This window comes from Streptoverticillium reticulum, assembly GCF_047456005.1.
GTDB lineage: Bacteria > Actinomycetota > Actinomycetes > Streptomycetales > Streptomycetaceae > Streptomyces > Streptomyces reticulum.
This window is the reverse complement of the sequence record NZ_CP179755.1, coordinates 171,720-228,107: the sequence shown is the minus strand read 5'-3', so window position 1 is coordinate 228,107 and position 56,388 is coordinate 171,720. Positions and strand designations below refer to the sequence as shown.

Sequence of the window (56,388 nt, the reverse complement as noted above, 5' to 3'; positions counted from 1 at the left end):
CGCCGCCTCCGCCGGCCGCATTCCGGTCGGCCCGGCGCCGGCCGAAGATCTGGGCGGTGTCGGCGCTTCTGCTCCTGCTCGTCGCATTGGCGGTACAGGTCCTGCGCCCACTGCCCGCCCCGACGCTGTCGCTTTCCGCGGATGCGACGTACACCTTCGAGGGCGGCGCACCGTCGCTGCCCTGGCCCGCGGAAGGGCAGGGCTGGATGGACGTCGCCGGCCTGGGCGCCATGGACCGGTTCGGTGAGCAGAATCCCGTGCCGATCGGCTCCGTGGCCAAGGCCATGACCGCATACGTCATCCTCCGGGAACACCCGCTGCAGCCCGGCGAGGACGGCCCGTCCGTCACCGTCGACGCAAAGGCCGAGAAAGAGGGGGGCTATGACGCGGCCGGAGAGTCGACGCTGAACACGGTGAAGGAGAACGACAGGCTCTCGCTGAAGGACGCCCTGTCGGCTCTCATGATTCCGTCGGCGAACAACATCGCCCGTCTGCTGGCGCGCTGGGACTCGGAATCCGAGGAGGCATTCGCCGCCAAGATGAACGCCGCGGCCAAGAAGCTCGGAATGAACCACACCACCTACACCGACCCTTCCGGGCTGAAGGAGACCACGGTCAGCACCGCCGAGGACCAGGTGAAGCTGGGCGACGAGCTCGTGAAAATCAAGGCGTTGACGGACATCACGAAGCTGCCCCAGTGGAAGGACCCCTCCGGAAAGACCTGGCGGAATTTCAACGGCCTCGTGCCCTTCGACAATGCGATCGGCATCAAGACCGGGTCGACCACCAAGGCAGGCGGCAATCTGCTGTTCGCCGCCACCAGGAAGACGGGCGAGCGGACGGTGACCGTCGTGGGCGCCGTCCTGGGTCAGCACAAGGCGCCGGTCATCGACACCGTCAACGCGGTCAGCAAGACGGCGATGGTCGCGGCTCAGAAGGCCCTGCAGGAGCGGCCCATGATGGACAAGGGAACCGTCGTGGGCCACGTCGACGACGGACTCGGCGGGCGGACACCGGTCGTCACGTCCGAGCCCGTGTCCGTCGTCGGCTGGACCGGCCTCACCGCGAAGCTGAAACTCGGCGACGGCGGCACGACGATTTCGCACACGGCCGCAGCCGGAAAGAAGGTCGGAGTGCTGAGCATCGGCGACGGCACCGGCAGTGCGATCGAGGTTCCCGTCGAGCTTCAACGGGACCTCAAGGAGCCGGGAACGGGGGCCAGGCTGACGCGCCTGGGCTGAACACCCGGGCCCGGCACGGGGAGCCGGGCCCGTTCGCACCGGAAGGATGACCGCGGGCCGCCGGAAGGATGATGTGGTTCTTCCGTGGGTACCGTGCTGGCCGGAGAGACACGGCTTCCGCTCCCAGCGGCAATGCCGGGTACCGTCAACCAGTCCCCAGTTTCCGGGAGTTCAGCCATGGTGCAAAAGGTGCAGGTTCTGCTGATCGACGACCTCGACGGCGGCGAGGCACACGAAACGGTGACGTTCGCGATGGACGGCAAGAGCTACGAGATCGACCTGAGCGAGGCGAACGCACAGAAACTACGGGAATCCCTCGCGGAGTTCATGAAGGCGGGCCGGAAGACCGGCGGCCGGCCGGGCGGACGGGGAAAGCTCCGCACCGCCACGGTCGGCAACCCCGACACCGCCAAGATTCGTGCGTGGGCCAAGGAGCACGGCTACAGCCTGAACGACCGGGGACGGGTTCCCGCCGAGATCCGCGAGGCCTACGGCAGGGCCAACGTGTGAACCACCGGCCGTGGCCCCCGGCCCGCGGGCCGGGCACCCGCGCCAAGGGATCGGGGTCTCAGGGCGTCAGGACAGTGCTCAGCCGGGCGAGAGCAGCGGCCTCCGGACCGCTCTCCTCGGCACTGAACACGTGCACGACCAGGCCCGTCTCGCCGGGCGCGGCCGGCACGTGCAGGGTCTCGTAGTCCAGGGTCAGCAGCCCGGCCACCGGATGCTGCAGTCGCTTGTGTCCCGCCCCGCACGTCACGACCTCGCCACTGGCCCAGATCCGCCGGAACTCGGCGCTGTGCGCGGACAGTTCGGTCACGAGTCCGGTCAGCTCCGCGTCGCCCGGATAGCACCCCGCCGAGACCCGCAGCGTGCCCGCGGCCTCTGCGGCCCTCGCCTCCCACTCCGGGTGGACGGCCCGGGAGGCCGGGTCGAGGAAGAGGAACCTGGCCTGGTTGCGGTCGCGGCGGGCCGGATCGGCCAGGCCCCCGAGCAGCTCGGAGCCGAGGCCGTTCCAGGCGACCACGTCGAGGCGGTGGTTCGTCGCGAAGGCCGGGAAGCGGTCCATGCCGTCCAGCATCCGCTGCAGCAGGGGGCTGACCCGGGCCGTGGGCGCGGGGCAGCGCCGGTTCCCGGCCAGGGTGGCGAGATGCCGCCGCTCCGCCGCGTCGAGGCCGAGCGCCGTGGCGAGCGCGTCGAGCACCTCGGGGGAGGGCTGCGTGGCCCGGCCCTGTTCGAGGCGCACGTAGTAGTCCACGCTGATCCCCGCGAGCTGCGACAACTCCTCGCGGCGCAGCCCGCGCACCCGTCTGCGACGCCCGCCGTCGATGCCGACGTGCTCCGGCGCGACGCGCCCCCGGCGGGCGCGCAGGAAGCTGCCGAGCGCCCGCCGGTCGTCGCCGATCCCGTCGACGCGGTCGCTCCTGCCCCTGTCGCTGCCACTGGTCGTGATGCGGTCGTCTGCGCCCTTCATGCGCTCAAGTATGAGTCGTCGAAGACGGGTGGTCCTCGCAGTACCAGGATCACGGATCCGCCGGTCGAACAGAGTGCTGGCTGCCCGCCCGCGCCCGGGGGAGCGTTGGCGGCATGAACGAAGCCGTACCGCAGACACCGCAGCAGACGTCGCAGCAGACATCGCAGCAGCAGAACAAGAAGATCCTCGTCGTCAGCGCCCACCCCGAACCCCGCTCGCTCAACGCCGCCCTGACCGCCTTCGCGGTCGGGCACCTGCGCGCGGCGGGGCACGAGGTACAGGTGTCCGACCTCTACGCCATGAAGTGGAAGCCCGCGGTGGACGCCGACGACTTCCCCGGCCACGCCCCGGACCGGCGCCTGGCGGTCATGGCCGCCTCCGAACACGCCACGCTGGCCGGGCGGCTGTCGCCGGACATCGCGGCCGAGCAGGAGAAGGTGCGCTGGTCGGACGCGGTGATCCTGCAGTTCCCGCTGTGGTGGTTCTCGGTGCCCGCGATCCTGAAGGGCTGGATCGACCGGGTGTTCACGGCCGGATTCGGCTACGGCCCGTCGGTCCCCCCTCCCTACAGCGAGGGCGCGCTGGCCGGCCGGCGCGCGCTGGTGTCGGTGACCGCCGGCGCCCGGGAGACGGCGTTCTCCGACCGCGGCATCCACGGGCGGCTGGCGGACGTCCTCCATCCCGTGCAGCACGGCCTGTTCTGGTTCACCGGCATGGCACCGCTCGAACCGTTCGCGGTGTTCGGCTCGAACCAGCTGCCGGACGAGCGCTTCGCGGCGGCGAAGCAGGAGTACGCCCGACGGCTCGACGGGCTCTTCACGGACGAGCCGGTCGCGTTCCGCTCGCTCGTCGACGACTACGACCACGACATGCGGCTGCTCCCGGGAACGGAGGCACCGGGGACGAACGGACTGGACCTCCACGTGCGCCCGTGAGCCGAGGCCCCTCGTAGCATCGGAACATGAAGGCCCAAGCGAGTCGCACAGCACAGCATGTGGCCCTGTTCCGGGCACTGGAGTCGGTACGCCGCGGACCGAGCCTGTTCACCGACCCTTACGCGGCAGCATCGTTGGGCCCGGGATACCGGCTGGTGGCCGAGCCGGCCCGACTGCCCCGGGCAGGAGCCGCGGTCGAGCACTGGATCGACGAGCGCTGGCCGGCCGGGCCCCGCGCGTCCGCGGTGGTGCGCACGAGGCTGATCGACGACCTGGTCACGGACGCCCTCGACGGGGGCGCGGGCCAGGTCGTCCTGCTGGGGGCGGGATACGACAGCCGTGCGTTCCGCCTTCCCGCCGCCCGCTCGGCCGCGGTCTTCGAAGTCGACCACCCGGCAACGCAGAAGGCCAAACGCCGTCTCGTCGCCCGCCGCATTCCGGCCGCCCGACGGCGCCATGTCCGGTTCGTCCCGATCGACTTGACGCACGGCGGCCTGGACACGGCGCTGCAGCAGGCAGGCCTGAAGCCCGAGCGCACGGTGGTCGTGTGGGAAGGCGTGACGAACCACCTCGACGCCGATTCCGTCCACGCCACGCTCACCGCACTCGCCTCCGTGGTGGCGGCGGGCAGCCGGATCGTCTTCACGTACATGGACCGGAGGGCCCTGGACGGGAGTGGCACCTTCGCGGGCGTCGCCGAGTGGGCGGGCGCCGTGCGGGCGGCCGGGGAACCGTTCACCTTCGGCTTCGTCCCCGACGAACTCCCTGGCTACCTCGCCGAACGGGGACTGGACCTGCTCCTGGACCGCTCCGCACAGGACGCGGCCGCCCAGTACCTGCACCCGCTGGGGCGGTACGAACCGGCCGCGCCCTTCTACCGCATCGTTCGGGCGGCGGTGCGGTCGCGGACGTAGGGCCGCGTCATGATCTCCGTGTTGTGGCCGTCGGGGTCGGTGAAGTACGCACCGCGGCCGCCGAAGAGGCGGTTGATCCGGCCGGGCTCGGAGTGGCGGGGGTCGGCGTAGTAGGTGACCCCGACCGCCTCCAAACGGGCGATCATGAGGTCGAACCGCTCCTCCGGCACGAGGAACGCGCAAGGACACGGAGAAGGGGCGGGGCTCTGGCCCGCCTCGCGCTCACGCCGAGGCCGGGAGCCCCACTCGATCGTCCGCAGGACCGTCCGCGGGCGCGACGGGACCGAGGTGTTTCGGGGGCATCAAGGATGAGTCAAGCGACGGGGCTTGTGCGGTGTCGTGACGCTAGGCTCGAACGCATGAGGCACCTCGTTCGGCTCGTTCGGTGAGGCCTCTTGACGGCTACGCCGTGTATGTCCTGGCGCCTGTGTGCGCCCCGGCCGGGAGGAGGCGAGAGACGTGGACGGCAGCAGTTGCAGTAGTCCGGGCCATAGTCGGCCCCGTACCCGTGCGTCCTTGCTGACTTCCGGTACGCGGTAACGACCTTCCCTGCGCGCCTTTTTGCGCTGTCGTCGGCACCCCGAATTCCGGATTCGGTATTCGGAATGCCGACTTCCCCGGGATGCGTCGTGCCCCGGTGCCGGCAGACGGCCCCGCGACACCCCTGGGCGGCGGTTGCCACCTCATCCTCTCCCGCCGCCCGGGGGCCAGGACCCCTCACCGAACTCGTCGACAAGGAGGGCTCACCCCGTGCGCCTCCTCAACTGCCCCACCGCCACCGGCCCGTGCGTGACCCTGACCCTGACCCTGCACGACGGCGCCGAGCGCCTGTACCTGCTCGACGAACCGGACGGCCGCCCGGCGACGGCAGGAGCCCGGCACGCGGTCTACGACCCGTACGTGCACCTCGCCTACCTCCTCGCCCGCCAGGGCCACGACGCCCGCTGGCTCGCCCGGTTCACCGATCTGCCGCTGGCCGCAACGCACCACATCGCCGACGCGGCCGCCCTGTCCCGCGCCTGACCGACTGCGCATGCCCGCACCAGGCATGCCGCCTCACGGAGGTGACCTTCATGTCCGCACTGACCGTCTTCCACATCCGCCACGCGCAGCCGCACATCGCCCCGGCCGTGCGTGCCGTGCTCCGCAAGGCCGTAGGGCGCGTCGCAACCGGCGCCGTCCACAACCCGGTTCTGCAGGTTCTGGGCGCTCCCGTCCACGCCCGCACGGCGGTCGGCCACACGACGCCGAGGCGCCGCCGCGCCCACCGGCGTTCGGAGCCGTGACGACGACCGTCACGTGCACGGCCCGGCCGACCCGAACGATCAGCCCAGGAAGTACCCATGAAACTTCTCTACCGCCCGCTGCGCCGGCGCCCCAGGACCCCGACGCGCCCCGCGCCGACGCACTGCACGCTCCAGGCCGTGTGCGACCCTCGCGTCGAGGGCAAGGTGCGGGCGCTGTGTGTCCTCGCGTTCGCGGGGACCGATGTCCGTGTGACGAGCCTGCACACCATCGAGCCGGACGACAGTGACAGCGCCTACGTGCTCGTCCAGGTCACGCTGGCCGCGGACGACCGCGCAACCGCCGCGCTGGAACGGCTGGTCGTCCAACTGGCCCGCGAACCGCGGATACGCGACCTGCAGTGGCACCTGCACTCCGGGCACACCGCCCTGGCAGCCCCCTTGCCCTCCTGAGGCGGATGACCGCATGGACGATCCGTCCCCATGGCCGGACGACCCCGACTCGCGGCGCAGCGGCAACCACATGATCTGCCGCTTCGCGGACGGGCACGCCCGGGTGGACCGGTGATGGCTGCCGGTCGGCAGTGTGAACTCCCGCGCACTACGAACCCCTGACGAGACGAGAGCATCATGACCGTCGAGACCATCAGCGACTTCACCCTCAGCGGCGTGCACCACATCCAACTGTCCATACCGCCGGGCGGCGAGGGCCTGAGCCGGGTGTTCTGGGGCGACCTGCTCGGGATGACCGAACTGGAGAGGCCCCTCGATCTGGGCAGCCTGGGCGGGTGCTGGTTCCGCGGCGGCGGGCTGGAGGTTCACCTGGTCGTGGAGAGCGACTTCCGCCCGTTCCGCAGGGCGCATCCGGCCGTCCTGGTGCACGGCCTGGCCGATCTCGCCCGGCGACTGGAGGACAAGGGCCACCCGGTCACCTGGGACGAGGGCACTTCCGGCTTCGACCGCTTCCACACCTTCGACAAGGTCGGCAACCGGCTCGAATTCCTGGAGCCGCGCAATTCCTTCTGAGCGGGGCGGCCGTTCAGTGTGGTGACTGCAAGCCCTTGTGCATGACCGGTGCCGGGCGTCGCTTGGCGACATCAGGGCGCAGGCCGATCTGCTCGTACCCCATGGCCGTCCAGAAGTGCTGGGCCCCGGCGTTGTCCTGGAGGACGCCCGGAGAGGGCGGACTCAGCCGCCCGTCCCCGGGCCCGTGCGGCCGGGTTCGACCCGGAGGAACTCCGCCGGTACCGGCGTCTGTCCCGCCTGCACCAGCCAGGCCTCCCCGGTCCCGCCGCCCGCCACGATCGACACGACCGCCTCGGCGACCTCCGCCGGATCGGTGACGGCCAGGCCGAACTCCACGATCCTGCTGCGCACTTGCGCGATCATGGGGGTGTCGACGAAACCCGGGCACACCGCGTTGATCGTGACGCCGGACTCCGCCCAGGCCGGGGCGAGCGAGCGGACCAGAGCGGTCACGGCGTGCTTGGCGGCCGAGTAGACCGGATCCAGCGGGGCCGGCGCCACGCCGGCCAGGCTGGAGGTCACCACGATCGCACCCCCGCCCGCCGACGCCAGCACCGGCAGCGCCGCGTTCATGCCGAACATGGTGCCGTCGACGATGACGGCCAGGACGCGCCGGTAGCGCTCGAGGTCGAAGTCCGCGCCCACTCCGCCCCCGCCGCCGGCCCCGGCGTTGAGGTGGACGACGTCCAGGCCGCCGAACGCAGCAATTGCGGCTTCGACGGCGGCCCGGTTGTCCTCTTCGCGGGTGACGTCGGTGCGCACGAACACCCCGCCGGTCTCCTCGGCGAGGGCCGCGCCCCCGGCCTCGTCCAGGTCCGCGATCACCACGCGGGCACCGTCCCGGGCGAACCGCCTGGCCACCGCCGCACCGATGCCGCTCGCCCCGCCGGTCACCAACACCACGTCCGTCATGAGCCGCCTCGCGTCCGGTTCGGGTGATTCTCCATGGTCGATGTACCTGGACTCGTACCCCTCCCGGACGGGGCGGTAGTCGACGACGAAGGAAGCGGGGCCGGCGGCGTACCTGAGTACGCGTACTCAGGACAGCGCCCCGCCACCTGCCCGGCCGCGGCCTTTCGAGCCGCGCCGCGACGGAAACATCACGCACGCGCAGGCGACGGCCATGGGTACGACCGTCATCAGTGCCACTCCGGTCACGTCGAGCCCGCCGCCGGTCCCCGTTCCGGCCTCGGAGCCCAGGAGGGTGCCCGTGAGCAGGGAGAGAACCATGTTGTTCCCGCCGTGGGCCAGGCTCACGGTCCAGATGCTGCGGCTTCGTGTGAACAACCATGCGAGCAGTACTTCCTGGAGCAGGAAGCTCCCCGTCCACACCGTCAGGCCGATCAGGAGACGGGGGAAGGAGATGTAGTCGGTGAGCGCCAACGGGTAGTGCCACGACGCCCAGACGAGACCGGTGACGGCGGTCGCCAGGGCCGGACGCCCCGGGAACAGCCGCTGTCTGAGGTAGCCGGTCCAGCCGAATTCCTCGCCTGCGTAGACCGGTGTCAGCAGCGGGACCACGAGCATGAGGGCCAGGACGAAGACCCAGGCGGGCATGCCGCCGGCGAGTTCATCGAGCGCGGAGAGGTCCGGGTGCCACAGGCCCAGTGCCGCCGCCACCCCGCACGAGGCCGCCGCGAGGACCAACGGGCCCAGCCACGCGGCCAGGTAGTACGGCCAGGCGCCCCTCAGGCGCAGGGCCAGGCCCGCGTCGGCGAAGCCTTCCTTCGTGATCCAGCGGCGCACCACGATCGCGGCCAGCGCCGGCATGATGCCGAACGGCAGTTGCGCCAGTGGGTTGACCATCGACAGCCCGCACCCGAAGTACGCGATGAGGATGCAGGCCCAGCTTCCTCCGAAGGCTATGACCAGGAACCAGACCGTCCCTTTCGCCTTCGGGGCATCGGCCGTCGGTGGTACCGCTTGTTGCTGTTTCTTCTTCGTTTCAAGCACGTCGCCAGCCTCACGCCGACGACGTGCTCCGCACATCGCGGCCGCGAGGGAATCCGGATCTGGCTCGCACGGGGGAGGCGGCAGGACGATCTTGGTTGAGATACTTCCGGCGTGCGTGTTCTCATACGTCCGCTTCTGTTCGCGAGCGCCTGGCGCGGCCCGCTGCACGTGCTGCTCGGCGCAGCCGTCGTGCTGCTGCCGTCGCCCGTGGCGGTAGTGGCAGCCGCAGCGGTTCCGCCGGCCTGGCGGCCGGCCGCTTTCCTGGCCACCCTCGCCGTGCTCACGGCGGCCCTCGGCCTGCCCCGCGTCGCGCGCCGGGCCTCCGTGGCGCTGGCCAACAGCCTGCTCGGTACGGACCTTCCGGCCCCCGCCGCCGACGTGTCCGGCACCGGCCTCCGGTGGCCGAACCGGTTCCGTACGTCCGTCTGGCTGCTGTTGCACGCCGTGACCGGTGGCGCCGCGACCGCCGTCGCGGCGCTCCTGCTGATGACGGCCTTCGGCCTGCCCGCCGTATGGCTGCGCGGCGGCGACCGGATCACCGTTCTGACGGACGTCGACGTGGCGGGCGGGGTGCGGGGTTCGTGGACCGTCCCGGCCGCGGCCGTCCTCCTCGTCCTGGCCTGCCTCGCGGGCAAGGCGGCGGCCGCACTCCTGCGCCGGCTCGCGCCGTTGCTGCTCGGGCACCGGCCCGCCGAACGGCTTGCCGTGCTCGAGGAGCAGATGCGGATGCTGGCCCAGCGCAACCGGCTCGCCCAGGAGTTGCACGACTCCATCGGCCACACGCTCACCGCGTCGACCATCCAGGCAGCCGTGGCGAGGGAGTTGATGACCAGCGACCCGGCGCGGGCGCGCCGCGCGCTCGTCAGCCTGGAGGAGGTGTCACGCGCGGCGCTGGACGACCTCGACCACGTCCTCGGCCTGCTCCGGGACGACCGGGCGTCGACCGCCCCGCCGCTCTCCCTCGCCGACCTCCCCGTTCTGCTGGACCGGGTCCGCGATGCCGGCACGGAGCTGCACGTCGACGTCACCGGGGACGTGACGCACGTACCGGCGACCGTCTCCCGCGAGGCCTACCGCATCGTCCAGGAAGGGCTGACCAACGCGCTGCGGCACACGTCCCGGGCGCCGGTCGTGCTGCGGGTCGCGGTCACGCGCGACCGGCTGGAACTGGACGTCACCAATCCGCTCATCGGGCACAGCGGCCTGGCATCGCGTACGGCCCGTACGGGAGTTGCGGGCCGCAGACGGGGATCGGGTCTGGCCGGTGCGGCCGAGCGGGTGGCACTGCTGCGGGGTGAGTTCTCCGCGGGGCCAGTGCCGCGCGGAGACACCGGCAACCCCGGTGACCTCGTCAGCCCCTGCTGGCGGCTGTACGCCCGCATCCCGCTGGGGTCCGGCGCATGACCGTGACCGTGCTCGTCGCCGACGACGAAGAGATCACCCGCACCGGCCTGCAGATCCTGCTCGGGGCCCGGCCCGGTCTCGAGGTGATCGGCGAGGCCGCCGACGGCGTGGCAGCCGTCTCCCTGGCGGAACGGCTGCGTCCGAATGTCGTGTTGATGGACGTGCGGATGCCCGGGATGGACGGGATCGAGGCCACCCGGCGTCTGCAGTCCGCACTGCCCGACCCCCCGAAGGTCGTGGTGATCACCACCTTCGAGAACGACGACTACGTCTACGACGCGCTGCGCGCGGGAGCGAGCGGCTTCGTCCTGAAACGGGCCCCGATCGAACAGATCGCCCATGCCGTGCAGTTGGTGGCCACGACCGACTCCGTACTGTTCCCGGACGTCGTCCGCCGGCTCGTCGCGGCCCGGCCCGCGCCGCCCCGGCCGCCACGGGGAGGCCCCGCGCTCACCGGCCGCGAACTGGAGATCCTCCGCCTCATGGCGACGGGCCTGTCCAACCCCGGCATCGCCGACCGGCTCGTGGTCAGCCTGGAGACCGTCAAGACGCACGTCAGCAATCTCCTGGCCAAACTCGGTGCCCGCAACCGCACCCAGGCCGTCATCCTCGCCTACGAGTACGGCTTCGTGGTCCCGGGGGCCGGGGCGGTCGCGCTGTGACATCGCCAAGCCCGCTCAGCCCGGGCCGGCCCGCTTCGACTCGATGAGATCCCAGCGGTTCCCGTACAGGTCCCGGAAGACCGCGACCGTGCCGTACGGCTCGTGCCGGGGCGCTTCCTCGAACACGACCCCGGCCGCCCGCATCCGCGCGTGGTCGCGGTCGAACGCATCGGTGTGGAGGAACCAGCCCACCCGGCCGCCGACCTGGTCCCCGACACGGGCCTGCTGCTCGTCGGTCGCGGCCTTGGCCAGGAGCACCCCGGTCTCCTGCGCTCCCGGCGGGGCGACGACCACCCAGCGCTTGGTGTCGTCGATGCGGGTGTCCTCCACGAGGTCGAAGCCGAGCGCATCCCGGTAGAAGGCTATGGCCTCGTCGTAGTCGTGCACGACGACGGTCACCAGGCCGAGACGGTTCATGCGGCGGTCGCCTTCCCCTAGGGCTGTCGATCAGGGACGTCGATGTCGAAGTCGGAGCCGAGTCTCGCACGGGTCACCGACATTCGTGTCCGGCGCGGCGCCGGCGCCGGTACGTGGAGACCGTCACGGCTGCGAGCAACGGCCCCCAGGCGACCAGGGGGAGGTAGAGGAAGCCCGCCATGACACTGCCGGCCGGGGTCATGTCGTCGTGCGGGAACGCCCACCACAGCGCGAACGAACTGCACAGCACGGTCAGCGCGACGGCGCCCAGACCTGCCGGCACGACGGCTGCCTTCCAGGGGACCCGGCGGCCGCCCAGCAGCGGGATCCAGTGGGGGAGGACCTCGCCCCAGGGTCTGACCAGGCCGAGGGTGAGCAGGGCGAGCGCCTCGCCGGCCAGGCTCAGGCCGACCACGTAGGCCGCGCCCCAGCCGGTGGTCCCCAGCGCCTTGTACCCGGCGTCGGTGTATCCCGCGTGGTGGCCGGCCGCCAGCAGCAGGCGCCAGATGCCGGAGGGGAGGGTGAGGAGCGGAATGATGTGGGCGGTCCGAACTGCCCAGCGTGCAGGGGACGAAACGGCGGGGAGCGATTGCGCAGTGGTCATGTACTGATCGTCCCGGGGCGGCATCCCCGCGGCGTCGCTCCCGAGGGTCGATCTTGGTCGGGCCGTGGGAGGAGGCCGCGGGCCGCGGCCTCGCCTTCCAGGCGGAGGCGCCCTCATCCTCCGCGCCCGACGGCGGCCCACCCTCCTCCCCCGTGGAAGGCGGGCCGCCGTGCATCCCCCCGTGCGGTACCGGGCGGTGCGGGGTGGACCGCACCGCCCGGCTTCCGGGTACGACTGTGATGCGCCACATCCTCATGTGCCAGTCCATCCCGGGGGATTGGGTCATCGTGGGACGTCCCACGGCTCTGCCTGCGGAGATGCGTCGGCCGGTGAGGTCGTGGTGGGACGGCGACGGCGGTGGCGGGGTGGCCGGAAGTCGCGGCTGCCACCGGGTGCTTACCGGAACCGGCGTGTGCGCATCGTCATCATGTGCGGCAGAGGAGGCCCATCGGCCTCGGGGGACCACGACGCGTATGGGGTGGAACATGCGGCGTTGGAAAGAACTGCCCGGATCGCTGGACGATCGCGTGCGCCAACTCGTCGTTCAGCTCCGCAGACTGAAGGACCGGAGCGGGCTGAGTCTCGCCGCGCTTGCGGCCAAGACCTCGTACAGCCGCTCCTCCTGGGAGCGCTATCTCAACGGCAGGCAGTTCCCGCCGCGGGACGCGGTCGAGGAACTGGCGCGCGTGTGCGCCGTCGATCCGGCCCGGCTGCTGGTGCTGCACGAACTCGCCGCGGAGGCCTGGGCGGACGGGACGCCCGACGGGACACCCGGCGGGGCGGCGGAGGCGGGGACGGCGGGCCGCCGTGAGCCCGGGCGGCGTTGGGCGCTCGCCGGGGCGGTGGCGGTGCCGGCCGTGGCGCTGGCCGTCGCCCTGCTGCTCACCCGTCCCTGGCAGGGAGACGACGCGCAGGCCGGGACGCCGGGGCCGAGCAGCAGCTCGTCGATGTTCGTCTACATGCCCCACCGCGCCCACCCCTGCAACATCGAGCGCCAGGACGGCGAGTTGCGTGCCGGGTACAGCGCGACGCGCACCGCGCTGATGGAGATCAACAGCACGGGCTGGGAGATCGTCGAGGCGCAGTGCCTGCTGAAGTACCACGGCTACGATCCCGGTACCGCCGACGGCGACTACGGCGAGCGCTCCAAGAGCGCCGCCGAGCACTTCCAGAAGGACCACGATCTCGTGGTGGACGGCATCGTGGGGCCGGACACCTGGAAGGAACTGCGCCGATGAGCGGTGATCGCCCGCTTCCGGAGGAGTGCGTGCGACTGGCCGAGGGCCTGCGGGAGTTGCGGAGCCGTACGGGGCTGAGCCTCGCCGCGCTCGCGGAGCTCACCCCGTACAGCAAGTCGTCCTGGGAGCGGTACCTCAACGGCAAGAAGCTGCCGCCGCGGCATGCGGTCGACGCCCTGTGCCGGCTGGCGGACGAACCGGCCGGGCGGCTCCTGGCCCTGTGGGAGCTCGCGGAGCAGGGGTGGAGCGGCCGGGCTGCCGTGCCCGCGGGTGCGGCAGCCCGTGAAGCCGTCGTGGAAGAGCGCGCGGACGAGCCGGCTCCGGGCCGTGAGGGGAGGGTGCCGGGCCGCTCCCGCAGGGCGGTCGCCCTGTCCGGTGCCGCCGCCGTGGTCGTGGCCGTCGCCGTGGTGCAACTGTTCCTCGCGGCCGGGGGGAGCGAGCCCGGCGGCCGCGCAGCGGGCAGGACCGCGGCGACCCCCTCGTACCCCCAGTCCTACGCGCCCGGTTGCACGGGGGACGAGTGCGACGGCCGGGACCCCAACGAGATGGGGTGCGGGGCGCAGGGCCTGGTGGACACGCTGACGACCCGCCGCGCAGCCGGCGGCCAGCGGCTCGACATCCGGTACTCCGCCCGGTGCGGAGCCGTGTGGGTGCGGGCCGTGAAACTGCGCCTCGGCGACCGGGCGGAGCTGTTCCTGCCGGGCACCGAGACCAAACAGGTCATGGCATCGAGCCGGCGCGACACGGAGGTTTATCTGTCGACCGCGATGACCGCCACGAAGGACCCCCACCGGGCACGGGCCTGTCTGGAGCCCGCCGCGGGAGGCGCGCCCGAATGCTTCGCGGTGCCCGGCTCCCGGCCCGCGGCCGGATTGGCAGGCGGCACGAAAATCCGTGTAATGTGTGCGTGTCGCCGGGGGAACCCGGCGGACAACAGAACAAGGGGCTATAGCTCAGTTGGTAGAGCGCCTGCATGGCATGCAGGAGGTCAGGAGTTCAATTCTCCTTAGCTCCACATGGAGATCGAGGGGCCGCCAGGAATGGCGGCCCCTCGATCGTTTCTTTATGCCGCGGGTCTTCACGCCAGGGGAATTCATCGCGCCATGCCGAGGGCGAGAGTTGCCCCGGCCAGCGCCAAATAGGCTCCGGGGAACGCCATGTTGTGGAACACCCGGGCGCGGACATGGGCCACCACGGCGCCGACGAAGAACAGGACCAGCCCGGCCGCGGCGGCAACCCCGACGGCCCGGGCCCCCAGAAGCCCCAGCGCGAGACCGGCTGCCCCGGCGGCCTTCGCCGTGGCCAGCAGCGGGAGCGAGGACGGCCGGAGCCCGACGGCGGCCGAGTTGGCGAGGACGAACCCGGCCTTCGCGAAGTCGGCGACGGCCATCCCCGCATTGGCCGCGATCGTGAGCACGGTGACAACCGTGTAGGCGATGAGCATGGGACCAGCCTCGTCGCACCCCCGGCCGGACGTCCAATACCGGTATCCATAACCTGGCGGCATGGACGTCGACACCCGGCTGTTGCGCTGCTTCCTCGCCGTCGCCGAGGAAGGGACCCTCACCCGCGCCGCGGAACGCCTGTACGTGTCCCAGCCCGCGCTGACCAAACAGATCCGCCGCCTGGAGACCCTGCTCGGCGCCCGGCTCTTCACCCGGTCCCGGAACGGCATGGCACTCACCGCACCGGGCCGGGCCCTGGCGGAGCAGGCACCCGCCCTGCTGGCCGGCTGGGACCGCGCGCTGCGCGAGACCCGCAGCGCCGCCGCCCGGGCGGCCCGTGTGCTGCGGGTCGGATTCCTGGCCAGCGCCGCCAACGAGGCCACCCCGCACATCATCGCCGCGTTCGCCCGGCACCGGCCGGGCTGGCGCGTCGACATGCGGCAGGCGGCATGGTCGGACCCGACCGCGGGCCTCGCCGCCGCGGACGTCGACGCCGCCCTGCTGCGGCTCCCCTTCCCCGGCCAGGACGCCCTGCGCGTGGAAGTGCTGTTCGCCGAACCCCGCTGCGTCGCGCTCCCCGCAGCGCACCCGCTCGCCGCCCGCGCGTGCATCCCCTTCCGGGACCTGTGGGACGAGCCGTTCGTGGCCGCCCCGCCCGAGACGGGCAGCTGGCGCGACCACTGGCTCGCCGCCGGCGAACGCGACGGCCGGCCGGTCCGCATCGGCGCCGTCACCGACCAGCCCGACGAATGGCTCAGCGCCATCGCCAACGGCTACGGCATCGCCCTCGCCCCCGCGTCCGCCGCCCGCTTCTACGCCCGCCCCGGCATCACCTACCGGCCCGTCAGCGGCGTCGGCCCCAGCCGCGTCGGCGTCGCCTGGGCACCCACGGGCGACACCGACCCCGTCGTCCGGGACTTCGTCCGCTGCTGCCTGGACAACAGGCCGCCGCACGACGACGGGATCACTCCCTGACCGACGGGACCGACGGGGCACGCGGCCAATGCGATCTTTGCGGGCCGCGTCCCGTTACCGTTCGGACACAGGAGCCGACGCCTAGGGCGTGTCCGATGGGTCAGCACAGGCCCCGCGGCGCTCCCCCAGCTACCTCCCCCAGCTACTGCTGGGGGTGCCCCCAGGAGGTGCCCCCAGCACCGGACGCCGCGGGGCCCGCACTGACCCATCGGACACGCCCTAGGAGCGATGATGCCGGATCCGACCAGCGACCAGCCCGACGCCTCCCGGCTCCGGCGCTGGCGGGAACTGCTGCAGAGCGAGCGCGAAGCGGCCGCGCTCTACGAGCGCCTGGCGCAGGCGGAGACCGGCGAACGGCGCGAGGTCCTGCGCGAACTCGCCGCGGTCGAGCGGCGGCACGCCGCACACTGGGAGGGCCGGCTGCGGGACGCCGGAGCGGAGGTGCCCCCGCCCGGGGCGGTGCCGCTGCGCACCCGCCTGCTGGGCCGGATCGCCGACCACTGGTCCGTGGCGGCCGTCCTGCCGCTGGTGGAGCGGTCGGAGAAGGCCGACGCCGGCACCTACGACGCCGAGCCGGACGCCGCGCCCGGCATGGCGGGCGAGGAACGGGGACACGCCCGCACCCTCTCCCACCTCAACGAGAGCCGCCCCAGCGCCAGGGAGGGCATCGCCCGCCGGGAGACGTGGCACCGGGGCGACCGCTCGGGCGCGCTGCGGGCCGCCGTCTTCGGCGTCAGCGACGGCCTGGTCTCCAACACCGCCCTGGTCATGGGCTTCGCCGGGTCCGGCTCCTCCCGCACCGCCATCGTGCTGGCCGGAGTGGCGGGTCTGCTGGCCGGTTCCTTCTCCATGGCGGCCGGCGAGTACGTCTCGATGTCGGGGCAACGGGAGATGTACGAGCGGGAGATCGGCCTGGAGAGCCAGGAACTGGAGGAGGACCCCGAGTCCGAGCGCGAGGAACTGGTGCTGCTCTACCGCGCGAAGGGACTGAGCAAGCAGGAGGCGGGAAAGGTCGCCGACACCATCATGGCCGACCGGGACGTCGCCCTGGACACCCTGGCCAGGGAGGAACTGGGCCTCGACCCCGACGCCCTGGGGTCGCCCTGGTCGGCCGCCGTGTCGAGCATGCTCACCTTCGCCCTGGGCGCGCTGGTCGTCATCCTCCCGTACCTCGTCACCGGCGGGACGACGGCCCTCGTCGCCGCGGTGTGCCTGTTCCTCGTCGCGCTCGCCGCCGTGGGGGCGGGGATCGGACTGCTCAACGGCCGCACGGCCTGGCGCTCGGCGGCCCGGCAGGTCGTCGTCGGCGCCCTCGCGGCGGCCGTCACCTTCGGCGTCGGCCGCCTGATCGGCACGTCCGTATCGTGAACGCGGCGACCACCCGCTATCTGGAACTGTGCCGCAAGGACCACGGCGGCCTGAGAAACGCCGTGACCGGGGCCGAGTTGCCGGTGCCCCTGCGCGACGCACGGCTGCTGGCCCGGCCGCTGTTCGTCGACGAACCCGCCCTGCAGGCGGCGGCGGACGACCTGCTGACCCTCTTCGATGTCCTGGCCTCGCTGCCCGACCGGCTCTTCGACGGCGACCTCGACGCGTACTGGGCGGCCGTGGGAGGCGAACCGGGCCCCGTGCCGCTGCTGCGCCGCTGGGCGCCGGAGCAGCCGCGGGCCCGGTTCGGGCGGGCCGACCTCCACCGCGGCGAACACGGCTTCTCCCTCCTGGAGTTCAACATCGGCGGGGGAGTCGGCGGATTCGAGCTCGGCGAACTGCCGCGCACCCTGCTGGAGTCGGAGGACTTCGCCCGCTTCGCCGCCGAGCACGGGCTGCGCCACGTGCGCACCGGGGAACACGTCGCCGCGACGCTGCGGGCCGTGGCACCGCGCCCGTCCCCGGTGGTGGCGCTGGTGTGCGCCCCCGGCGCTCTCGCCCGGTACCGGCGGCGGCTGGCTCCCACGGTCGAGGTGCTGCGGAAGCACGGACTGGAGGCATTCCTCGGCGAGTTGGGCGAGGTGCGGGACAACGGGGGGAAGCTGTTCGTCGGCGAGGTACGGGCCGACGTGGTACTGCGCTACTTCTCCGTCGACGAGACGGCCGGCTGCGAGGACGGCGTCGATGCGATCCTGCGCGTCGAGCGGGCGGGCAACGCGATCCTGTGGACCGGCATGGACAGCACCCTCTTCTCCCACAAGGGCGCCCTCGCGCTGCTGTCGGACCCCCGCTGCGACGCCGTCCTCTCCGCGCAGGAGCGCCGGCTGACGGACCGGATCCTGCCGTGGACCAGATTGCTGACCCCCTCACTGGTCGACCGGTGCGTGGCGGAGCGCGAACACCTCGTCCTCAAACCGTGCCGGGGCTTCGCGGGCGCGGGAGTCGTCGCCGGATGGGCCTGCCCGGAACGGGAATGGGCCGACGCCCTGCGCCGGTACGCCGGCCGGGGGCACGTCGTGCAGCGGAGGGTCGTCCCCTGCACCGAGCCCGTGGTCGACCCCGGAACGGGAGCGACCGAGGACTGGACTCCGGTGTGGGGCCTGTTCGTCACCCCGCACGGGTACGGGGGCAACGCCATCCGCGCACAACCCGCCACGGGCGACGGCATCATCGGCTACAGCACGGACACCGCCACCCGGGCCACCGTCGCCTTCGGCTGCCCCAGCGGTCAGTCGGCACCGCCGGACTCCGGCGAGGTGGCCCCGTGCAGCAGACTGGGGTGACCTTCCCAGTACGGCGCACGCAGGGCGGTCTTGTCGACCTTGCCGATGGGGGTCAGCGGCAGCGCGTCGACGAACTCGAAGCTTGCGGGCAGATAGACGGGACGCTCCAGTTCGTCCAGGATGCACCTGCGCAGCTCCTCGACGGGGACGCGGGACCCGGGGTCGGTGACGACGACGGCGTGCACGGCCTGGCCGTAGAGCGGGTGGGGGACCGGGATCACCGCGGCGGCCCGCACCGCCGGGTGGGTGGCGAGGGCGTTCTCCACCAGCGGCGAGTAGATGGCGGAGCCCGACTCCCCGGTGATGATCACGTCGTTGCGGCGGTCCAGGAGGAAGAAGTAGCCCTCCTCGTCCCGGTACCCCAGGTCGCCGGTGCGCAGCCAGCCGTCCGGGTGGAACGCGGCGGCGGTGGCCTCCGGCTGGCCGACGTAGCACTCCATGACCCGCGGCCCCCGCGTGCAGACCTCCCCGACCTGCCCCGGCGGCACGGGCAGCCCCTGCTCGTCACGGACGCTCGCCTCCATGTCGGGGAACGGGAGCCCGGCCGAGCGCAGCAGCCTGCCGTCGTCCACGGTGTGGTCGGGCGAGTCCAGCGCGGTGATGCCGAACGCCTCGGTCATGCCGTAGAGCTGCCACAGCACCGGCCCGAAACGGTCGAGGGCCTGCCGGGCCCGGTCCGGGGTGATCGGACTGGCCCCGTACATGATCCGGCGCAGGCCCGAGCAGTCCACGCCGGCCAGCGCGGGATGGTCCAGCAGCCGGTACAGCATCGGCGGCATCAGCATCATCGCCGTGATGCGCTCGCTCGCCAGCGCCGCGGTCACGGCCTCCGGCGTGAAGCGGTCCAGCAGCACGAGCGTGCTGCCTCCGGCCAGGCTCGTCAGCCCGTACAGTCCGCCGACGTGGGCGATCTGACTGGTCACCAGCAGCCGCACCGGCTCGGGCAGGAACGGATGCTCCAGGATCGTCCGGTACAGCCGGTGCCGGTGCAGCACGCACTTGGTGAGCCCGGTGGTGCCTCCGGTGCACAGCACCGTCTCCACCTGCCCGGCCTCCGCCCACTCCGGGTCCGCGGGCGGCCGCGTCTGCCGGACGACGGTCATCAGGTCCTTCGCCGGTCCCTCGGGCCCCAGCGACCACAACTGCGCGCCGGTGAAGGCGGCCGTCACCGCCTCCGCGCACGGCGCCGAGATCCGGTCGTCCACGATCAGCACGTCGGCGGGGACGTTCGCCGCGATGCTGGCGTACTCGGCCGGCCCCCGGTCCGCGGGCATCGGCAGGAACCGGGCCCCGGCCAGGTGCGCGGCGAACGGCACGCACACCGCCTCGGCCCGGTTGCCGCCGGCCAGCGCCACCGTGCTCCCCGGCCCCAGACCGAGCGACCGGAACACCGTGGCCATGCGCCGGACCGTCTCGCCCAACTGCGCGTAGGTCAGCCGGCGGCCGCCGTGCACCACGGCCTCCCGGTTCCCGTGCCGCGGGAATTCCTCGTCCACCAGCCAGGCGGCATAGCTGCGTTCTTTCGCGTCGCCCATGGCGCCCATGAACCGTCCTTTTCACCGACTTCACCGACTTCGCCGACTTCACCGGCCGAATGCACCGTTCATTCACCGGTCCTGCAACGGACAACGTGTCTCATACGCGGCCCGGTGAGACCGTCCGACTTTCGGATTCACCCGGAAGGGGCGCTCCGGTGGGCGATATTCCGGTGACGTCCCGGGGCTCCCGGAGCCCGTGGCACCGGCGTTACAGTCGGCGTGGGGTGGCTGTCGAGCGTCCTTGACGACCTCTGGTGACCCCTGGTGACCTTGGAAAAGGGACGGAAAGGACCTTGACCCGTGACCGGAGAATCCAGGAAACCCCGGATAGGACGCCGCGGCCTGCTGAGCGGGGCACTGGCCGGGGGAGTCGCCGTGACGGCCGGGAACGCCCTGTCCGCCCCGGAGGCCGAGGCGCGTACGAGACCGGCGGACGACTGCCCGGTGCACCGCCCCCGGCTCCACACCCGGGAGGAGTGGAAGGCCGTCCCGCCGGCCGACCCCGGCGGCGTCAAAGTGGAACCCTTCGCACCGGCGCTGATCGTGGTGCACCACATGGACTATCCGAACTCCACGGACTATTCGCTGGAGCACGCATTCCAGCTGTCCAGGGACTGTCAGTACGACCACATGCACAACAACGGGTGGAACGACATGGGCCAGCAACTGACCATCAGCCGCGGCGGATTCCTCATGGAAGGGAGATACCGGTCCGCCGGAGCAATTCGGCGCGGAGAGCACGTCATCGGCGCGCAAGTGGCCAACTGGAACACCGCGAGCATCGGAATAGAGAACGAGGGCACCTACATCACCGAACTCCCGCCCGCCGCGCAGTGGCGGACACTCGTCGCCACGTGCGCCTGGCTGTGCGACCGGTACGACCTCTCCCCGATGACCGCGATCGTCGGCCACCGGGACCTCAACCAGCCCGGCACCCCTCTCGCCACCGAGTGCCCGGGCAACGCCCTCTACAAGAAGCTGCCCGAACTGCGCGCGAACGTGGCCACGGCCATGGGGCTCCCCGTCGGGGACGGCTCCGCCAACCATGTGACGGAGAACATGCCGTCCGTGCAGCGTGGCCGGGAGAGGGACCATGGGCCTGCGACAGGGGCGTTGGACCCCACCCGGTGACGGCCCGCGGGAACGCTGGTGGTACGTCCGGGAGTTGAACGGTCATGAAGCAGTGGGCCGTGGAACAGAGGTGACGTCGTGCCCTACCTGGTGCTGATCGGCTGTCTCGCCGCGGTGATGGGCTTCTTCACCTGGCTCGCGGCCCTGGCCCGCCGCCGTGGCGTCGCCGGTTCGGCCGTCCGCGCGGCGCTCGCCTCCTACGAGGAGGGCATGCGGATCACCGCCCACGACGCGCATCACGAGGTGCGGGCGCAGGCCGACCGGCAGGCGCCGGTCGTCTCGCCGGACGGCCCGGCGTGGGGCGGTCGTCGTGATACCGGCCCGAGCCGGACGAACAGGCCGGGCCGGCGCCGCCCGACCGTCGGCCGACTTCGTCGCCGGCTCGGGCGGCGGACGGTGCGTCGCCTTCGGCGATGACGGCGTGCGATGCCGAGGCGCTGCCCCGCCCCGTCACTCCCCCCGCCCCAGCTCCAGCGCCAGCACCCCCGTCACCACCAGCACGATGCCGCCGATCTGCGTCCACGTCAGCCGGTCGCCGAAGCCCACCGCGCCGATGAGCGACACCAGCGTCACGCCGATCGCCGACCAGATGCCGTACGCAACTCCCAGGGCCAGGCCCCGGTTCAGCACCCGGGACAGCAGGAAGAACGCGGTGACGTAGCCGACGACCACCACCGCGGACGGCAGGAGTCTGCTGAAGCCGTGCGAGGCGCGCAGCGCCACCGTGGCGGTGACCTCGGCTCCGATCGCGCCCGCGAGCAGCCACCACACCATCAGCGGACCGTGAAGGTCGTGATCACCGCAGCGTGGTCCGACGGCCACACGTTGTCCGCGATGTCCGGGTAGGGGCGCGGGGTGCCGGTGACGAGGGTGACGGAGTCCCGTACGTCGAGGCCGCTTCCGGCGAACAGGACGTAGTCGATGCGGTCCTGGGGTTCGGGCCGCCCGCTGCCGTCCTCGTGCCGGGGGTGCAGCGGGGACCACGTGGTGCCCGGGTCGCGCAGCGGGTCGGGGTGGGCGATGCGGTAGGAGTCGCGCAGCCCGGCCTCCTCGGCGGCCTTCGTGACCGGCCACGGGACGGGGCCGCAACCGCCGTGCAGGGGAGCGGACTTCTGCGTCCAGTCCAGGTGCGAGGGCGTGTTGAAGTCACCCATGAGCAGTACGGGGGTGGTGTCGCACCGGGCGAGGTCGCCGGAAATGGCCCGCAGCACCTCCGCCATCTCGGCCACCCGCCCGGAGGCCTCCTCGCGTTCGAGCAGCGTCGGCACGGTCTGCCGGTCGAAGCACGCGTCGTAGGGGCCGTAGGGCGTGTAGTTGAGGTGTGCGCTCCACACGGTGACGTCCTGCACGGCACCGTCCCGGTCGTCCAGGCGGACGGTGACGCCGGCGGCGCCGTAGCCGGACGGGGCGGGGTCGCCGAAGCGGGCGGTGACCGGGTAGCGGCTGATGATGCCGAGGTTGTGGCCGGCCTGGTGGTGGTCCCAGCCGAGGGCCTCCGCCAGCTCTTTCGCGGAGGCTCCGGCGGTCTCCTGGAGGGCCACGATGTCCACGTCGGCGTCGAGCAGGACCGTGAGCTGCTTCGCGCGGTGGCCGGCGACGGGCGTGCCGCCGAGCCACAGGTTCCAGCTCATCGCCCTGAGCCGGTTCACCAGGCGGTCGCCCGCCCCGACCACGGGGATGCGGACGGTGACGCCCGCCCCGCCGGCGGCCGTGACGACGACCTCGTACGTGCCTGCTTCCGCCGGCGTGCCGGTGAGGGTGCCGTCGGCGCCGACCTGCACCCACTCCGGGCCCGCGGTCTTGGCGAACGCCGCCCCGGTGCCGCGGAACAGCCCGGCGACGGTGGCACGGAACGGCTCTCCGGCGCGGCCGTTGCGGGTGGTGAACGCCGGGACGAGGAACGACCCCCCGCTCACCATGGCCTCCAGCAGCGCGACATCGGCCCGCTCCAGGCTGTCGAGCACCGTGCGCCCGGAGGCCGGGGCTATGGGGGCGAGCGAGGGGACGGCGAGCACCGGGCAGCCGGCGGCCTCGGCCGAGGCCACGCCGGTCGGGGTGTCCTCCACCGCGACGCAGGACGAGGGCGCGACGCCCAGGGCGCGGGCCGCCGCGAGGTACGGGTCGGGGGCGGGCTTGGTGTGCGGGGTGTCGTCGGCGGTGACGGACACCGCGAACCGCTCGGGGCCCAGGCTGCGCAGCACGATGTCCACCACGGCGCGCGGGGAGGCGGTCACCAGAGCGGTGCGGATGCCCTGCCGCTGCAGCTCGTCGAGCAGTTCGAGCGCGCCGGGCCGCGGCACGACCTCGGACTCGACCCGGGACGCGAACTCCCGGTGCAGGTCGGCGCAGAGCGCCGCGGCGGAGGCGCCGGTGACGCGCTGCAGATGGGCCGCGGTGTGCTCCACGGGACGGCCCAGCACGTCGGGCAGATCGGCGTCCGTGAGCTCGTACTCCAGGGCGGACGCGACGTGTTGGACGGCCTGCCACCACAACTCCTCGGTGTCCACGAGGGTGCCGTCCATGTCGAACAGAACGGCCCTGAGGGGGCGGGCGTCGGCGGGGTGATGGGACACGGGCTCTCTTCCGTAAAAAGATCTGTAAAAGGATCCGTAAGGGGATCTGTCAGGGGATCCGTCAGGGGACGTCGGGGTCACGCGCGGGCGGCGGTGAGCACCGGCCGGTCGGGCAGGGTCACGGCGACCGCTGCGCCCGGGGTGAGCGCGGCGGCGTCGTGCGTGGGCACGTCGGCCTTGACCGTGGTGCCGTCGGGCAGGCACACGGTCAGGCGGGTGACGGCGCCGAGGAACGCGGTGGCGGTGATGCGGGCCCCGCTCTCGGTGTCCGCGCTCACCCGTACCGCCTCGGGGCGGACCAGCACGTCCACCTCGGGGCCTGCGGGCGCCTCGCCGTCCACGGGCAGGCGGCGGCCCAGCACCTCGACGGTGCCGGCACCGGCGGTGCGGGCGGGGATGCGGCTCATCGTGCCCACGAACTCGGCGACGAAGGCGGTGGCCGGGCGCCCGTAGAGCTCGGCCGGGGTCGCGCACTGCTCCATGCGGCCGGCCCGCATCACCGCGACCCGGTCGGCCATGGACAGGGCCTCCTCCTGGTCGTGCGTGACGAACACGGTGGTGATGCCCAACTCCTGCTGGACGCGCCGGATCTCCTCGCGCAGCGTGTGCCGCACCTTGGCGTCCAGTGCGGACAGCGGCTCGTCCAGCAGCAGCACCCGGGGGCGCAGGGCGAGGGCGCGGGCCAGGGCGATGCGCTGCTGCTGGCCACCGGAGAGCTGGTGCGGGAAGCGGGCGCCCTTGTCGGGCAGGCCCACCAGTTCCAGGAGCTCGGCGGCGCGGGAACGCCGTTCCGCCGCGGGCACCTTGCGCATCCGCATCCCGAACGCCACGTTGTCCAGGGCGTTCAGGTGGGGGAAGAGGCTGTAGGACTGGAAGACCATGCCGGCGTCACGGCGGTGGGCCGGTACGGGGGTGATGTCCTGCCCGTCCACCAGGATCTGCCCGGAGTCGGGGTGCTCGAAGCCGGCCAGCATGCGCAGTGCGGTGGTCTTGCCGCAGCCGGACGGGCCGAGCAGGGCGAGGAGTTCACCGGGGCGGGCGGTCAGGTCGAGCCCGTCGAGGGCGACGGTCGAGCCGAACGCACGGCGGAGGCCGCGGAGTTCGACCGAGGCCGCATCCGCGGTGGCGTCGGCCGGGGCGGCGGGGGTCGCAAGGGTGGTGGAGGACATCAGGCGGAACGCTCCTGATCGGTCGTAGCGGTCGTAGCGGTCGTAGCGGTCGTATCGGCCGTACGGGAGGAGGAACGGCGTCCGCCGAAGAACGCCAGCACGAGCAGCAGTACCCAGGTGATCAGCAGGCTGATGACGGAGACGGCCACGGAGAGCCGGGCCTGTGTGCCGCTGACGTTGACGATCCAGACCGCGAACGGCTGGAAGCCGAGGATCCTGGCCACGGTGAACTCGCCCAGCACCAGGGCGAGGGTGAGGAACGCGGCGTTGAGCAGGGCCCCGCGCAGATTGGGCAGGACCACGCTCGCCACCGCGCGCGGCCACCCCGCGCCGCAGCTGCGGGCGGCCTCGACGAGGGTGCGCACGTCCACCGCCCGCAGGCCCGCGTCGAGCGCCCGGTACACGAAGGGCAGCGACATGACCGTGTAGACGATGACGAGCACGACGGGGAAGGAGGGGTTCTGCAGTGCCGCGAAGGTCTGGAAGAACGGGGTGTCGGCCAGGTGGTCCGGGCCCCAGCGCAGCACCGTCCCGACGCCGGCCACCAGCGCGATGGGCGGCACCACGAGCGGCAGCGAGCACACCACCTCCAGCACCGGCCGCAGCTTCGGCGCGCCCAGGCGCACGGCCAGCGCGGCGGGCACCGTCAGCAGCAGCACCAGGGCGACGGTCGCGGCGGCCAGGCCCAGCGAGAGCAGCAGGCTGGGCAGGAAGCCGTCGGCGCTCACGAGCTGCCGGTAGGCGTCTGTGGTCAGGCCCTCGCCGGGCACGTCGACGGTGAAGACCACCGAGGCGGCCAGTGGGAGCAGGAAGTAGGCGCCCGCGAGGGCGAGGACCGCGGTGCCGCGGCGGGCGGGCGGCCCGGCGGCGGTGCGTGCCGTCAGTCGAACCATCGGGCGCTCCGTCGTTGCAGGGGAAGGTGGACGGCCATGACCAGGCCGGCGACCACGACCATGTCGAGGCTCAGGGCGAGGGCCACGTTCTCCTGGCCGACCAGGACGTTGCCGGAGATGGCGTCGGCGATCTGGAGGGTGATCAGCGGGATGGAGCTGCCGACCATGGCCGCCGCGGTGGCGTAGGCGGCGAAGGCGCTGCCGAAGAGCAGGACGAACCCGCCGAGCAGGGACGGTGCGAGCACCGGCAGGGCGACGTGCCGCCAGTACTGCCACCGGGTGGCGCCGTTGTTCTGGGCGGCCTCGCGCCACTGGACGCGCAGGCCTTCCAGGGCGGGGGTGATGGTGAGCACCATGAGGGGGATGAGGAAGTACAGGTAGGTGAGGGTCAGGCCCCAGAAGCTGTAGAGGCTCCAGCCCGCGTCGGCCAGTCCCAGGTGGCGGGTGAGCACACCCGAGTTGCCGAGGGTGGCGACGAAGGCGAACGCGAGCGGCACGCCGCCGAAGTTGGCGAGCACGCCCGACCCGGTGAGCACGGCGTCGCGCAGGGTCCGGGAGCCGAAGGCCACCACCGCCTGGGCGAGCAGCAGCCCGAGCACGGCGGCGAGCGCGGCGGAGACGGCGGACAGTTCGACGCTGCCGAGCAGCGCGTTCAGATAGGGCCCGCCGAGGGACGCGGTGAGGTTGGCGAAGGAGAACGAACTCGCGCCGGTGGCCGGGTCCTTGACGCTGAACGCGCCGAGGACCATGGCGAGGACCGGGGCTCCGAAGCCCACGGCCGCGAAGGCGAGCAGCGGCACCGCGGCGAGCAGGGCCGCGGGGCGCCTCCGCCGCACGGGTGCGGCAGAGGCGGCGGGCGGAGCGGCGTCCGCCTCGGGGGTGGTGACGGCAGTGGTCATGGACGTCATCACCCGGAGACGGCCTGGCCCCAGCCCTGGGCCAGCGTCTGCTTGGCCGTGGCCTGCTGGGCCTCGGTCGGGAAGGACGGGGTGCCGGAGACCGGCGGCAGCTTGGCCGCGGCGTCCTTGTCCACGGTGCCGGCCTTGGTCATGGCGTCCAGCAGCGCGGGACGGGCGTGGCCCTTGAGGTAGAGGTTCTGTCCCTCGGCGCTGTAGAGGTACTCCTGCCACAGCCGGGCCGCCGCGGGGTGCGGCGCGTCCTTGTTGACCGCCTGCGAGTAGTACTGGGAGAACTTGCCGTCCTCGGGGACGGAGACCTGCCAGTCCAGGCCCTTGTCCTTGAACTGCTCGGCGTAGCCGGCGTTGAGGTAGTCCCAGTCGACGGTGATCGGCGTCTCGCCCTTCTCGATGGTGGCCGAAGTGGCCTCCACGGGCGTGTAGTTGCCGTTCTGCCGCAGCTCGGCGAAGTAGTCCAGGCCCGGCTTGATGTTGTCGAACGAGCCTCCGCTGGCCAGGGAAGCGGCGTAGACGGCCGCGAACGCGGCACCGGCCTTGGTCGGGTTGCCGTTGAGGGCGACCTGGCCGCGGTACTCGGGCTTGCGCAGGTCGGCGAAGGTCTTCGGGCAGTCCTTGACGCGCTTGGCGTCGCAGCCGATGGAGATGTAGCCGCCGTAGTCGTTGTACCAGCGGGCCTGGGGGTCCTTCTGGCCCTGCGGTATGCCGTCGAACGTGGCCACCTTGTACGGGGCGAGCAGGCCCTGCTGCGCGGCGCTGAGGGCGAAGGACTGGCCGAGGTCCACCACGTCGGGGGCGCGGTCCTGGCCCTTGCGGGAGGTGATCGCGCTGATCTCGTCCTGGCTGGAGCCGGTGGGGTTGTCGACGTTCACCTTGATGCCGTACTTGGCGGTGAACCCGTCGATGAGGGCGCCGTAGTTGGCCCAGTCGCGCGGCAGGGCGATGGCGTTGAGCGTGCCCTCCTTCTTGGCCGCGGCGACGAGGGCGTCCATCCCGCCCAGGTCCTGGGCGGAGGCGGCGGTCGCCGCACTCTTGCCGCCCGCGGCACCGGCCTGGCCGGAGGGCGCCGCGCCGCACGCGCTCAGGACGAGCGCGGCGGTGGACAGGCCGCAGGTGAGGGCGACCGCCTTGGGGAAGGCCTTGGCGGCGGTTCTGTTCCGGATCGTGATCACTGTGTCTCCTCGACAACTTGTATGGACAAGTTGGCCACAGTAGGCACGGCGTGCATGACTGGAAGGTGAACGGGAGAGAAACCCCGCCACCCCGGAAGGCGGCCATCCGAATCGCTCTGACCAGGGACGTGTCACCGATCGGGATCGATCGGAAATCCGGACGACCGGTTTGCAGCAGCCTCGGCTAGGCTGGGCTCATCACGGACAGCTGCGCACAGGCGTGGCACCGCCGAACGGAGGGGGAATCCGGTGCGAGCACGGTACGAGGAGATCGCCGACGGGCTACGGCGCGCCATCGACGCCGAGGAGTACCCCGTCGGGGCGCGCCTGCCGTCGGAATCCGAGCTCGCGGCCCGCTACGGGGTCTCGCGCGGCACCGTCCGGCAGGCGGTCGCCACGCTCACCTCCGAAGGCATGATCGGCTCCCGGCAGGGGGCGCGCCGCGTCGTCCTGGCCGGCCGGCGCAGCCAGAGCTTCACCGAACTGCGCAGCTTCGCCCAGTGGGCACGCTCCATGGGCCACACCGCGACCGGCCTCGTCCTCGCCGGCGAACGCCGGCCCGCCACCGCGGAGGACGCCGACCGCCTGCACCTGGCGCAAGGCGCCGACGTCCTGCACGTCCTGCGCGTCCGCAGCCTCGACGGCGAACGCGTCCTCCTCGAACGCACCGTCTACGCCGACTGGATCGCCCCGGACGTCGAACGCCTCGACCCCGACTGCGAGTCCGTCACCCAGCGGCTCTACGAGACCACCGGCCTCGTCTTCAGCTACGGCGAGCACCTCATCGACGCCGTGGCCGCCGGGACCGCCGACGCCGAACACCTCGGCGTCCGCCGCGGCAGCCCCCTGCTGCGCGTCCGGCGCGTCACCACCACCCGCACCGGCCGCCCCGTCGAATGGTCCGACGACCGCTACCGCTCGGACGCCGTCAACTTCAGCATCCACAACTCCATCGGCGCCAACCCCCTGGCCCGGCAGGCCGGACCCGGCATCGCCGACCCGGCCTGAATCGCCGACCCGGTCCGAACGGACAGGCGGACGACACCCGGAGTTCACCTCCGGGCCAACGGCCGGTACCCGCCTGGCGCATGGTGGTGCCGATCAGCACCACCGAAGGGAACCACCGGCCATGCCCGACCACTCCAGCAGCCCCGCACCCCGCGCACCCCGCGTTCTCGTCATCGGGATCGACGGAGTCCGCTACGACCTGCTCCGGGAACTGCCCACCCCGCACCTGGACTCGGTCGCGCAGGCAGGCTTCCTGACTCCCGTCGAGGTCGCCCCCGGCACGCCCACCATGTCCGGACCCTGCTGGGCCACCATCGCCACCGGCGTCGGCCCGGCCAAGCACGGCATCTGGGGCAACAACTTCACCGGCCACCGCCTGGAGGCCTTCCCCGACTTCGCCACCCGGCTCGCCCGCGTCGACGGGCGCCGCACCTTCGTGACGGGCGGCTGGGCGCCGCTGATGATCCAGCAGGACGGTGGCGCGCTGTTCCGGGCCCCGGGCCGGCTGTCCTTCATAGCGCCCGCCGACCACACGCCCAAGGCCTGGGACGACTGCGACGAGCAGGTCACGGCCGAGGCCGAGCACGTCCTCGCGGCCTCCGACCCGGAAGCGTCCTTCGTCTACCTCGGCGCGGTCGACGAGACCGGCCACTCCCTGGGCTGCGGAAGCGAGTACCGCGAGGCCGTGGTGCGGGCCGACGAACGCCTCGGCCGCCTGCTCGCCGCGGTCCGCAGCCGGCCGTCGTACGCCGCGGAGGCGTGGACGGTCATCGTCGTCACCGACCACGGCCACGTGGACGCCGGCGGCCACGGCGGCAACACCCTTGAGGAGCGCACCGCGTGGCTCGCCTGCGCCGGCCCGCAGTTCCTTCCGGGCCGGCCCGTCGGCACGGTCCGCCACGCGGACGTCGCGGCCCAGGTCTACGCCTCGCTCGGCCGTCCCGTCGACCCGCACTGGACGCTGGACGGCAGGCCGTTCGGCAGCTGACCGCTCAAACGCAATGGTGGGTGAGCGCCGCGTGCGGGTCGGCGCCGGTCGGGGTGTGATCCGTGTGCACGGTCGCAGCCGTCAGCCGGGGAAGCGCGTGGATCAGGGCGTGCTCCGCGGCCACGGCGAGGCCGTGGGCGCGCACCACCGTCAGGTCCGGGTCGACGACGATGTCGGCCTCGGCCCGCAGCGCGTGGCCGATCCAGCGCATCCGGACCTGCCCGACGCCGCGCACGCCGTCCACGGCCCGCAGCGCCGCCTCCGCGGTGTCGACGAGCGAGGGGTCCACGGAGTCCATCAGACGCCGGCAGACCTCGCGGGCGGCGTCCCGCAGCACCATGAGGATCGCGGCCGTGACGAACAGGCCGACGAGCGGGTCCGCCAGGCGCCAGCCCAGGGCGGCACCGCCTGCACTGAGGAGGACGGCCAGGGACGTGAAGCCGTCGGTACGGGCGTGCAGACCGTCGGCGACCAGAGCGGCCGAGCCGATCCTCCGGCCGGTGCGGATCCTGTACCGGGCCACCCACTCGTTGCCCAGGAACCCGGCGAAGGCGGCGACGGCCACGGCCCCCAGGTGCGTGACGTCGCGCGGGTGCAGCAGGCGGTCGACGGCCTCGTAGGCGGCGAAGACGGAGGAAGCGGCGATGGTGAGCACGACGGCGATACCGGCGAGGTCCTCGGCGCGGCCGTAGCCGTACGTGTAGCGCCGGTTGGCCGCCCGGCGCCCCAGCACGAAGGCGACGCCCAGCGGGACGGCGGTCAGGGCGTCCGCCGCGTTGTGCACGGTGTCGCCGAGGAGGGCGACGGAGCCGGACAGGGCGACGACGACCGCCTGGACGACGGTCGTCAGACCGAGGACGGCGAGGGAGAGCCAGAGCGTGCGCATGCCCTCGCGGGAGGTCTCCATGGCGGAGTCGACCTTGTCCATGGCCTCGTGACGGTGCGGGACGAGCAGGTGCGCGAGCCGGTGGCGCATGCGGGCCCAGCGGCCGGCGTGATGATGGTCGTGGGTGTGGTTGCCTGCCATGAGGCCACCGTGGCACAGGAATTCGATTGCGGCTACAACCGTCATACAGTCGCTGACCAGCTGCAACGCAGTTGCAGGAGCGGTTGTGCCGGGCCTGCGGCAGGTCTCGCTGTGCGCACCGCGTCCAGGCGGGTGCATGCTCCGGGTCGCCGGACCTCTCCCGAACCCCGGCATGCGTAGGATCGCCGCTGCGATGTCATTACCCTGACTTTTGTGGGACGGACGATGAACGGCGGAACAGGCCCGGAGGAACCGGACTTCCCCGCGGTCACCGCAGCGCGGCTGGACAGCCTCGACCGCCTCGACGCGGCCGTCACCACATGCCGGGCCTGCCCGCGGCTCGTGGCCTGGCGCGAGGACGTCGCCCGGGTCAAGCGCAGGGCCTACCAGGACTGGGACTACTGGGCCAGGCCGGTACCCGGCTTCGGCCCGCCGGACGCACCGCTCGCGATCGTCGGACTCGCCCCCGCCGCCCACGGCGGCAACCGCACCGGCCGGATGTTCACCGGCGACCCCTCCGGCGACGTCCTCTACGCCGCCCTGCACGCCGTCGGACTCGCGTCCCGGCCCACGGCCACGCACCGCGGAGACGGGCTGGAACCGTACGGCGTCCGCATCACGGCCCCGGTGCACTGCGCACCGCCCGCCAACCGCCCCACCCCGGCCGAACGCGACACCTGCCGCCCCTGGCTCGCCCGCGAACTGACCCTGCTGCAGCCCGCCTTGCAGGCGGTCGTGGTACTCGGCGGCTTCGCCTGGCAGGCCCTGCTGCCCGTGCTCCGCCAGGCCGGCTGGGAACTGCCCCGCCCACGACCGGCGTTCGGACACGGCACCCAGTCGACCTTGCGGCACACCGAATCCGGCCGCGAGCTCCACCTGCTCGGCTGCTTCCACCCGAGCCAGCGCAACACCTTCACCGGCAGACTCACCCCCGCCATGCTGCGCGACGTCCTGGCCCGGGGCGCCGGGCTGGCGGGACTGTGAACACTGCCGCGTACGATCAACTGGCGAACGAAACCGTCATCTTGCGTGCAGGCCGTGCAGGTTCAGAGCCGTCCTCCTCCCCGGAACTCCTCCTCCGCCCGTGGTGCATGGAGGACGGTGCCGCACTGGTCGAGGTGTACCGGGATCCGGCGGCAACCCCTCCGCCGAGGTGGGCTACTGGACCGCAGCGCACGCCCGCGGGCGAGGAGTGGCGCCCCGAGCCCTGGAAGCGCTCACCGGCTGGGCCTTTGCCACCCTGGGGCCGACGGACTGCAGCGACTTGAACTGCTGCACCAAGTAAACAACCCGGCTTCGTGCCGCGTGGCGCAGAAGAGCCGGTACGCCTTCGACAGGATCCTTCCCGCAGTGCCGCCGGACTTCCCGCTCGACGGTCATGTGCACACGCGGCACAGGGATGTCTGAGGCGCCGCAGAAATACAGATGCGCGACTCAGGAGGCCTCGGATACCGTAGCCGCATGTCTACGCCCCGAATTTCCTAGCCGAGGACCCGCTTCCACGCCAGAAGTGTGTCCTTTTGCTTTTTCGGAGCGTTAATTCATGATCACCGTTCGCGATGTCGAGCTGCGCGCGGGTGCGCGCCTGCTGCTGTCCGGCCTCTCCTTCACCGTCTCTCCCGGCGACCGCATCGGCCTGGTCGGCCGCAACGGGGCCGGAAAGACCACCCTCATGACGGCCCTCGCGGGCCGCTCGCAGCCCGCCGCCGGGACCGTCACGCACACCGGCCCCGTCGGCCTCCTGGCCCAGGACTCCCGCGCCGCCGACCCGGCCGTGACCGTCACCGACCGGATCCTGTCCGCCCGCGGCCTGGACCGGGCCCTGCACCGGCTGCGAACCGCCGAGGCCGCCATGGCCGAGGCCACCGGACCCGCCGCCCTGGAGCGGGCGATGAACGCCTACGCCCGCGCCGAGGCCGCCTTCCAGGCCGGCGGCGGATACGCCGCCGAGGCCGAGGCCGCCCGGGTCGCGGCCGGGCTCGGCCTGCCCGACCGCGTGCTGACCGAGCCCGTCGGGGCCCTGTCCGGCGGTCAGCGCCGCCGCGTCGAGCTCGCGCGCATCCTGTTCGCCGGACACGACGGCACCCTGCTGCTCGACGAGCCCACCAACCACCTGGACGCCGACTCCGTCGCCTGGCTGCGCACCTTCCTGCAGGGTCACCAGGGCGGCCTCGTCGTCATCAGCCACGACACCGGCCTCCTCGCGGACGTGGTCAACCGGGTCTTCCACCTCGACGCCACCCGCGCGACGATCGACGTCCACAACACCGGCTGGCACACCTACCTCGTCCAGCGCGAGGCCGACGAGCGGCGCCGCGCCCGGGAGCGGGCCGGGGCCGAGCGCAAGGCCGCCTCCCTGCACGCGCAGGCGGACAAGATGAAGGCCCGCTCGTCCACCGCCGTCATGGCCAGGAGCATGGCGCGCCGCGCCGACCGCATGCTCGCCGGCCTCGAACCGGCCCGGCGCACCGAGAAGGTCGCCAGGATCCGCCTGCCGGAACCGGCGCCCTGCGGCCGCATGCCGCTCGGTGCGGTCAGCCTCGCCAAGTCCTACGGTGGCCGCCAGGTCCTGAAGGGAGTCGACCTCGCCGTGGACCGGGGCAGCCGTCTGGTGATCCTCGGCCTCAACGGCGCGGGAAAGACCACCCTGTTGCGCCTCCTGGCCGGCCAGGAGACCCCCGACAGCGGCCGGGTGGTGCACGGACACGGGCTGCGCCTGGGCTACTTCGCCCAGGAACACGACACCCTCCACACCGCGCGGACCGTGCGGGAGAACCTCGCCGACGCCGCGCCGCACCTCACCGACGGCGAAGTGCGGCGCGTGCTGGGCTCGTTCCTCTTCGCCGGGGACGACGCCGACAAACCCGCCGGCGTCCTGTCCGGTGGGGAGAAGACCCGCCTCGCCCTCGCCGCCCTCGTCCACTCCGGCGCGAACGTCCTGCTGCTGGACGAGCCCACCAACAACCTCGACCCCGCCTCCCGCGGCGAAGTCCTCGCCGCCGTCGGCTCCTACCCCGGTGCGATCGTGATGGTCACCCATGACGAAGGGGCCATCGACGCCCTGCGCCCCGACCGCGTCCTGCTCCTGCCGGACGCGGACGAGGACCTGTGGAGCGAGGACTACCGGGACCTGGTCTCCCTCGCCTGACCGTCCGGCAGGTCCCGGACGAACCCGGCGATCAGCGCCGCGACCGTGTCCGGGGCCTCCAGGACCATGGGGTGGCCCGCGTCGATCCGGCCGACGGTGACCGTCGCCCGGTTGCGCGAGAGCCCGGCCAGTTCCGCCGCGAGCCCGCGGGCGAACCGGGCGGAGAGGTCGTCGAACCATGCCATCGACGGCCTCGGCGGTTCCGGCCGCCCCGCCTGCACCAGCAGCAGCGGGCACGTCACTCCGTCCAGCCAGGCGGTGACACCGAGCGCGCCGAGCCTGCCGAGCTCGCCGTACATCTCCAGCGCCGCCGCCCGCTCCGGCAGCGTCTGCCACCCGCCGTCGGGCAGTGGACGCACGGCCGCGCGGGCCGCCGCCTCGGCACGGTCGGACGGGATCCCGTACCGCGCGGCGTGAGCGACCTGCGCCTCGATGTACCCAGGAGGTGCGACGGCCCCGGCCGACGAACGGAGCAGTTCCAACACCCGCTCGGCACCGGGGTATTCGCCGGGCCGCCCGTACCAGAAGCCGTCCAGATCCACGGCGGCACGGACACGGCCCTCGAACGCCCGCGCGTACTCGACCGCGACCAGCCCGCCGAGGGAGTGCCCCACCACCACGGCCTCCGGCACGTCGTGCGCGTCCAGTGCATCCGCGATGTGCCGTACCACGGCGGGAATCGCCCAGGGGGAAACACCGGGGGAGCGGCCGTGCCCGGGGAGGTCGACGGCGAGGACGCGGTGCCCGGCGGTGAGCACGGCGGCCGAGGCGTCCCAGTCGGCGTGCGACCGCCCTGCACCGTGCAGCAGCACGAGCGGCGTGCCGTCGCCCCCGTGGTCACGAACGTGCAGCAGCGTCATGATCCCCACGGTAGAGGGAACACGCAGCCCTCAGAAGACCGATTCAGGTGAATCGGCTTCCCAGGAGGCGCAGCGGGTTGCGGCGCGTCATCAGGTCGACGAGGTCGTCGCCCACGCCCGCGGCCCGGACCCGCGGCAGGAAGCTGCGGAACACGTGCCCGTAGCCCTGGCCTCCTTGGCAGGTCAGGTACGTGTGGCGCGAGATGTCGCAGGAGAGCAGGACCCGGTCGGCATGCCCCGCGTCGACCAGCGCGAGCAGGAGCCGCAGCCGGGTCGCATCGTCCTGGTAGGCCGTCTTGCCGACGGTGTCGAAGGCGACGTACGCGCCCTCGGCGGCGAGCCGGCGGTGCACGGCGGGGGCGTCGAGCAGGTCCTGGTGCCCGATGGCGATGCGGTGGGGGGCCAGGCCCTGGGCGGTCAGCAGGGCGAGTTGGGCGGGGCCGCCGCGGCCGAGGCAGGTGTGCGTGGCCACGGAGAGTCCGGTGCGGGCGGCGACACGGGCTGCGGCGGTGAGCGTCCGGCGTTCCGGTGCGCTGGGACGCTCGCCGTGGCTGCCGACTTCGCCGATGAGGCCGGGCCGGATCCGGGCCGGCCCGATGCCGTCCTCCACGTCCCGGGTCAGCGTCTCGACGAGCCGGCCGACATCGGCCCGGCGCACGTCGGGAGGATGGAACGGCTCGTAGTACCAGCCGGTGGCCGCCACCACCGCCACGCCCGAGGTGGCGGAGACACGGGCGAGAGCGGCCACGTCCCGCCCCATGCCCCGGCACGTCTGCTCGACGACCAGGGAAAGGCCGAACTGCCCGTGCAGGTCGGCGAGTTCGGCCGCGATCGCGGCTTCGTGCCGCCCGTCGAGGAGGGCGGCAGGACGGCCGGGGCGGCGCAGGTCGAGGGCCAGGTGCTCGTGGGCGAGGACCGGACCCCGGACGGCGGACGTGGGCAGCGGGCCGGAGACGGTCCGGATCGTCCCCGCAGGACGGCACGTCACCGGGCGGCCGGGGTGAACAGGTGCAGCCAGTACAGGACGTTGAGGAGGATTCCCCCGGCGATCACCGCGGCCGGGGCCGCGGCCATCCGGGTCACCGGCCGGCCCGTCACTTCGTTGAACAGATACAGCCCGCCGACGACCAGGATCCCCGGCCCGCCGCCCATCGCGTTCGCCGCCGCGAGGGAGCCGAAGAGAATGGCCAGTTGGAGGCTCTGCGTGATCGCGTTGCGCAGATGCCCGGAGGCGTCACGGACCGAGGGCAGCCCGCCGAGGGCCCGGCCCGCCCAGGACAGGAGCATCACTTCGACGCCGAAGACCAGGGCGCCCGCCGCCAGAGCGAGCCACGGGCTCGGCAGCAGATAGCCGACCGGGTAGACGAGGGTGAAGCCCGCGATGCCGTACGCGCCCGATGCCAGCGCGGTCGTCGCGATCAACGGGATGAAGCCGAAGGCACGGTAGAAGTCGACCTGGGCCGCGCCGCCGTAGTCGCCTTTCGCGATCAGGAAGCCGGAGGCCTCGCCACCGCCGAGGACGTGTTCCTGGCACAGCAGGCACACGCCCGCGCCGAGCAGCATGAGCAGCGGCAGATGCGAGCGCAGCCGGACGGCACCGGCCCGGAACAGACCGGCCATCGGGTCCTCCTCCGGGTCCTCCTCCGGGTCCTCCTCCGGGTCCTCTTCCGGGCCCGTCGGCCGCCCCCAATCCCTGTGCAGGGCAAGGCCGACGAGGATGAGCACGCCGGCGGCCATCGCGATCGACCCCGGAAAGACCTTCGGCCACAGCTTCAAGGACAGGACCACCAGCGCCAGTTCCAGCACGCCGCACAGACCGCCCCTCAGTCGGCCGAACTGCTGCGTGACGGCAAGCACCGGGAACAGCGTGAACAGATAGAGAATCGGCGTCGCCATCTGCTGCATGGCCGTGACGAAGTCCACCGGCAGCTCGTGCACCCAGGAGTTCGCGCCCCCGACACCGAACACCACGACCGCTCCCCAGGCCCCACCGAGCACGGCGGCGAGCCACCGCTTCGGGGACACCAGGCCGAGAACGTCGGTCGGCAGGAACACCAGCCACGGGTTGAGCACGCCCGTGGACAGTGCCAACGGCGCACCCAGACCGAAGACGAAACCGGCCGACAGGCCGAACGACACCGCGGCGGTGGCACGTCGCGTCGACCGCCCCTGGACGAAGTCGAGCAGGAACGGCCGTACACCGTCGTGGAACACGGCCGCTGCACGCTGCGCGACCCAGGACGTCAGCGCACACAGCACGATCACCGTCAGTCTCTGTGCGGGGTGAGACTCAGGTGGCCACTGGCGACGGTGGCCGCAGCGATGCCGTCCGGTTGCACCCCGACTCCTCCCGGTGCGCGGGTCCTGAGGAAGCCAGGTCATGATGCACGGGCGGCGCCCGACGCACCAGGGGGACTGCAACTGCCGCTACGTCACGCGCAAACCGGGCGTCCCGTGCGCATCCGCGACGGCGCGGACGATGACCGGAGCCACGGCGTCGATGCGGTCGACGGCGAAGCCGAAGACCCTGACGCCTGCAGCGAGCAATGCCGCGACCTGGTCGTCCCGCGGAACGGCACGGCCGAAGGTGTGGCAGGCGCCGCTGCCCAGCACCCCCACCAGCACCCCCAGCGAGGCTCCGGCCCCGGTGTGGCAGGTGCCGAGGTAGTAGTCGGCCCGCCCGGAGCGGAGTTCCGAGGCCGCGTCCATGTCGCTGGACTCGGCGACGTCGATGCCGTCCGGAGCGAGCTGCTGCACGAGGTGCGCGACGTCGGTCCTGCCGAGGCCGCCGGTGAGGATCCTCGTCATGGGCTGTCGCCGCCTTCCGTCGACATTGATATCTCGATATCGCCGTCACCGTCGTAGGAGTGCTGTGCGAGGGAGTGTTGTGCGAGCACGGCCAGATGCAGCCCGAGAAAGCCGATCTCCGGTTCGGGCAGCGCCATCCCCAGCTCCGTACGTGCCCGGGCCGCCACGGCCCGGGCACCGGCGACGGCCTCGGGGTGGGCCCTCAGCTCGGCTGTCACCTGCGCGTCCACCTGCGTGTCCGGCACAGACTGCCCGGCCGGCTGCCCGCCGGCCAGGCGGGTCAGCGCCATCATCAGATGGCTCGTCAGCATCCCCGCCGTGTCCTCCGTGACGCACCGCCCCGCGGCCGCCAGCGCGTGAAGTTCGTTCACGACGAACTCCACGACGGCGAGCGGGACATGACCGCCCTCACGGAACATGCGGACCCGCTGTGCAAGCCGCTCGTCCATGCATCGGCCTCCGGTCATCCCGTGATGGCCCCGACGAGCGCGGGGTTGGGGGTGAGGATGCGCCCGAGGACCTCCTCGACCTCGGCGCGCGTGGGGAGCCGGGTGCCGGCCAGCCCGCGCAGGGTGAGGCCGTTCACGGCGGCCGTGGCGGCGTGCGCGGTGACGGGGTCGACGTAGGCGAGCAGGAGGTTGGTCATGGTCTCGGTGTACCGGTCGGCGATGGGCCGCAGGGCGGGGCGGCGCAGGGCGGCCAGGTAGAGCTCGAACTGGACGACCTGCTGGTCGCGTTGGGAGCCGAAGCAGCCCATGAGGGCGTCGGTGAGCAGGACGGTCAGCTGGGTGGCGGTCAGATGGGGGCGCTGGGCGGTCCACTCCTCGAGAGCGGCGGCGTAGCGGTCGTACGCGCGTTGCAGCGCGGCCTGGATGAGGTCGTCCTTGGTGGCGAAGTGATACGTGGTCGCCCCGAGCGGGACGTCGGCCACCTCGGCCACCGCGCGGTGGGTCAGGCCTTCGATGCCGCGGGCGGCGATGACCCGCTCCGTGGCCGCGGCGATCTCCTCGATCCGCCGGGCGGGGTCGCGGCGGCGCCGGGCGGGCTGGTCGGCGGCCATGCTGGGAGCTCCTGTGGTCCGGGGAAGCGGGGCTGTACGCCCGTACCGTACCCGGGATTCCGGTCCGGACGGCCGCGGCGGAAACGGGCGGCCGTCGCCGTGGTGTACAGATACGGCCCCCGCGGCCATGATGTTCACCCGAGCAGGGGGCTCCGGTGAGGAGGCGGTCTTGTCATTGACGGTGTTCCCGTCGATCCACATCGACCGGGGGAAGGTCGTCCACCTGGTCGAGGACCAGGTGGTGCCGGAGACCGGGGAGACGGACCCGCTCGCCGTGGCCCTGAAGTTCCAGGCCCAGGGCGCGTCCTGGGTCCACCTCGTCGCCGTGTCGGAACGGCTCCACGACACGGACCTCGCCACGGTCGTACGCATCGTCGGCAGCCTCCGCATCGGCGTCCAGGCGCTGTTCTGCTCCGTGACCGACGACGACACCCTGCGCCGTGCACTGCGCACCGGCTGCGCGCGGCTGAACCTGGGCAGCGCGGCCCTGTCCGACCCGGACTGGTGCGCCAGGGTGGTCGCCGAGCACGGCGACCGCCTCGGGGTCAGCGCCCTGGTCCGTACGACGCCGCAGGGCCCCGCGTCGCCGCCGACGGAGGAGCCGGCGACGTCGGCGACCTGTGGCCGATCCTCGACCGGCTGGCCGGCGCGGGCTGTGCGCGGTGCCTGGTCACGGACATCGGCAGGGAAGGCATGTTGACAGGCCCCAACCTCTCCCTGTTCCGGGACGTCTGCGCCCGTACGGCCATGCCGGTCCTCGCCGCCGGCGGCATCCGCGGGCTCGACGACCTGCGGGCCGTCGCCGCACTCGGACCGCGGGGGGTGACGGGCGCGGTCGTCGGCCGCGCCCTGTACACCGGCGCGCTGTCCCTCTCCGAGGCCCTCGCTCTCTGAGGTCCGGGGCCCGGGGTCCGCGATCGGCCGGGTCAGTTCCAGGGGTTGGCGCGCTGGTCGTCGATGGCGGTCCACATGCGGGTGCCGGCCGGCAGTGTGCCGTACGCCCAGAACGTCCAGCCGCCGGTTGCGGCGAGGTCCGGGCCGTAGTGGCCGTCGTGGAACTCGGCCATCCGCCATCCGGCGCCGAACTCGGCCTGGCAGACGGTGTCCGCGGCGTTCCGGCTGTTGAGGCGCGAGCCGCGCACGGGTCTGCTGGCGGCCACCGTCCCCTGCGCCCAGCCCGCGTAGAAGCCGGGGGTGATCCCGTCGGGCACGGGGCTGCCGTCGGCCTTCAGGCAGAGGACGGGCAGCACGGCGCTCGCCGGGGTGTCGCCCTGGTAGGGGTTGCTCGGGCTGCCGCCGGGACCGCCGACCTGCACGGTGCCGTCGGGCCCGTCGGCCAGCCTGGCCCAGGTCAGCCCTGGGTGCGTGGCGGGAGGCGCGGCGTGTGCAGAGGCGGACAGGAGGGTGGTCGCGGCGAGGGCGGCCGCACCGGCCAGGGAAGCCAGGGTCGCAGGGCGCATGACGGATCCTCACGGGTCGATGAGCGGATGTCCGGCGCTGTTCTCAGGGGTCGGGGCGAGCATTGTGTACGCCCTTCACGTCTCCTTCACAGTCGGGAACCGGACATCCGCCGCACGGCGAGCGCGGTGTACCGGCTGCGGCCCCGTGAGGGGCGCGGGGAACTGCGCGACCAGCCACGACGGCCCGCAGCGTACGACTGCCGCAATGCGGCATGGCCCGTGACACACTTCCTGTCCGCTTCCCGCCGCCGTTGGCCGCATGCGGTGTGCCGGGCGTAGACAGGTCCTGCGCGAAGAAGTCGGCGAGGAGAGGGAGACCGGAAGTGGCGTCGGACGAGCAGGACCTTGTGGTGGTCACCGGGCAGGGCCGGGTGCGGGGAACGGCGGAAGGCGGGGTGGCGGCGTTCCGGGGCATCCCGTACGCGGCCTCCCCGGTCGGCGCGCTGCGCTTCGCGCCCCCGGCGCGGCACCCGGGCTGGAGCGGCATCCGCGACGCGGCCCACGCCAGGCCGTCGGCACCGCAGGGACCGTCCCGCCTGGAGGCGGTCATGGGACCCCGGGTGCCGGACTGGGACGAGGACGGCTGCCTGACTCTCAACGTCTGGACCCCGGCCGCAGCCCTCGACGGGGGAGCCGGGCTGCCGGTGCTGGTGTGGTTCCACGGCGGCGGCTTCAGCAGCGGATCCGGCGGCTGGGACTGGTACGACGGCGCCCGGCTCGCCGCGCTCGGCCCCGTCGTCGTGGTCACCGCCAACTACCGCCTGGGGCCCCTCGGTTACCTGTATCTGCCCGAGATCGGCGCGGGCAATCTCGGTTCCCAGGACCAGGCCGCGGTGCTCGGCTGGGTCCGGGAGAACATCGCGGGCTTCGGCGGCGACCCCGATACGGTCACGGCCGGCGGCCAGTCCGCCGGTGCCCACGCGGCCTTCTCCCTCGCGATCGCCCCGCGGACCCGCGACCTGGTACAGCGGGTGATCGCGCAGAGCGGCCCGTGGGGCCTCCCGCCGCAGGACCCGGCCGAGGCCGCCGCAACGGCCCGCGACTACCTGCACATTCTGGGCATCACCGGAACGGATCCGGGCCCTGTCCTGCGGGAGCTGCCCGTCGAGCGCCTGCTCGCCGCCCATCGCCGGCTGGCCGCCGAACGGGCGCGCCCCGGCAGCGTCGCCCCCGCGATGTATCCGGTGCTCGGCGGCCCCGGCCACCCCCACCCCTGGCGCCAGGCCGTCGCCGCAGGCGCGCTCGACGACAAGGACCTGCTGCTCGGCACGGTCAGCGACGAGATGACCGCCTTCCACGCGCTCGCCCCCGCCGCACCGGCCGCGCGGCTCGCCGACCGGGCCGGCGACCGCGTCTTCCAGCGCGGCGTCACCGCGATCGCCACCGGCCGCGCCCGCCAGGGCCTTCCGGCCTACGTCTACCGCTTCACCCGGAAGCCGGCCCCGGATCCGCTCGGGCTCGGAGCCACGCACTGCTCCGAACTCCCCTTCCTCCACGGCACGTTCGACGCCTACCCCGACGCGCCGATGCTCGGCGCTGTGAGCTCCGACGACCGCGCCCTGGCCGACGCCTTCGGCGGCGCGCTCGCGGCCTTCACCGCCACCGGCTCGCCCAACGGGCCGGGCCTGGCTCCCTGGCAGCCGTACCGCACGGCGGCGGACGCTCGGGAGTTCGGGGCCGCGCGGCCCTAGCGCGCGCGTGTCCGGCGGATCTGCGCCCCGTAAGGGGCGCGGGGAACTGCGCGACCAGCCCCCACCGGCCCGCAGTCGACGCACCACCGGGGGTCCGGGGCGAAGCCCCGGGAGCTTCGACTGCGGGCGCGTCGTGGCTGGTCGCGCAGTTCCCCGCGCCCCTTACGGGGCGCCCCGTGCGGACGCGTCGTAGCTGGTCGCGCCCACGCGGCGGAGCCGCATATGTCAACAGCCCCGCGCCCTGACGGGGCGCCGGCAACGCCCTACGTGCGGCCCTCGCGCTCCTGGACCACGTCCAGGATCGGCTGCGGCTCCATCCACGGCGCGTGCAGCACCCGGAATCCCGTGGCCTCGTAGGCGATGCAGACCTGTGCGTCGTCGTCGACCACGGCGGTGACGCACCGCTCCTGCGCCAAGGAGCGCAGCAGTTCGGGCTTGACCGTGCGGGCCGGCCTGCGGTCGCCGTCCCGGCGCATCAGGAGCGGGCCCGCGGGCAGGCCCTGCCGGGCGAGCCAGTCCTCCGTGTCACGACGGCAGCTCTCGGGGCGGCCGGTGACGTACGCGAGGTCGCACTGCCGGGCGCAGGCCAGCGCGAGCTCGACCCCCTCGGCCAGCGGCGGATCGGCTGGGGCGGCGGCGAAGAAGGCCTCCCAGTCGCGGGGACGGGCCCGCACCAGGTGCAGGCGGTGCCGGACATCGGCCAGCGTGCCGTCCAGGTCGAACACCGCGACGGCCCGGAGCTGCGGGCCCGCAGCGCCCTCTTCCTCCTCCCCGGCCGGGCGCACCAGGAATCCGCCGTGCCCGTCCAGCCGCACTTCGTGCACCGCGTCGAAGCCGTCCGCCGGCCGCGGCCGGCGCAGCTTCTTGAGGGTGGCGTACACGCCGACTTCGGGCACCTTGGCCGGGCCCTCGCGCACGGCGTTGCGCAGCAGCGAGCCGATCACATCCGGCGGGAACCAGTAGGCGACGACCGGGACACCGTGCGAGCGCGCGGCCGCAATCAGCGGATCCCACTCGGCGGGCGAGGGGTTGGTGTTGTCGACCACCACCGGCACGCCCTGCGCCAACGCCTCCTCGACCAGCCGCATCTGACGGTGCTGCCGGTGCCTGGCCCGGCGGAAGAGGTCCTTGCTGACGAGGGCGTGCGTGCCGGCGAAGGTCCGGCCGTAGAAGGTGGACTTGCCCGAGGCCTGCAGGCCCACCAGCACCACGAGCTCCGTCCGGGGAGCGCCTGCATCGTTCGGCTCGGGCACGGCAGCGGCTCCCTTCGGCGTCGCCGCCCATCGTATGCGGAGAGATCGCGCGGAGAGATCGAGCCACCTCGTCCACCGAATGCACGAGCCGACGATGGCGGAATTCCTCCCTTCATGATCCGCCGCGCTGCTAAGTTCCGTGGCCGTTGCAACTTGTGGGAGGCCTGCGGTCCGTGGGCCCGAATGCGGAACCGGGAGGCCGGAGTGAAGGGCAGCGTCTGGATATCGACCGCCACATGCGCGGCACTGTTCGGGGGCATGGCCCTGGCGGGCCCGGCGCAGGCCGCGTCCGCGGCCCCGGCCCCGGAATGCGCGGTGGCCGACCACGGCGACTGGTCCCTCGGGCCGGACAAGCTGCCGGTCACGGCCCCGGTGGGCCCGCTCGTCACGGACTACGACAAACTCGGGGGAGCCGACAGCGCCAAAGACTTCCTCGACGCATGGAAAAACGACGACTGGGACTGGCGCTATCCCGGCAACGACGGTTTCGCCGGCACCCCGAACCGCGTCACCGTGACCTACGACTCCCATCACGAGGTGTACGTCGACCGTTTCGGCGCGGCCACGGGCACGTTCGTCTCACCGGACGCGAAGTCCGCGCCCGCGTCCTATGCGCAGCGGTCCATACCGCCGTCGAATCTGCACACCTACCGGAACGACGACGGAACGTACGGTGCCACCTGCAACTACCACGTCTACAAGCTGCTCCCGGGTAAATCCTTCACCGGGCTGCAGGGCTCGATCGCCGCGTGGTTCGGGCAGCCCGGCGGCGGGACCCAGATCAAGCTCGACAAGCCGGTCCGTGATCTGATCGCAGCCAAGGTCCTGGCCGAGGCCACCCCTGGCCGCAGGGGCAAGGCGCCCCGGCACGTGGCCCGCCCCGCGCTGCACGCGACCGACCGCTCGACCTTGCGCGCCGAGCTGAGGCGGGCCGGGGTGCCCGACGCGTCCTACCGCATCGACGGAGTCCACGAGCCCCGGCTGCCCGCCACGGAGCACTACGCGCTGCGGCAGACCGCAGGCCGGTGGGTCGTCGCCCTGACGGAGCGCGGCAAGGAGCAGGTCGTCGCGCGCTACGCCGACGAGGCGTCGGCCTGCGCCCGCCTGTACGACGAACTCGCCGGCCACCTCGGCTGACGCGCCCGCGATTGCACCATCATCACCACTCAGCCACTGCCATCAGGAGTCAGGAGTACGGGTGACCCTCGCCAACCACCAGGACAGAAAAGGCCGTTCGCCTGACGGCAGCCGCCGGCGATGGCTGCGTGCGGCGATGGCAGCCGTGATGTGCACCAGTGCCCTGCTGGCCGGCGGGACACCGCAACCGGCCGTGGCCGCGACGGATCCGACCGCGGCCACGGCCGCCCGTCTCGACCGCATCCGTGGCGACGAGAGCGCGCTGCGGGCCTTCCTGCAGGAGATGCCGAAGGGCGCGGACCTGCACAACCACCTCAGCGGCGCCGCGTCCACCGAGCTGCTGATGGGCTTCGCTGCGCACGACGGCCTCTGCATCGAGGAGGGCTCGCTGCGCGCCGTCCGGCCCCCGTGCGCCCCCGGCAGCCGTCCGGCCTCCGACGCCGAGCACGACCAGGAGTTCCGCCGCCGTATCGTCCGGGCCTGGTCCATGCAGGACTTCGTGCCCGGCCGGGAAACCGGCCATGACCACTTCTTCGCCACGTTCGGGAAGTTCGAGGAGGCGACGGCCGGCCACACGGGCCGCATGCTGAGCGAGGTGGCGGACAAGGCCGCCGAGCAGCACCAGTTCTACCTGGAGACCATGGTCTCTCCCGACGAGGACGAACTGGCCGCGCTGGTCCGCACGGCCGGCCCCGACGACTCCCCGGCCCGGCTGCTGAAGACGCTGTCGGCCGGCGACGGCCTGCGCCGGCTGGTGGAGCACACCAGGAAGCAGACGGACCGGGCCATGGCCGACTTCCGGACCGCGTCGCGCTGCAACACCTCCGCACCGCACGCCGGTTGCGCGCTGCCGGTCCGTTTCATCACCCAGGTCGAGCGCTCGGCCCCTCCCGCCCAGGTCTTCGCCGAGCTGCTGCTCGGCTTCGAACTGACCCGGCAGGACGAGCGTTTCGTGTCCGTCAACCTCGTGGCACCCGAGGACGGGACCGTCGCACTGCGGGACTACGACCTGCACATGCGCATGCTGGAATACCTGCACGCGCGGTACCCCGCAACGCACATCACCCTGCACGCCGGTGAACTCGCGCCGGGCCTCGTACGGCCCGAGGACCTGCGCTTCCACATCCGCCAGGCGGTGCTCACCGGCCACGCCGAGCGCATCGGCCACGGCGTCGACGCACGCTGGGAGGACAACCCGGAGGACCTGCAACGGACGCTGGCCGACCGGCATGTGCTGGTGGAGGTGCCGCTGACCAGCAACGACCAGATCCTCGACGTCTCCGGCAGCAGGCACCCCTTCGCCTTCTACCGCGCCCACCACGTGCCCGTCGCCCTCGCCACCGACGACGAGGGCGTCTCGCGCAGCGACATCACCACCGAGTACCAGAGGGCGACGACGACCTACGGCCTGGACTACCGCACCCTCAAGGACCTGGCCCGCACCTCCCTGGAGTACGCATTCCTGCCCGGCCGGAGCCTGTGGACGAGCCGCGACGGCTTCACGCTCGTTCCGGAGTGCGCCGACGACCGCCCGGGGGACCGGCATCCCTCTGCCGAGTGTGCGCGGTTGCTGGCCGCGAGCCCCAAGGCGCAGGTGGAATGGCGGCAGGAGAAGGCCTTCGCGGCCTTCGAGGGCGCCGCCCCGTAAGGGGCGCGGGGCTGTTGACATATGCGGCTCCGCCGCGTGGGCGCGACCGGCCACGACGCGCCCGCAGTCGAGGTTCCCCCAGCTACCGCTGGGAGGTGCCCCCAGGGGCTTCGCCCCGGACCCCAGGGGTAGTGCGTCGGCTGCAGGCCGGTGGGGGCTGGTCGCGCAGTTCCCCGCGCCCCTTACGGGGCGCCGTGGTGCCGTGCGGTCACAGCCGGATCAGTACCAGCCCCATGCTGAACCCGCTGGCCAGACCGATGAGGGCGACCACGTCGCCGGGCATGACACGGTCGGACCGCTGCGCCAGGGCCAGTTGCAGCGGGAGGGACGCGGACGCGGCGTTGCCGTACCGGTCCACCGTGGCCAGGAACCGGCTCTCCGGCAGCCCGAGCAGGGCACAGGCCTCGTGGAACTGCGGCATGGAGATCTGGTGGACGGCGACGAATGCGCTCTCGCGCACCATGACCATCTCCTGCGACGCGTGCGCCAGCACCAACTGCGCCATGCCGCGGCCCGTCTGGGACAACTGGTTCTCGTTGAGCCGCAGACAGTAGTGGTCGTCGTCCAGGGAGCGCGGGTGCATCGAGCCGCCGGACCTCACTGTGCACGCCTCCCAGGCCGAGGAGTCGGCGGCGAACACCGCGTGCAGCACTCCGGGATCGTCCGGACCTGCCGGCCCGGCGGTCAGGAGCAGGGCGGCGCCCGCGTCGGAGACGGTGTAGCCCGGCAGGTGACGCATGAACGTCTCCTGGTCGGGCGCGTGCCAGCGGGTGGTGAGCGTCGTCGTCTCCCCGCAGGCGATCAGCACGGTGCGGTACCGGCCGGTCTCGATGAAGGCTGCGGCCGTCTCCACGGCGTTGAGCACGCTGTTGCAGGCGTTCTTCACGTCGAACACCGGGCAGAAGGCGCCGAGTTTGGCCGCCACGATATGGCCGGTGGCGGGTTCGACGAGGTCCTGTGACGTGGAGGCGAACAACAGCAGATCCACCTCGTCGACGCCCGACCCCGCCGCGTCCAGCGCCTCGACGGCGGCCGCCACCGCGAGGTCGGACGCCTGCACGTCGTCGGATCTGACGTGCACGCCCCGGACGCCGGTGAGGTTCTCCAGGGTGCCGGGCGGCGGGACGAAGGGACTTCCCGCCGCGATCATGCCCGATCGGATCTGTTCCATGGTCCGGTACTGCGGCGGCAGGTGCACGGCGTTCGACAGCAGCCGGGCACGGCAGGGAGGCGGCACCCCATCACCGTACGGCGGCGGCACGGACGGGACTCCCGCCACCGGAACACAATCACCAAGTGTCCATGTTTTCCACATTTTCAGGGGAGATCACCCCACAATCGGCCCGTTCCGTCCACGCTGACCGGCCCCGCACCGGGGTAGAGATGACAACCTGCGCCAGGACAGGCCGCGTTGGGGAACCGGACGGGGGCCGACGATGGAGTGCAACGACCGCGCGGTGGCCGTCGTCGGCGTCGGCTGCCGGCTTCCCGGCGGGATCTCGGACCTGCACGCTCTGTGGGAAGCCCTCTCCGAAGGCCGGGACGCGGTCGGCGAGATCCCGCCGGACCGGTTCGACAAGCACCGCTTCGTCGACCCCGGCGGCCTGCGCGCCTGCCGGAGCTACACGGCGGCCGGGGGCTTCCTCGACGACGTGGCCGGCTTCGACGCCGCCTACTTCGGCATCGCCCCGAAAGAGGCCGAGGCCATGGACCCGCAGCAGCGGCTGGTGCTGGAGACGGCCGCGGAAGCCCTGGACGACGCCGGAATCCCCGCCGAGTCGCTCGCCGGCTCGGACACCTGCGTCTACGTCGGGATCTCCGACCCCTTCTACGGAACGGTCCAGGGGACCATCGAGCAGTACGCCAACCCCTACACGATGAGCGGGTCCACGCTGTCCATCGCCGCGAACCGCGTGTCGTACTGCTTCGACCTGCACGGCCCGAGCATGGCCGTCGACACCGCCTGCTCCTCCGCCCTGGTGGCCCTCGACCGCGCCTGCCGCACCCTGCTGGACGGCACCAGCCGCACCGCCCTCGCCGGCGGCATCAACGTGCTGGGACACCCGTACGCCTTCACCGGCTTCTCGCACGCGGGCATGCTCTCGCCGAGCGGCCGCTGTGCGGCCTTCTCCGCCGAGGCCGACGGGTTCGTGCGCGCCGAGGGCGGGGGAGTGCTCGTCCTCAAACGGCTCGCCGACGCCCTGGCCGACGGCGACCGCATCCACGCGGTCATCGCCGGCACCGGCACCAACTGCGACGGCCGCACCCGCGGCATGGCCCTGCCGAACACCCGGCTCCAGGAAGCACTCCTGCGCATCGTGTACGAGCGGGCCGGCGTGGACCCGGACGAGCTGGTGTACTTCGAGGCCCACGGCACCGGAACCCCCGCCGGGGACCCGGCCGAGGCCCAGGCCGTCGGACGGGCCCTCGGACAGCGCCGCACCGTGGGCCCCCTGCCGATCGGCTCCGTCAAGTCCAACCTGGGCCACCTTGAACCGGCCTCCGCGATACCGAGCCTGCTCAAGGCCATGCTCGTCCTCCGGCACGGCGTCGCCCCCACCACCCTGCACGCCCACAACCTCAACCCCGACATCGACTTCACTGCCCTCGGCCTCGCACCCACCGTCGAACCCGTCGCGCTCCCGCGCCCGGAGCGGGCTGCCGTCGGCGTCAACTCCTTCGGCTTCGGCGGAGCCAACGCCCACGCCATCCTCACCGCACCACCGGCCCCTGCACCACGGGACGGCGAACCGGCCGGAACGCTTCCCGTGGTGGTCTCCGCCCGTTCGGCCAAGGCCCTGCGCGAACTGGCCGCACGCGTCGCAGCACGCCTGCGGGAGGCGGCACCCGAGGACTTCTACGACCTCGCCCACACCACCACCCTGCGCCGCAGCGCCCACCCGCACCGCGCCGCCGTCCTGGCCGACAGCCCCCAGGAGGCCGCCGACCGGCTCGACCGGCTCTTCGCGGGCACACCCGCCCACGGAGCCAGGGCCCGCAAGGCCCGACGGGACACGGTGGCCTACGTCTTCTCCGGCAACGCCTCCCAATGGCCCGGCATGGCCGCCGACCTCCTGGCCCGCGACCCGGTCTTCCGCACGGCCGTCGAACAGGCCGATGCCGCGCTCATCCCGCACCTCGGCTGGTCGGTGACGAAGCAGCTGGCCGAGCCGGAAGCAGCCCGCTGGCAGCGCACCGAAATCGCCCAACCCGCCCTGTTCGCCGTGCAGGTGGGTCTGGCGGCCGTGCTGGCGTCCCACGGACTGCGCCCGGCGGCCGTCGCCGGGCACAGCGTCGGCGAGGTGGCCGCCGCCCACGCCGCCGGGGCCCTCACCCTGCAGCAGGCCGCCCGCGTGATCGCCGAACGCAGCCGCACCCAGGGCGCCACCGCGGGCACCGGACGGATGGCCGCCGTCGGCCTGTCCGAGCACGCGGCACGCGAGGAACTCGTCCCGTACGCGGATGCGCTGGAGATCGCCGGAATCAACAGCGACCGTGCCGTCACCGTCGCCGGTGATCCGGAAGCCCTGGCCGCCCTCGGCGCGGAACTGACGGCCCGGGAGGTGTTCTTCCGCGAACTCGACCTCGACTACGCCTTCCACAGCCCCGCCATGGACCCCGTCTCCGGCCCGCTGCGGACCGCACTGGCCGGCCTGGAACCCGCCGCCGCCCGCATCCCCTTCCTCTCCACCGTCACCGGCACGGCCCTGCCCGGCGAGGCCCTGACCGCCGACTACTGGTGGCGCAACGTCCGCGAACCGGTCCGCTTCCACGAAGCCGTCACCCGCATCCTCGACGGCCACGCCGACATCGTCGTCGAGATCGGCCCGCACCCCGTGCTGCGCCCCTATCTGCAGCGCCCCGACGCCACGTACGTCCCCACCCTGCACCGCGACGGCGACGGTCCCCGCCAGACCGCCGCCGCCGTCGCGGCCCTGCTCGCCGCGGGCGCGGCCACCGACCGGCAGACGCACTTCCCGCGCCCGGGCCGGGTGACCGATCTCCCCGCCTACCCCTGGCAGCGCGAACGCCACTGGCTCGGCACCCCCCAGGACCTGGTCCTGCGCACCAGCGGCACCGGGCTGCTCGACCACCCCCTGCTCGGCGAGCGCCTCCCGGCACCGCACCCGTCGTGGGAGGGCGCCATCGAGCCCCAACTGGTGCCCTGGATGGGCGACCACAGGATCGCCGGATCCGTGCTCATGCCGGCTGCCGCGTACGTCGAGATGGCGCTGTCGGCCGGCCGGCGGGCGCTGGACCGGCCCGTGGAGGTGCGGCACCTGGGCATCGCCAACCCGCTCCCCATCGCCTGGCCCGACCCCGGCACCGCCCGGCTGCAGACCGCCGTCACCCCGGAGGACGGTGCGCTGACCATCAGCACCAGCGAGGGCCGCGGCACCGCCTGCCACCCCGTCGTCCGCGCCCAGGTCCGTACCCTGCTCGGCACCGCCCCCGCCCCCATCGACCCCGAAGCGATCCGCGCGCGGTGCCCCCGCACCGTCGGCGGCCCGGACTTCTACGCGACCTGCCACAGCGTCGGCCTCAACGTCGGCCCCGCCTTCCAGCTGCTCCACGAACTACGGGTCGGCGACACCGAATTGCTGGCCGACTACCGCAACGAGCACCCGGCCGAGGCCTACACCGTCCACCCGGTCCTGCTCGACGGCCCCTTCCAGGCCACCGTCGCGCTCGTCGAACAGCACATGCGGGCCGGCCGCGCCTACCTGCCCTCGACCTTCGACTCGGTGAAGGTGTGGCGCACACCCTCCCCGCACGGCGTCGTCCACCTGCACCGACGCAGCCACACCGAGACCGAGTTCTGCTGGGACGTCACCTACGCCGACGCCGACGGCACCGTCACCGCGGAGATCGCGGGGTTCCGCACCCGGCGCGCGTACAACACCGACCGGACCCCGCTGACCGTCCAGCACACCGTCCTGCGCGCCGCGCCGCACCCCGCGCTCCCGGCCGCCCCCTCCCCGCTGCCCCTGCCGGCGGACCTGGCGAACGCCGTCCACGACCGGATCGGCCGGCTGCACGACGCCCTGCAGGAGACCGGCCACGACCGCTTCCGGGCCGCCGTCGACGAAACCGCAGCCCACTGCTGGGCCGCGGCCCTGGCCGGACTGCTCGACGACGCCTCCGCCACGTTCGCCCTCCCCGACCTCCGCCACGGCGGGCTGCAGCCGCGCCACCGGCGACTCGTGCGGCTGATGCTCCCGCTCCTCGCCCGGTACGGACTGGCCCGGCCCGCCGACGGCGACCGCTGGCAGCCGACGGGCGCCGCACCCCGCCCCGAACACTTCCTCAAGGCCCTGATCGAGGACCACCCGGCCTTCGTCGCCGAGACCCTCCACCTCAACGCACACCTGCGACACCTGCCCGCCGTGCTCCGCGACGCCCCGGGCGCACAGGAACTCCTGGAGACCGGTGCCACGGCCTACGAGCACATGCACGCCGCCGCGCCCGCCCACCGCTTCACCCACCGCGTCGCCCAGGCCCTGCTCGGCGAGATCGTCCGCCACTGGCCCGACGACCGCCCCCTGCGCGTCCTGGAACTCGGCGCCGCACCCCACGCCCTCACCGAGGCCCTGCTGCCCCTGCTGCCGGCAGACCGCACCCGCTACACCTGCACCGACCGGTCCGAGGCCGCCCTCACCGCCGCCGGACACCGCTTCGCCGCCCACGACTTCGTCGACCACCGCACCCTCGACCCGGACGCCGACCCCACGGCCCAGGGCTTCTGCGACGGCGGATTCGACCTGGTCGTCGCCGACGACGTCCTGCACACCGCCACCGACCTGGCCGAGACGCTCGGCCGCGTGCGCACCCTGCTCGCCCCCGGCGGCCACCTGCTCGCCGTCGAGTCGCACGACGCGCAGCACCAGGCCCTCCTCCTCGGCGGCACCGAGGACTTCTGGCAGCGCCACGACCGCACCCTGCGCCCCGACACCGTGCTGCTGCCCCGGGACCGGTGGGTGCCGCTCCTGGAACAGTGCGGCTTCACCGGCACCGTACAGGTGGGCACCGACGACCGCTCCGTCCTCCTGGCCGCCGCCGACCGCCTCCCCGCCGCCGAACCCGACCCGCCCGCGCCGGAGCCGGGCACCGCCTGGACCGTCGCCATGGAGACGGCCGACGAGACACCGACCGCGCAGGAACTCGCCGGACTCCTGGGCGCCGCACACCTCATCACCGCCCCCGACGACACCTCCGCCTGGGCCACCGCCCTGCCCGCCGAACCCGGCGGCGTCGCCCTCCTGTTGAGCGCGCCTGCCGACGGTCCCGGAGACGCCGTCTCCCGGACGGCGCACCGCGCAGCCCTCCTGCGGGCCCTGGCCGCCGCCTGCGCCGAACGCACGGAGGCAACCCGCCCGCAGGTGTGGCTGGTCACCCGGCCCACCGGACTGTTCCCCGCCCCCGAACGCCCTGCCCACCCCCTCGACGCGGCCGCCTGGGGAACGGCCCGCACCCTGGCCAACGAACAGCCCGACCTGCACCTGCGCCGGATCTCCCTGGACCGCGGCGACGACCCGGCCGCCGATGCCCGCCGCCTGGCCCGCGAACTGCTCGCGCCCACCGACGAGGACGAGATCGTCCTCACCCGCGGCGGCCGGTTCGTCCCCCGCGAGACCCAGCGCCCGGCCGACCAGCCCGACCCCCTGCCCGCGAGCACACCCTTCGCCCTGGAGGTACGGGACCCGGGCTTCTCCCGGCGGCTGGTGTGGCGGCAGACGGAACCGCTCCGGCCGGGGCCCGGCGAGATCGTGGTGGAGGTGAAGGCCGTCGCGCTCAACTACCGCGACCCCATGCGCGCCAACGGACTGCTGCCTCCCGAGGCCGTCGAGGGCACGCCGCTCAGCCGCGGGCTGGGCACCGACGGAGCGGGCGTCGTCAGCGCCGTCGGCCCCGGGGTCACCGCGTACGCGGTCGGCGACAGGGTCAGCGGACTGATGGCCGCGGCCCTGGCCTCCCACTCCCTCACGCAGGCCGCCACCGTCGGCCCCGTCCCCGACGGCATGAGCTTCGCCGAGGCGGCCACCTTCCCGGTTGCCTTCCTCACCGTCCACCGCACCCTCGTCGACGAGGCCAGGCCACTCCCCGGCGAGACACTGCTGGTGCACGGCGGAGCCGGGGCCGTCGGTCTGGCCGCCCTCCAGTGCGCCCGCCACCTGGGCCTCCGCGTGATCGCCACGGCAGGCACCGAGACCAAGCGCGACCTGCTGCGCACCCTCGGCGCCCCGCACGTCCTGGACTCCCGCAGCCTGGACTTCGCCCCGCGCGTGCGCGAACTCACCGACGGCAAGGGCGTCGACATCGTCGTCAACTCCCTCAGCGGCGAGGCCATCGCGCAGAGCCTCGACCTGCTGCGCCCCAACGGCCGCTTCATCGAACTCGGCAAGCGCGACATCTTCCTCAACAACCCGCTCCTGCTACGGCCCTTCCACCGCAGCCTCACTTTCATCGGCTTCAACCTCGACAGCATCGTCTTCGACCCCGTACGCGGCCCCCGCCTGGTGGCCGACACCGCGCTGCGGGCAGCCGACGGCCGGTACCGCCCCCTCCCGCACACCGTCCACCCCGCGGCCCGCGTCGACGAGGCCTTCCGGCTGCTCCAGCACTCCCGCCACGTCGGCAAGGTCGTCGTCGCCCTCGACCCGCTGGACGAACCGGTCCCCGTCGAACCCGCCCTCGCCACCCCCGCGTTGGACCCGGACGGCACCTACCTGATCACCGGCGGACTCGGCGGCTTCGGTGCCGCCACCGCCGAGTGGCTCGCCGACCGCGGCGCCCGCCACCTCGCGCTGGTCGGCCGCCGCGGGGCCGGTGCACCCGAGGCCGCCGCAGTCCTCGAACGCCTCGCCGCGCGAGGGGCGACGGCCACCGCGTACGCCGCCGACGTCACCGACGAGGCGGCCGTGCGCGCGGTGATCGCCGCCGTGGACGCCACCGGCCATCCGCTGCGCGGCGTGGTGCACTGCGCCATGCACCTGGACGACGCCCCGCTGGCCGACCTCACCGACGAGCGCTTCGCCGCCGTGTTCGCCCCCAAGGCCGCCGGGGCGGACGTCCTCGACCGCCTCACCACCGACCGGGAGCTGGACCTCTTCCTGCTGTACTCCTCGGTCACCGCGGCCACCGGCAACCTCGCACAGGCCCCCTACGTCGCCGCCAACGCCTACCTGGAGGCCCTCGCGCGGGCCCGCCGCCGCGCCGGACGCCCCGCCACCGCCCTCGCCTGGGGGCCGGTCGCCGACACCGGATACGTCGCCCGCAGCAACCTGGCGGCCACCATGAGCGGCCTCGGCTTCGAACCCGTCACCTCCACCGAGGCGTTCGGCGCCGCCGACCACCTCCTCGCCGCCGGCACCGACGTCGCCGGCATCGGCCGCTACCGCTGGGGCCGCGCGCGCCGCCTGCTGCCCTCCCTGGCCACGCCCCGCTACGGCGCGCTCGTCCCCGCCGGCGCCGCCGACGCGGACGAGACCCGCGAGGAACTGCTGCGCTCCCTGGCCGCGATGACCACCGAGGACGCGGTCCGCGCCATCACCGAGGCCCTGGCCCGCCACCTCGCCGGAGTCCTGCACATCGACCCGTCGGAGCTGGACCCCGAACGCAACCTGGAGGACTTCGGCGTCGACTCCCTCATGGGCGCCGAGTTCATCCTCCAGGCCCGCGAATACTTCGGCATCCACATCCCGCCCGGCGAACTCATGGGCGGCGGGCGCACCCTGACCCACTTCGCCCGCCTGATCCACGACCGCCTGGGCCTGCACCCCTCACAAGGCGCCCCGCCCCCGGCCCCGTGAGGGTCCGCCGGCCCTCGGAGCGGCCCAACCCGCCAGCCGCGTACGGTCGATCTTCGCCGCGTGCCGGTGGTCCACCGGCAGCGACCGGTGGAACAGGACGGGCGCCGCACCCGTCACCGGCAGCTCCAGCCCGTCCAGCACCTCCCGGATCCCGCGGCGCACCTCCGCGCGGTCCGCGCGCGACGTCCCGCGCTCCGGCTCGACGATCACCACCGGCCGCTGCGCGGCAGCCGGTCCGACGCCCACCAGCGCCGTGCGGCGCACACCCGGCACCGCGTCGAGGGCCGGTTCCACCTGCTCGGTGAACAGCGGGCCTTCCGCCGTGCGCAGCCGGTGCGCCAGACGGCCGTAGAACCAGATGCGGCCCTGCTCGTCCACCCGCCCCACATCGCCCATGCGGTGCACGATCGCGCCGCCCTCCTCGTACAGCTTCGCCGCCAGGGTGGCCGCCGGATCCAGATAGGCGGGGCTGACGTTCGGCCCGGAGACGGCCAGTTCACCCACCGCGCCGCAGGGCACGTACACGCTGCCGTCCGGCTCGGGGTACGGCGCGTCCAGCGGCAGGACGCGGACGGTGACCCCCGCAACGGGACGCCCCAGGCACACCCCCTGCCCCCCGACCGTGGCCGCGCGCAGCGGGAGCAGCTCCCGGTGGTCGATCATGCTGACCGGCAGGGCCTCGGTGGCGCCGTACACACTCAGGACCGTCGCGCCGGCGGGCAGGCACACCCGCAGCCGGTCCAGGACCGCGTACGGCAACGACGCGCCGAATGAAGCGACATGACGCAGCGTCGGCAGGGGAGTGAGTGTACGGATGCAGTAGCGGGCCAGCCGGTCCAGGAGCGCGGGCGAGCCCAAGAGCACACCGGCCTCCGTACTGTTCACGGCATGCGCCAGGTCGCGGGCCCGCAGGTGCGTGGGGCGGGTCAGGTCCACGCGCGGGACCACCGTGGTGGCACCGAACAGCGGCCCGAGCACCGCGGCCGGCACGAACGCGGCCACCACGGTCCGCCCCGCCAGCTCCACGCTCTCCGGCAAAGCTCGGACCTGCGCCTGCAGCGTGCCGTGCCGGTGGACGACGCCCTTGGGCGGCCCCGTCGCGCCGGAGGTGAACACGACCATCGCCGGGGCGTCGTCCGGCGGTTCGGCCAACGTCCGCCACGGAGGAACGGCACGCCGCAGCCGCTGCAGTGTCCGGCCGGGCCACCACCCGGGCCCCGCCACCACGCGGTGGCGCACGGCATCCCCGCCCCAGCCCAGCAGGCGCCCGGCGAGGTGGGCGAGCGGCTCGGCCAGCAGGGCGTCCGGTGCGGCGGCCGCCAGGCACCGCCCGATCACGGGCAGCGGGAGAGAGCCGTCGACGAGGACCGGGACGGCGCCCATGCCGGCCAGGGTCAGCACACAGACCCCCAGCTCCACCGGGTCCCGGGTCAGCACGGCCACGCGGTGACCGGGCCGGATCCCGGCCCGCGCCAGGGCCGCGGCGGTCGCCAGACTCAGCGCGGCCGCCTCGGCGTTGCCGAGCGCCGCGAACCTCCGCCGGCCCTGCGGGTAACGCAGGCACACGCCCTCGGGCGCCTCCTGCAGGGCACCCAGGACGGTACGGGCCAGCGGGGCCACGGCGGACACCTCCGGTGCGGTACGGGCCGGGTTGTCCGGCCCGTACGGCCTTTATCAGCATTGAGGACGACGCTGCCGAAGCGGCATCACCTACATGAGTGATTCGGGCGCGCATCGGCGCAGGGCGATCCCGCTCCGGGCATGAAGTCGACATCAGATCGGTGAAGTTGACACAGTCAGTGACGTTGACGCAGTTCGCCGCACCGCGAAAGGCCGCCCCGTGTGCGCAGCAGCCGACCG

Annotated in this window: 51 protein-coding genes, 1 tRNA gene and 4 pseudogenes (1 of these 56 cut by a window edge); 30 read left to right on the top strand and 26 right to left on the bottom strand. The window is 73.0% G+C overall.

All coding sequences use genetic code 11. The features are described 5' to 3' along the window. Positions 1 to 56 precede the first annotated feature (56 nt). Together ACMATS_RS01070 and ACMATS_RS01065 are read left to right on the top strand one after the other, a co-directional pair. Entirely contained in the window at positions 57 to 1,241 is a 1,185-nt protein-coding gene (locus tag ACMATS_RS01070) for a D-alanyl-D-alanine carboxypeptidase family protein (protein ID WP_414166495.1), read from the top strand. Positions 1,242 to 1,418: 177 nt separating this feature from the next. Beyond that, complete coding sequence (locus ACMATS_RS01065; RefSeq protein WP_390780877.1) at positions 1,419 to 1,751, top strand: histone-like nucleoid-structuring protein Lsr2; 333 nt, start codon at positions 1,419 to 1,421, stop codon at positions 1,749 to 1,751. Positions 1,752 to 1,809: 58 nt separating this feature from the next. On the opposite strand, the gene ACMATS_RS01060 is transcribed toward ACMATS_RS01065, so the two are convergent. Continuing rightward, complete coding sequence (locus ACMATS_RS01060) at positions 1,810 to 2,712, bottom strand: helix-turn-helix transcriptional regulator (RefSeq protein ID WP_414166494.1); 903 nt, start codon at positions 2,710 to 2,712, stop codon at positions 1,810 to 1,812. Positions 2,713 to 2,825: 113 nt separating this feature from the next. On the opposite strand from ACMATS_RS01060, the gene ACMATS_RS01055 reads away from it, so the two are divergent. Continuing rightward, a complete protein-coding gene (locus ACMATS_RS01055) occupies positions 2,826 to 3,647 on the top strand; it encodes an NAD(P)H-dependent oxidoreductase (protein WP_414166493.1) in 822 nt (273 codons plus the stop codon). Positions 3,648 to 3,673: 26 nt separating this feature from the next. Beyond that, on the top strand, positions 3,674 to 4,561 hold the full coding sequence (locus ACMATS_RS01050) for a class I SAM-dependent methyltransferase (RefSeq protein WP_414166492.1): 888 nt from the start codon (positions 3,674 to 3,676) through the stop codon (positions 4,559 to 4,561). Here ACMATS_RS01050 and ACMATS_RS01045 read toward each other — a convergent pair. Continuing rightward, a pseudogene (locus tag ACMATS_RS01045) lies at positions 4,522 to 4,740 on the bottom strand (hypothetical protein); the annotation flags it as partial. The gene ACMATS_RS01050 and the pseudogene ACMATS_RS01045 overlap by 40 nt on opposite strands. Positions 4,741 to 5,311: 571 nt before the next feature. Here ACMATS_RS01045 and ACMATS_RS01040 point away from each other — a divergent pair. From ACMATS_RS01040 to ACMATS_RS01025, 4 genes are all read left to right on the top strand, one after another. Further along, positions 5,312 to 5,584 (top strand): hypothetical protein, encoded by a 273-nt coding sequence (locus ACMATS_RS01040; RefSeq protein WP_414166491.1) that lies wholly within the window; start codon positions 5,312 to 5,314, stop codon positions 5,582 to 5,584. Between the two features lie 50 nt (positions 5,585 to 5,634). Beyond that, the gene (locus tag ACMATS_RS01035; RefSeq protein WP_414166490.1) at positions 5,635 to 5,847 is read left to right on the top strand and encodes a hypothetical protein; all 213 of its coding nucleotides are present in this window, start codon (positions 5,635 to 5,637) and stop codon (positions 5,845 to 5,847) included. A 57-nt stretch (positions 5,848 to 5,904) separates the two neighbouring features. Further along, positions 5,905 to 6,258, top strand: coding sequence for a hypothetical protein (locus ACMATS_RS01030; RefSeq protein WP_391154986.1), 354 nt, complete (start codon positions 5,905 to 5,907; stop codon positions 6,256 to 6,258). Between the two features lie 177 nt (positions 6,259 to 6,435). Then, complete coding sequence (locus ACMATS_RS01025) at positions 6,436 to 6,831, top strand: glyoxalase (RefSeq protein WP_390780884.1); 396 nt, start codon at positions 6,436 to 6,438, stop codon at positions 6,829 to 6,831. A gap of 162 nt (positions 6,832 to 6,993) precedes the next feature. Here the strand turns inward: ACMATS_RS01025 and ACMATS_RS01020 are convergent, their stop codons facing one another. Then, complete coding sequence (locus ACMATS_RS01020; RefSeq protein WP_414166489.1) at positions 6,994 to 7,743, bottom strand: SDR family NAD(P)-dependent oxidoreductase; 750 nt, start codon at positions 7,741 to 7,743, stop codon at positions 6,994 to 6,996. 126 nt (positions 7,744 to 7,869) lie between these two features. Further along, the gene (locus tag ACMATS_RS01015) at positions 7,870 to 8,784 is read right to left on the bottom strand and encodes a CPBP family intramembrane glutamic endopeptidase (protein WP_414166488.1); all 915 of its coding nucleotides are present in this window, start codon (positions 8,782 to 8,784) and stop codon (positions 7,870 to 7,872) included. A 111-nt stretch (positions 8,785 to 8,895) separates the two neighbouring features. Between ACMATS_RS01015 and ACMATS_RS01010 the strand changes: the two genes are divergently transcribed. After that, positions 8,896 to 10,188: a sensor histidine kinase gene (locus tag ACMATS_RS01010; protein WP_414166487.1), complete on the top strand. Its 1,293-nt coding sequence runs from the start codon at positions 8,896 to 8,898 to the stop codon at positions 10,186 to 10,188. Beyond that, positions 10,185 to 10,850, top strand: a complete 666-nt coding sequence (locus ACMATS_RS01005; protein ID WP_414166486.1) for a response regulator — start codon at positions 10,185 to 10,187, stop codon at positions 10,848 to 10,850. The genes ACMATS_RS01010 and ACMATS_RS01005 overlap by 4 nt, the downstream gene beginning before the upstream one ends. Positions 10,851 to 10,865: 15 nt before the next feature. Here ACMATS_RS01005 and ACMATS_RS01000 read toward each other — a convergent pair whose 3' ends face one another. Together ACMATS_RS01000 and ACMATS_RS00995 are read right to left on the bottom strand one after the other, a co-directional pair. Further along, positions 10,866 to 11,267, bottom strand: a complete 402-nt coding sequence (locus ACMATS_RS01000) for a VOC family protein (protein ID WP_414166485.1) — start codon at positions 11,265 to 11,267, stop codon at positions 10,866 to 10,868. Between the two features lie 73 nt (positions 11,268 to 11,340). Further along, positions 11,341 to 11,871, bottom strand: a complete 531-nt coding sequence (locus ACMATS_RS00995; protein WP_391154991.1) for a hypothetical protein — start codon at positions 11,869 to 11,871, stop codon at positions 11,341 to 11,343. Positions 11,872 to 12,356: 485 nt separating this feature from the next. Here ACMATS_RS00995 and ACMATS_RS00990 point away from each other — a divergent pair, with 485 nt between their 5' ends. From ACMATS_RS00990 to ACMATS_RS00980, 3 genes and pseudogenes are all read left to right on the top strand, one after another. Continuing rightward, a complete protein-coding gene (locus ACMATS_RS00990; RefSeq protein ID WP_414166484.1) occupies positions 12,357 to 13,109 on the top strand; it encodes a helix-turn-helix domain-containing protein in 753 nt (250 codons plus the stop codon). Continuing rightward, positions 13,106 to 13,903: pseudogene (locus ACMATS_RS00985) on the top strand (helix-turn-helix domain-containing protein); the annotation flags it as partial. The gene ACMATS_RS00990 and the pseudogene ACMATS_RS00985, both read left to right, overlap by 4 nt. 148 nt (positions 13,904 to 14,051) lie before the next feature. Further along, positions 14,052 to 14,124 (top strand) — tRNA-Ala (locus tag ACMATS_RS00980). 78 nt (positions 14,125 to 14,202) lie between these two features. Here ACMATS_RS00980 and ACMATS_RS00975 read toward each other — a convergent pair. Continuing rightward, the gene (locus tag ACMATS_RS00975; RefSeq protein WP_414166483.1) at positions 14,203 to 14,553 is read right to left on the bottom strand and encodes a DoxX family protein; all 351 of its coding nucleotides are present in this window, start codon (positions 14,551 to 14,553) and stop codon (positions 14,203 to 14,205) included. A 61-nt stretch (positions 14,554 to 14,614) separates the two neighbouring features. Here ACMATS_RS00975 and ACMATS_RS00970 point away from each other — a divergent pair, with 61 nt between their 5' ends. The 3 genes from ACMATS_RS00970 to ACMATS_RS00960 all read left to right on the top strand — a co-directional run bounded on the left by ACMATS_RS00970 (position 14,615) and on the right by ACMATS_RS00960 (position 18,240). Continuing rightward, positions 14,615 to 15,529 carry a LysR family transcriptional regulator gene (locus ACMATS_RS00970; protein WP_414166482.1) on the top strand — a complete coding sequence of 305 codons (915 nt, stop codon included), beginning with the start codon at positions 14,615 to 14,617 and terminating at the stop codon, positions 15,527 to 15,529. 231 nt (positions 15,530 to 15,760) lie between these two features. Continuing rightward, complete coding sequence (locus tag ACMATS_RS00965) at positions 15,761 to 16,897, top strand: VIT1/CCC1 transporter family protein (protein WP_414166481.1); 1,137 nt, start codon at positions 15,761 to 15,763, stop codon at positions 16,895 to 16,897. Further along, positions 16,894 to 18,240: a hypothetical protein gene (locus ACMATS_RS00960; protein WP_414166480.1), complete on the top strand. Its 1,347-nt coding sequence runs from the start codon at positions 16,894 to 16,896 to the stop codon at positions 18,238 to 18,240. Before ACMATS_RS00965 ends, ACMATS_RS00960 begins: the two co-directional genes overlap by 4 nt. Here the strand turns inward: ACMATS_RS00960 and ACMATS_RS00955 are convergent. Beyond that, positions 18,186 to 19,784, bottom strand: coding sequence for an AMP-binding protein (locus ACMATS_RS00955; RefSeq protein WP_414166479.1), 1,599 nt, complete (start codon positions 19,782 to 19,784; stop codon positions 18,186 to 18,188). The genes ACMATS_RS00960 and ACMATS_RS00955 overlap by 55 nt on opposite strands. A 294-nt stretch (positions 19,785 to 20,078) precedes the next feature. Between ACMATS_RS00955 and ACMATS_RS00950 the strand changes: the two genes are divergently transcribed. After that, a complete protein-coding gene (locus ACMATS_RS00950; RefSeq protein ID WP_414166478.1) occupies positions 20,079 to 20,909 on the top strand; it encodes a peptidoglycan recognition family protein in 831 nt (276 codons plus the stop codon). Positions 20,910 to 20,987: 78 nt separating this feature from the next. After that, complete coding sequence (locus ACMATS_RS00945; protein ID WP_390780898.1) at positions 20,988 to 21,326, top strand: hypothetical protein; 339 nt, start codon at positions 20,988 to 20,990, stop codon at positions 21,324 to 21,326. A gap of 33 nt (positions 21,327 to 21,359) precedes the next feature. Here the strand turns inward: ACMATS_RS00945 and ACMATS_RS00940 are convergent, their stop codons facing one another. From ACMATS_RS00940 to ACMATS_RS00915, 6 genes are all read right to left on the bottom strand, one after another. Continuing rightward, positions 21,360 to 21,683: a DMT family transporter gene (locus ACMATS_RS00940; protein WP_414166477.1), complete on the bottom strand. Its 324-nt coding sequence runs from the start codon at positions 21,681 to 21,683 to the stop codon at positions 21,360 to 21,362. Then, positions 21,683 to 23,482 carry an HAD-IA family hydrolase gene (locus ACMATS_RS00935; protein ID WP_414166476.1) on the bottom strand — a complete coding sequence of 600 codons (1,800 nt, stop codon included), beginning with the start codon at positions 23,480 to 23,482 and terminating at the stop codon, positions 21,683 to 21,685. The genes ACMATS_RS00940 and ACMATS_RS00935 overlap by 1 nt, the downstream gene beginning before the upstream one ends. 77 nt (positions 23,483 to 23,559) lie before the next feature. Further along, entirely contained in the window at positions 23,560 to 24,651 is a 1,092-nt protein-coding gene (locus ACMATS_RS00930) for an ABC transporter ATP-binding protein (RefSeq protein ID WP_414166475.1), read from the bottom strand. Further along, complete coding sequence (locus ACMATS_RS00925) at positions 24,651 to 25,544, bottom strand: ABC transporter permease (RefSeq protein WP_414166474.1); 894 nt, start codon at positions 25,542 to 25,544, stop codon at positions 24,651 to 24,653. The genes ACMATS_RS00930 and ACMATS_RS00925 overlap by 1 nt, the downstream gene beginning before the upstream one ends. Continuing rightward, a complete protein-coding gene (locus tag ACMATS_RS00920) occupies positions 25,532 to 26,443 on the bottom strand; it encodes an ABC transporter permease (protein WP_414166473.1) in 912 nt (303 codons plus the stop codon). The genes ACMATS_RS00925 and ACMATS_RS00920 overlap by 13 nt, the downstream gene beginning before the upstream one ends. An 8-nt stretch (positions 26,444 to 26,451) precedes the next feature. After that, positions 26,452 to 27,564 (bottom strand): ABC transporter substrate-binding protein, encoded by a 1,113-nt coding sequence (locus ACMATS_RS00915; RefSeq protein ID WP_390781001.1) that lies wholly within the window; start codon positions 27,562 to 27,564, stop codon positions 26,452 to 26,454. 315 nt (positions 27,565 to 27,879) lie between these two features. Here ACMATS_RS00915 and ACMATS_RS00910 point away from each other — a divergent pair, with 315 nt between their 5' ends. Further along, complete coding sequence (locus ACMATS_RS00910; protein WP_414166472.1) at positions 27,880 to 28,638, top strand: GntR family transcriptional regulator; 759 nt, start codon at positions 27,880 to 27,882, stop codon at positions 28,636 to 28,638. 121 nt (positions 28,639 to 28,759) lie between these two features. After that, positions 28,760 to 29,626, top strand: a complete 867-nt coding sequence (locus tag ACMATS_RS00905) for an alkaline phosphatase family protein (RefSeq protein WP_414166471.1) — start codon at positions 28,760 to 28,762, stop codon at positions 29,624 to 29,626. A 4-nt stretch (positions 29,627 to 29,630) separates the two neighbouring features. Here the strand turns inward: ACMATS_RS00905 and ACMATS_RS00900 are convergent, their stop codons facing one another. Next, a complete protein-coding gene (locus ACMATS_RS00900) occupies positions 29,631 to 30,653 on the bottom strand; it encodes a cation diffusion facilitator family transporter (protein WP_414166470.1) in 1,023 nt (340 codons plus the stop codon). Between the two features lie 225 nt (positions 30,654 to 30,878). Here ACMATS_RS00900 and ACMATS_RS00895 point away from each other — a divergent pair, with 225 nt between their 5' ends. The 3 genes and pseudogenes from ACMATS_RS00895 to ACMATS_RS00885 all read left to right on the top strand — a co-directional run bounded on the left by ACMATS_RS00895 (position 30,879) and on the right by ACMATS_RS00885 (position 33,801). After that, entirely contained in the window at positions 30,879 to 31,637 is a 759-nt protein-coding gene (locus ACMATS_RS00895; RefSeq protein WP_414170629.1) for a uracil-DNA glycosylase, read from the top strand. Positions 31,638 to 31,788: 151 nt separating this feature from the next. Beyond that, positions 31,789 to 32,060: pseudogene (locus ACMATS_RS00890) on the top strand (GNAT family N-acetyltransferase); the annotation flags it as partial. Between the two features lie 136 nt (positions 32,061 to 32,196). After that, positions 32,197 to 33,801 carry an ABC-F family ATP-binding cassette domain-containing protein gene (locus ACMATS_RS00885; RefSeq protein WP_414166469.1) on the top strand — a complete coding sequence of 535 codons (1,605 nt, stop codon included), beginning with the start codon at positions 32,197 to 32,199 and terminating at the stop codon, positions 33,799 to 33,801. Here ACMATS_RS00885 and ACMATS_RS00880 read toward each other — a convergent pair. The 6 genes from ACMATS_RS00880 to ACMATS_RS00855 all read right to left on the bottom strand — a co-directional run bounded on the left by ACMATS_RS00880 (position 33,774) and on the right by ACMATS_RS00855 (position 38,529). Further along, positions 33,774 to 34,661, bottom strand: a complete 888-nt coding sequence (locus ACMATS_RS00880; RefSeq protein WP_414166468.1) for an alpha/beta fold hydrolase — start codon at positions 34,659 to 34,661, stop codon at positions 33,774 to 33,776. The two genes, ACMATS_RS00885 and ACMATS_RS00880, sit on opposite strands and share 28 nt — an antisense overlap. A gap of 43 nt (positions 34,662 to 34,704) precedes the next feature. After that, on the bottom strand, positions 34,705 to 35,649 hold the full coding sequence (locus tag ACMATS_RS00875) for a phosphotriesterase (RefSeq protein WP_391155010.1): 945 nt from the start codon (positions 35,647 to 35,649) through the stop codon (positions 34,705 to 34,707). Further along, a complete protein-coding gene (locus ACMATS_RS00870; protein ID WP_414170628.1) occupies positions 35,646 to 36,932 on the bottom strand; it encodes a YhfT family protein in 1,287 nt (428 codons plus the stop codon). The genes ACMATS_RS00875 and ACMATS_RS00870 overlap by 4 nt, the downstream gene beginning before the upstream one ends. 156 nt (positions 36,933 to 37,088) lie before the next feature. Next, complete coding sequence (locus ACMATS_RS00865) at positions 37,089 to 37,469, bottom strand: DUF2620 domain-containing protein (RefSeq protein WP_390780911.1); 381 nt, start codon at positions 37,467 to 37,469, stop codon at positions 37,089 to 37,091. Continuing rightward, positions 37,466 to 37,918 carry a transcriptional antiterminator gene (locus tag ACMATS_RS00860; RefSeq protein WP_414166467.1) on the bottom strand — a complete coding sequence of 151 codons (453 nt, stop codon included), beginning with the start codon at positions 37,916 to 37,918 and terminating at the stop codon, positions 37,466 to 37,468. Before ACMATS_RS00860 ends, ACMATS_RS00865 begins: the two co-directional genes overlap by 4 nt. Before the next feature lie 14 nt (positions 37,919 to 37,932). Beyond that, positions 37,933 to 38,529: a TetR/AcrR family transcriptional regulator gene (locus tag ACMATS_RS00855; protein ID WP_414166466.1), complete on the bottom strand. Its 597-nt coding sequence runs from the start codon at positions 38,527 to 38,529 to the stop codon at positions 37,933 to 37,935. Positions 38,530 to 38,698: 169 nt separating this feature from the next. Here ACMATS_RS00855 and ACMATS_RS00850 point away from each other — a divergent pair, with 169 nt between their 5' ends. Next, a complete protein-coding gene (locus ACMATS_RS00850) occupies positions 38,699 to 39,229 on the top strand; it encodes a HisA/HisF-related TIM barrel protein (protein ID WP_414166465.1) in 531 nt (176 codons plus the stop codon). Then, positions 39,148 to 39,423: a HisA/HisF-related TIM barrel protein gene (locus ACMATS_RS00845; protein ID WP_414170627.1), complete on the top strand. Its 276-nt coding sequence runs from the start codon at positions 39,148 to 39,150 to the stop codon at positions 39,421 to 39,423. The genes ACMATS_RS00850 and ACMATS_RS00845 overlap by 82 nt, the downstream gene beginning before the upstream one ends. Before the next feature lie 32 nt (positions 39,424 to 39,455). On the opposite strand, the gene ACMATS_RS00840 is transcribed toward ACMATS_RS00845, so the two are convergent. Continuing rightward, positions 39,456 to 39,989 (bottom strand): hypothetical protein, encoded by a 534-nt coding sequence (locus ACMATS_RS00840; RefSeq protein ID WP_390780915.1) that lies wholly within the window; start codon positions 39,987 to 39,989, stop codon positions 39,456 to 39,458. A gap of 323 nt (positions 39,990 to 40,312) precedes the next feature. Here ACMATS_RS00840 and ACMATS_RS00835 point away from each other — a divergent pair, with 323 nt between their 5' ends. Continuing rightward, complete coding sequence (locus ACMATS_RS00835) at positions 40,313 to 41,680, top strand: carboxylesterase/lipase family protein (RefSeq protein ID WP_414166464.1); 1,368 nt, start codon at positions 40,313 to 40,315, stop codon at positions 41,678 to 41,680. A 263-nt stretch (positions 41,681 to 41,943) separates the two neighbouring features. On the opposite strand, the gene ACMATS_RS00830 is transcribed toward ACMATS_RS00835, so the two are convergent. Next, complete coding sequence (locus tag ACMATS_RS00830; protein ID WP_390781003.1) at positions 41,944 to 42,405, bottom strand: hypothetical protein; 462 nt, start codon at positions 42,403 to 42,405, stop codon at positions 41,944 to 41,946. Positions 42,406 to 42,558: 153 nt separating this feature from the next. Then, positions 42,559 to 42,882 (bottom strand): annotated as a pseudogene (locus ACMATS_RS00825) (AAA family ATPase); the annotation flags it as partial. A 255-nt stretch (positions 42,883 to 43,137) separates the two neighbouring features. Between ACMATS_RS00825 and ACMATS_RS00820 the strand changes: the two are divergent. After that, positions 43,138 to 44,070 carry a TNT domain-containing protein gene (locus ACMATS_RS00820; protein WP_414166463.1) on the top strand — a complete coding sequence of 311 codons (933 nt, stop codon included), beginning with the start codon at positions 43,138 to 43,140 and terminating at the stop codon, positions 44,068 to 44,070. A 61-nt stretch (positions 44,071 to 44,131) separates the two neighbouring features. Continuing rightward, a complete protein-coding gene (locus tag ACMATS_RS00815) occupies positions 44,132 to 45,718 on the top strand; it encodes an adenosine deaminase family protein (protein ID WP_414166462.1) in 1,587 nt (528 codons plus the stop codon). A gap of 208 nt (positions 45,719 to 45,926) precedes the next feature. Here the strand turns inward: ACMATS_RS00815 and ACMATS_RS00810 are convergent, their stop codons facing one another. Continuing rightward, positions 45,927 to 46,955 carry a 3-oxoacyl-ACP synthase III family protein gene (locus ACMATS_RS00810; protein ID WP_390780919.1) on the bottom strand — a complete coding sequence of 343 codons (1,029 nt, stop codon included), beginning with the start codon at positions 46,953 to 46,955 and terminating at the stop codon, positions 45,927 to 45,929. Between the two features lie 199 nt (positions 46,956 to 47,154). Between ACMATS_RS00810 and ACMATS_RS00805 the strand changes: the two genes are divergently transcribed. After that, positions 47,155 to 54,528 (top strand): SDR family NAD(P)-dependent oxidoreductase, encoded by a 7,374-nt coding sequence (locus ACMATS_RS00805; protein WP_414166461.1) that lies wholly within the window; start codon positions 47,155 to 47,157, stop codon positions 54,526 to 54,528. Here the strand turns inward: ACMATS_RS00805 and ACMATS_RS00800 are convergent. Then, positions 54,499 to 56,157, bottom strand: coding sequence for an AMP-binding protein (locus ACMATS_RS00800; protein WP_414166460.1), 1,659 nt, complete (start codon positions 56,155 to 56,157; stop codon positions 54,499 to 54,501). The two genes, ACMATS_RS00805 and ACMATS_RS00800, sit on opposite strands and share 30 nt — an antisense overlap. A gap of 211 nt (positions 56,158 to 56,368) precedes the next feature. Between ACMATS_RS00800 and ACMATS_RS00795 the strand changes: the two genes are divergently transcribed. Next, positions 56,369 to 56,388: the 5' portion of an alpha/beta fold hydrolase gene (locus tag ACMATS_RS00795; protein WP_391155027.1), read on the top strand. 904 nt of this gene lie beyond the right edge of the window; only the first 20 of its 924 coding nucleotides appear in the window; it begins with the start codon at positions 56,369 to 56,371; its stop codon lies off the right edge, out of view.

Coding starts and splice junctions, on each gene's coding strand:
- ACMATS_RS01065 (WP_390780877.1), top strand. CDS start 1,419: ATGGTGCAAAAGGTGCAGGTTCTGCTGATCGACGACCTCGACGGCGGC.
- ACMATS_RS01060 (WP_414166494.1), bottom strand. CDS start 2,712: ATGAAGGGCGCAGACGACCGCATCACGACCAGTGGCAGCGACAGGGGC.
- ACMATS_RS01055 (WP_414166493.1), top strand. CDS start 2,826: ATGAACGAAGCCGTACCGCAGACACCGCAGCAGACGTCGCAGCAGACA.
- ACMATS_RS01050 (WP_414166492.1), top strand. CDS start 3,674: ATGAAGGCCCAAGCGAGTCGCACAGCACAGCATGTGGCCCTGTTCCGG.
- ACMATS_RS01035 (WP_414166490.1), top strand. CDS start 5,635: ATGTCCGCACTGACCGTCTTCCACATCCGCCACGCGCAGCCGCACATC.
- ACMATS_RS01030 (WP_391154986.1), top strand. CDS start 5,905: ATGAAACTTCTCTACCGCCCGCTGCGCCGGCGCCCCAGGACCCCGACG.
- ACMATS_RS01025 (WP_390780884.1), top strand. CDS start 6,436: ATGACCGTCGAGACCATCAGCGACTTCACCCTCAGCGGCGTGCACCAC.
- ACMATS_RS01020 (WP_414166489.1), bottom strand. CDS start 7,743: ATGACGGACGTGGTGTTGGTGACCGGCGGGGCGAGCGGCATCGGTGCG.
- ACMATS_RS01005 (WP_414166486.1), top strand. CDS start 10,185: ATGACCGTGACCGTGCTCGTCGCCGACGACGAAGAGATCACCCGCACC.
- ACMATS_RS01000 (WP_414166485.1), bottom strand. CDS start 11,267: ATGAACCGTCTCGGCCTGGTGACCGTCGTCGTGCACGACTACGACGAG.
- ACMATS_RS00995 (WP_391154991.1), bottom strand. CDS start 11,871: ATGACCACTGCGCAATCGCTCCCCGCCGTTTCGTCCCCTGCACGCTGG.
- ACMATS_RS00990 (WP_414166484.1), top strand. CDS start 12,357: ATGCGGCGTTGGAAAGAACTGCCCGGATCGCTGGACGATCGCGTGCGC.
- ACMATS_RS00975 (WP_414166483.1), bottom strand. CDS start 14,553: ATGCTCATCGCCTACACGGTTGTCACCGTGCTCACGATCGCGGCCAAT.
- ACMATS_RS00970 (WP_414166482.1), top strand. CDS start 14,615: ATGGACGTCGACACCCGGCTGTTGCGCTGCTTCCTCGCCGTCGCCGAG.
- ACMATS_RS00965 (WP_414166481.1), top strand. CDS start 15,761: ATGCCGGATCCGACCAGCGACCAGCCCGACGCCTCCCGGCTCCGGCGC.
- ACMATS_RS00955 (WP_414166479.1), bottom strand. CDS start 19,784: ATGGGCGCCATGGGCGACGCGAAAGAACGCAGCTATGCCGCCTGGCTG.
- ACMATS_RS00940 (WP_414166477.1), bottom strand. CDS start 21,683: ATGGTGTGGTGGCTGCTCGCGGGCGCGATCGGAGCCGAGGTCACCGCC.
- ACMATS_RS00930 (WP_414166475.1), bottom strand. CDS start 24,651: ATGTCCTCCACCACCCTTGCGACCCCCGCCGCCCCGGCCGACGCCACC.
- ACMATS_RS00925 (WP_414166474.1), bottom strand. CDS start 25,544: ATGGTTCGACTGACGGCACGCACCGCCGCCGGGCCGCCCGCCCGCCGC.
- ACMATS_RS00920 (WP_414166473.1), bottom strand. CDS start 26,443: ATGACCACTGCCGTCACCACCCCCGAGGCGGACGCCGCTCCGCCCGCC.
- ACMATS_RS00905 (WP_414166471.1), top strand. CDS start 28,760: ATGCCCGACCACTCCAGCAGCCCCGCACCCCGCGCACCCCGCGTTCTC.
- ACMATS_RS00900 (WP_414166470.1), bottom strand. CDS start 30,653: ATGGCAGGCAACCACACCCACGACCATCATCACGCCGGCCGCTGGGCC.
- ACMATS_RS00895 (WP_414170629.1), top strand. CDS start 30,879: ATGAACGGCGGAACAGGCCCGGAGGAACCGGACTTCCCCGCGGTCACC.
- ACMATS_RS00885 (WP_414166469.1), top strand. CDS start 32,197: ATGATCACCGTTCGCGATGTCGAGCTGCGCGCGGGTGCGCGCCTGCTG.
- ACMATS_RS00880 (WP_414166468.1), bottom strand. CDS start 34,661: ATGACGCTGCTGCACGTTCGTGACCACGGGGGCGACGGCACGCCGCTC.
- ACMATS_RS00865 (WP_390780911.1), bottom strand. CDS start 37,469: ATGACGAGGATCCTCACCGGCGGCCTCGGCAGGACCGACGTCGCGCAC.
- ACMATS_RS00860 (WP_414166467.1), bottom strand. CDS start 37,918: ATGGACGAGCGGCTTGCACAGCGGGTCCGCATGTTCCGTGAGGGCGGT.
- ACMATS_RS00855 (WP_414166466.1), bottom strand. CDS start 38,529: ATGGCCGCCGACCAGCCCGCCCGGCGCCGCCGCGACCCCGCCCGGCGG.
- ACMATS_RS00840 (WP_390780915.1), bottom strand. CDS start 39,989: ATGCGCCCTGCGACCCTGGCTTCCCTGGCCGGTGCGGCCGCCCTCGCC.
- ACMATS_RS00805 (WP_414166461.1), top strand. CDS start 47,155: ATGGAGTGCAACGACCGCGCGGTGGCCGTCGTCGGCGTCGGCTGCCGG.